Origin of the sequence: Bacillus sp. F2HM, from assembly GCF_019266135.1 — a bacterium.
GTDB lineage: Bacteria > Bacillota > Bacilli > Bacillales > Bacillaceae > Bacillus > Bacillus safensis.
Map to the genome: position 1 here is coordinate 228,487 of NZ_LRMO01000009.1, position 57,671 is coordinate 286,157.

Consider the following 57,671-nt stretch of genomic DNA (forward strand, 5'->3'; position numbering starts at 1 on the left):
GAACAATTTCTTTTAAAATGTCTGCATTACCCATCCGAATCGCATCCTTATCGTTAGTATCAACATGACTTCTCCCTTATTATAGAATGTTTTTCCATTCAGCCAACCATTTTGGCCTCTTTTTCTTTAGAAATAAGCCTTGCTGAATAAATCCACCCTTGATATAGTGAGTACTTGAACTAAAGATAGAACAGGAGTACGCATCATGACAGGAAAAACACACATCATGGGCGGAGTTGCCGCCTCTACAGCCGTTGCCTACTATTATGGATTAGACCCAGTGACGATGGCTGCTGCTGGATCAGTTGGTGCCCTGATCCCTGATCTTTGCCATACAAAAAGTAAAATCGGCAGAAAATTCCCGCTGCTCTCGGCACTGATCAGCAGTGTATTCGGTCATCGCACGTTTACACACAGTTTATTATTTTTGCTGATCATTTATTTTCTAGCGACAACATACATTCCAAATGACAGCCTAAGTATCGGTTTACTAGTCGGGATGGCAAGTCATCTCATCCTGGATGCAGGAACAGTGAACGGGATTAAATTTTTATTTCCAGCTTCCATTAAAGTGCGTCTTCCCTTCTATGTCAAAACAGGCAGCACAGGAGAACAAGTCGTACTAGCTGCTCTTACCGTCGTTACCTGCTATTACATCGCCGTCATCTGCGGCATATCCATCCCATTCTAATGAATTAAAAAGAGTTTTTCCGAAAAACACAGGATATGAATTGATCATTCCTCATTTTTTTAGTAGGTTTAAGATAAGTGTTTTTGCCTTGCAGCTGAATACAGAATGATGAGGAGCTACATAAATGAAAGCGTTCTTCAAAAATCACTGGTTTTTAGTGTATTCCATCCTCTTCATGTGGATGAAAACATACATCATATATCAATTCGGATTTCACATAAGAACGGCCAATCTGTTTCATGAATGGCTGCTTTTGATCAATCCACTTAGCTTTTTGCTCCCTTTGTTTGGGATTGCTCTTTTTTTAAATGAAAAGAAGCAAAAGATTTTTTTATTGACCGCAAATTTTATTTTGACGGCGATTCTCATAGCGAATACGATCTTTTATGGATTTTATATTGATTTCATTACGATCCCTGTATTATTCCAAGCGAAAAACATGGGGGATATGGGCAGCAGTATGACAGAATTGTTCCACCCGCTGTTTTTGCTGATGCTCATTGATTTCGTGGTACTGGCATGGCTGTTAAAACGTAAACCTTTAGCGCCAAAAGCCTCCTTCAAGACGATCAAAACATATTATGCCGTGTGCTGCAGCTTTCTATTGTTTCATGTCAGTTCAGCCATGATGGATCACCCTCGTTTTCTGACAAGCTCTTATGATCGAGAAGTGATTGTACGAAACCTTGGGCTGTTCCAGTTCCACCTGTATGACGGCGCTGCCCAAACAGCGCGAATTGGACAAAAAGCCTTTGCAGATGAAGATACACTTTCAACCGTAGCTAACTACACAAAGGCTGATTACAGTGCACCAAACGAAGAGTACTTTGGACTTGCTAAAGGCAAGAACGTTGTGTTCATTTCACTCGAATCAACCCAGCAATTTGTCGTTGATCAAAAGGTGAATGGACAATACATCACCCCCTTTTTAAATCAACTCGCTAAAAAGAGTTTTTATTTTGATGAATTTTATCAGCAGACTGAGCAAGGAAAGACGTCGGATTCAGAGTTTATTGTCGCAAATTCCCTCTATCCATCTAGCAGCGGCGCTGTCTTTTTCACAGCGAGTGACAACGAATACGACACGTTATACAAGCAGTTGAAAAAAAAGAACTATCAATCCGTCCAATTTCATGCGAATAATAAAACGTTTTGGAATCGTGATGTGATGTATGAATCGTTTGGGATTGACCGCTTTTATGATGTCGATTCGTATCAAGTCAATGAACAGAATTCAACTGGCTGGGGCTTAAAGGATATCGACTTCTTTAACCAATCCATTGATTATTTAAAAAAGTTGAAGGCACCTTATTACAGCACATTCATTACCTTGACCAATCACTTTCCATTTGAAATCGATCCAAATGATCAATTGATTGATGAATATGATTCGTCCAGCGCCATTTTAAACCGCTATGTGACGACCGTCCGCTATCAGGATGAAGCCATTAAGACATTTTTTGACCGTATGAAAGAAGAAGGACTGTATGACAATACAATGTTTGTTCTCATGGGGGATCACTATGGCATATCCGAGGCACATCATCAGGCAATGGCAGAGCTGCTCAATAAAGATGAAATCACACCGTTTGATGCTGTGAAATTGCAGCGGGTTCCCTTTTTGATTTACATTCCGGGAGTCACAGATCAAGCACCACAGACAATTTCTGAAACAGCTGGGCAAATCGACGTGAAGCCGACACTCCTGCACTTACTCGGTATTGAAACGAAGGATGCCATTCAATTTGGCAATGACTTATTTTCAAACGAACGGACGCCTTTTGCTGTTTTGAGAAACGGGAACTTTATTACAGATGATTATCTCTATACAAAGAACACCTGCTATGATCAAAAAACAAAAGAGCCTGTTGAACAGGATGAGGTGTGTCAGCCTTATATCGAAAAAGCCAATAAAGAGCTTTCCTTATCAGACAAAGTGATCAATGGGAATTTGCTCCGTTTTTATCAGCATTAAAAGTCGCCTTCTGGCGGCTTTTCTTTTCTCTTTTTACTGAAAGCCTATGAATGGTCAAATAAGTTTGCTTATAATAAAGGATACAGATGATATTGAATAATAAGAGGTGTGAACATGAAGTATGCGTTCTTCGCCTTCATCGCCATCTGTTTGCTCCTGAGCGGGTGTCAAACAGAGATGAAGTCATCGGATACAACCAAAAAAACTGAGCTTGTCATTTCAGCTGCGGCAAGCCTTCAGGATGCACTAAAGGAAATTGAATCCACCTATAATGATGAGCATCCGAATGTGACATTAACAAATAATTTCGGGTCATCCGGCGCATTGAAGCAGCAAATTGCACAAGGGGCAAAGGCGGATCTCTTTTTCTCAGCAGCTGAAGCGCCCTTTGATGAGCTTGTGAAATCTGGAGACATCGATCAACATTTTATCAAGGATGCTATCCAAAATGAGCTTGTACTCATTGTGCCAAAAGATCACTCTTCCTCTATTAAAAGCTTTCAAGATGTCGAGCACATAAAAGGAAAGGTTGCTCTTGGCACACCTGAATCCGTTCCTGCTGGTACATACGGCAAAGAGATTTTCACAAAGCTGAACATCTGGGATCAAGTGAAAAAGAACACTGTGTACGGCAAGGATGTGCGGCAGGTTTTAAGCTACGTAGAAACAGGAAATGTGGAAGCAGGTGTTGTGTATAAGACAGATGCCCTCGTTTCAAAAAAAGTAAAGATTGCAGCTGAAGCCAATCAGGACATGCATTCCCCGATCATTTACCCAGTAGGGATCGTAAAAGGGACAGAACATTTAGAGGAAGCCAAGTCCTTTTTTCAATTTCTTCAATCAAAAGCAGCCAAATCCATTTTTAAAAAGTACGGCTTTCAAGTAACATAATGCCCATGCTGACTGAAGAATTCCTATCTCCCATCTGGCTGTCCGTGCAAGTTGCCATTGTGAGCGGGCTGCTGGCAACAGTTTTTGGTACAATGATTGGCTATTGGATGGCGCGAACTTCATTTAAGGGGAAAATGATCGTAGAAACGCTTTTAATGATGCCGCTTGTCCTTCCACCAACAGTTGTAGGGTTTTTATTGCTCGTCATATTCGGAAGGCATAGCTTGATCGGAGGCGTGATTGAATGGATCTTCCACCAGCCGGTCATTTTCACATGGTGGGCGGCGGTAATTGCATCAACGGTTGTGGCATTCCCGCTTATGTATCAATCAGCAAAAGCCGGATTTTCTACGATTGAGTCAGATATTGAAGGGGCTGCAAAAGTAGATGGTGCTCATTCATTCCAAGTCTTTGCCTATATTACAGTACCACTTGCCCTGCCTTCCCTATTGTCAGGCAGCGTCCTCAGCTTTGCTAGAGCCCTTGGAGAATTCGGGGCGACCTTAATGTTTGCCGGCAACATCCCAGGAAAAACGCAAACACTCCCAACCGCTATCTATGTGGCAATTGATTCTGGACGAATGGAGCTTGCTTGGGCTTGGACGATTTGTATTGTGATCCTCTCTTTTATCATGCTCTTGGCTGTGCGCCGAAGCAGTACGTAAAAAATCCTCTTTCTCATATAAGAAAGAGGATTTTATTATTTATTCAAACCCAACCGTCATCGTCTCTGGATTTGAGCCGACGCGTTCGTTATTGTTTAATGCATCGATTTTTTCCATGTCTTCTTTGGAAAGCTCGAAGTCAAAGATGTCTGCATTTTGTTTAATGCGTTCTTCATTGATTGATTTAGGAATTGTCACGACACCGCTTTGCAGATCCCAGCGCAAGATGACTTGAGCAACAGATTTGTTGTAGCGTGCAGCAATGTCTTTTAATACGTCATGATCTAATAGCTTCCCTTGCATCAGCGGAGACCATGCCTCAATTTGAATGCCTTTTTCCTTTGCATATTGACGCAGTTCAACAAGTGTCAGTTTCGGATGAAATTCAACTTGGTTCACAGCTGGAACAACCTCAGCATCTTTTAACAGCTCTTCTAAATGCTGAATGTAGAAATTGCTGACTCCAATGGCTCTGACTTTCCCATCTTTATAAAGCTTCTCAAGTGCGCGCCATGTGTCTTTAAATGTATCTGCATTTGGTCCAGGCCAATGAATCAAATAGAGGTCTAAGTAATCAAGACCTAATCGGTTTAAGCTTGCGTCAAACGCTTCAAGCGCTTTTTCATAGCCTTGATCTGTGTTCCATACTTTAGATGTGATAAATAAGTCTTCTCGTTTCACGCCAGATTCTTTAATCGCTTTTCCTACGCCTGTCTCATTTTTATAAACAGCTGCCGTATCAATGCTGCGATATCCGTTTCGTATGGCTGCTTTTACGGCATCTACCACTTGATTGCCGTCCTCCACTTTGAATACACCTAAACCAAACCAAGGCATTTCGACTCCGTTATTCAATGTTACGGTATCATTCAAGCTTTTGACCATTTTAACAACCACCTTTTTTATAGATTCCATCTCTTTCATTATCTCATGTTGTGCTTCAAAACTCTATTATCAGGCGTTTCTCTTCGCTTCAATGGCTAAGAGCAGCGCACCTGTCATGCCAGCCTTGTCCTCAAGCCCAGGGGAGACAATGTATGTATCAAGCGGCGGCAGATCCACATAATCATTGACATAAGCAGCCAGCTTCTCTCGAATGAGTGGGAATAGCTGCTTTTGCTTCATGACGCCCCCGCCCATGATGATGCGCTCTGGGCTTAAAATGAGAGAGTACTGCATAAGCGCCTGCGCTAAATAATCCGCTTCAAGTGCCCAAACCGCTGCTTCCTGCGTAAGCTCTTTGGCAGGTTTCCCCCACCTTTTCTCAATCGCTGGTCCAGCTGCCAGCCCTTCTAAGCAATTTCCATGTGCCGGACAGACACCTGCAAACGGATCTGATTCATCCTGTCTGATAAGGATATGTCCCATCTCAGGATGTGAATGGCCGTGTAGAAGCTCATTTTTCACAACAGCTCCCGCACCAATGCCTGTACCGACCGTGATATACAAACAGCTGCTTAGCCCTTTGGCTGCCCCTTTTGTTAATTCACCTAGTGCTGCGGCATTGACATCTGTTGTAAAGGATACTGGGCCACCTAATTGCTTCTCAAGCTCAGGAATGAACGGATAATGCTTCCACTCCACTTTCGGCGTGTTCATGATATAACCGTATGAAGGATCATCCTTTTGAACACAAATGGGTCCAAAGGAGCCAACCCCTAATGCTGCAATGTCATGCTGCTTAAAAAATGGAATAAGCTGCTGTATTGTTTTCTCTGGGTGCTTTGTCGGAATCGTCATTTCCTCTAAGATGTCTCCATGCTCATTGCCGATTGCACAACAAAATTTTGTACCCCCAGCTTCAATTGCTCCATAATAGGCCATCATTGATCTCCCCCTGCTCGTTCTCTTTCTTCATCATAAAACATGGGGGAGAAGATGACAACATCACGTATTGGTGAGCAGAACAGCTTCCATGTCATTGATATACTCCCTTAAATGATGGGCAATATCACGGTTGATCTCACCATCTTCATATAAGGTTTGAATTTCATTTCGAATCGTCTGTACAGCTTGGAAGTTAAGCTCTTTTTTCTTCCGATCAAATGAACGGTCTTTTTGCTGGAAGAAGCTTGGACCGTGTTCACAGCGGTAAATCACTTGGTTGTAAAAACCAATCACTTGGTGGCACGTTTGCTGGTTTTCATCTGTCATATGCTGTTTGATCGAGTCTACCGCAGCCTCAGCCGTTTTCTTACGGATTTGTTTGTACGAGTCCTCTTTTTCTAAAATACCGCTTGAAATGTGCTGATTCGGCCGCCATAATTGCAGCCATTGAAGCAAGCGGAGAAACTTCACCTTTGAAAAACGAATTTTGAATGAGTTTGAATACAGCATTTCCAGCTCATGAAATCTCTCTTGCAGCTCATAGGCTTCTTCCTTGTCAATTTTCTCTTCATCGATTAATTGTTGAAGTTTCATCTGTTCTGCTTTGATGCCGTGCAGTCTGATTTTTCGCTCTTGTTTTCTCATCCCGAATTGGTATGGTTCACGCTGGATATTTCTCAGCTTCATTCGGTAATCATTGATGAGTGAAAGAGACACTTCCCTGTTGTCCTCATTCATCCCTTCTTTTAACGTTTTAATAGCACTTCTCAGCAGCTTCCGTTTTGCATGCTGAATCTTAGTATCCAAGTCCACGTCGATTTGCTTGTCTTTTTTCTCAGATAAAAGAGGCAGTAACACACTGGCTAAAATGAGTGTACATAAGATGACGCCTGCTGCGAGGAAAATAATCAAGTGCCGCTCAGGAAATGGTGATCCATCGGCAAGCGTAAATGGAATGGAGAAGGCACCGGCCAATGTCACAGCCCCGCGGACACCAGAGAATGTCATCAGCATCGAAGCCCGCAGCTTTGGTTTTTTCACATTCTGTTTTTTCGTTACACTCCAGTTACCTGCCCAGAACAGCCATACCCATAAAAATCTCAGTACCATGAGACATAGCGTAATGATTAAGATGTAACTAATGACCTGCATATTATTAAAGGCTTCATCCTGGAAAATGACCGTGGAAACATCCGGAATCTGCAATCCAAGTATGACGAAAACAAGGCCGTTTAAAATAAATAAAATAATATTCCAGGTGTTTGATGAAGCAATTTGCAGCTTGGCTAAATTCGCTTCCATTCGGTCTTGCTCAATGGCATGTGTCACACCGCCAGCCACAACGGCTAAAATGCCGGATACACCGATTTCTTCCGCTGCTAAATAAATCACAAATGGTGTAAGGATTTGCAGGATGATATGCATTGTGACATCGTCCATTCCTAAACGGCGGAGGAAATAGCGAAAACGAATGATAAAAAAGGATAGAATAAATCCAGTCAATAACCCGCCTGCTGCAATCAGTACAAAACTAAAGGATGCCTGAGCAATTGAAAAGGCTCCCGTCACCGTTGCGGCAATGGCAAATTTAAAGGCGACAAGTCCTGATGCATCGTTCATCAGCCCTTCGCCTTCCAGCAGTCTCATGATGCCCTTTGGCATATTCACACGGCTGGATAAAGCACTTACTGCCACCACATCTGTCGGTGATAAAATCGCTGCAAGCGCAAATGCGGCTGGAAGCGGTATGCTTGGAATCATCCAATGAATGGTATATCCCGCTACAATGACGGTCGCAAACACTAAACCAAGCGCTAAAAGAAGAATCGGTGCTCTTAATTTCCATAGCTCATCCCTTGGGGTACGCTTCCCGTCATTAAATAACAGCGGCGCAATAAATAGAACGAAGAAGAGTTCAGGATTTAAAGAAATATGTAAACCTGAAGGAAAAGCTGCCACCAATATTCCTAAGCCCACTTGAATTAACGGAACGGGAATAAAGGGGACAAAACGATTGATAATATTAGATGCTGCAATGAGTGCCAGTAGTACGAGCACTGCCAAAAAAATCTCCACTAGTACATGTCCCTCCTATGTATATTTTTCGTCAAGTTTTGCTTACATGCAAAGATGTGTTCATTTCATCCATCCGTCCGCTCAGAAGTGCTTCTTTAGTATTCCGCAAAAAGTGAAACCAACACATAACAATCCATCTAGGCAAAAAAAGGCTGAATCTAGATATTCAGCCAGCTGACAAAATTTTCATCATATGTATTGTTCAAATGATGAACAAAAGACCCTGCTTTTATTTTACACGAAAACTCCATCATCTGCTGATATTCAGCTCTAATTAAACACAAAAAAAGAGCGGAATCGCCCTTTTTTTGTTTTACCCTTTATTTAAAAAATAAGACCTGGCGGGAAGGCGCCATTTGAATAAGTAGGAACAAACCCTGCATACGACGAGGATGACAAACAGCAGATATAAAGCAAGCTCTCCTTGCGCTAAGCCGAGTCCGACGAATAAGCCGCCAAGGGCTGCCCATACGGCGTAAATCTCTGCTTTTAGCACAAGCGGCTTTCGTCCTGCTAATAAATCACGCACAATTCCGCCGCCGCTTCCAGTCAAAATGGCTGCCACAATAACTGCACTGAGCGGGAGCTCTCTTTGCACAGCAAATAATGCGCCTTGAATCGCAAACGCTGCTAAACCGATTGCATCCGAGAAATTTCCCCATGTGCTCCAGTGCTTGAGCAAAAGCTTTGGAAAAAGAAACACAATCGTAATGGATACAAGGGCAATCGTAAACATTTTGCCCTGTGACCATAAAGCAGACACCGGCAGACCAATTAATAAATTCCGAATCGCTCCACCGCCAAATGCTGTCACAATCCCTAAAATGTACACACCAAGAATATCGTACTCTTCCTCCATTGCCACAATCGCACCACTAATAGCGAATGCGACAATGCCAATGATACTTAAGACTTCCCATGCCATTTTCCGCTTATCTCCTTACCTTTATCTGATCATCTAACACTACTCCCTTAATGTATATCTGACACAGGTGAAAAGCAATACAAATTTTCTTTAAATTTTATCTTTTTGCAAAAATAAAAAATAGCCTGCTTATAAGCAGGCTATCTCTTTCAATCTTCTTTTGCATTTAACAGCAGCATACTAATGATGATGAGAATAAATGCAATAAGGGCTAGTAGTGGAATGGTGATAAAACCAAACCAGTTCAAATAATCAACGGAACAAGGAATACCGCTCAGGCAAGGGCGAATCGATGCAAAGCCAGGTATCTTTTGTTCCATATAATGATAGATAGAAAAACAAGCGCCAATCACAGCCAAAGGCAGAACGTAATATTTCACTTTCACATCGCCTCTGAATGTCGCAATTCCAAGTAAAAGCACGAGCGGGTACATGAAAATGCGCTGAAACCAGCACATATCGCATGGGATAAACTTCTTTACTTCACTTAAATACAGGCTGCTCATCGTCGCAACGATAGAAACGATCCAAGCACTGTATAAGTAAACAAGCTTATTCCTCATGATTTTTTCCCTTTGAGCTCTTGATCAATTAATTCTTTGATTTCATCATAGTCATAAAAATTTTGGACTTGTTTGTTGTTAATGAAAAGAGTTGGTGTTGCATTCACTTTATATTGGTTCACAAGCTGATCGTCTGTGTTCAGCTGCGGCTGATATGTTTTCTTTGATAGGTTATCTTTAAGCTTGTCCGTATCTATTTTTGTTGTCTTTTTCGCTAGCTCCGTCAGCTTAGCAGGCGTGACCCATTCGGCTTCACTATCTGGCTGTGCTTGATAGACAGCTTCATGAAATGCCCAAAAGTTTTTCGGATCTTCTTTCCACACTTCTTCAGAAGCTAGTGCTGCCAGCACTGCGCCATCTCCATGAACAGGAAGTGGTAAGTTAATAAACGAAAATGATACATCGCCTTTATCTATGTAGTCCGCTTTCAGCTTTGGGAAAATGTCTGTTTCAAATGATTTACATGATGGACATTTATAATCCCCAAACTCAACAATTTGCACGGCTGCGTTTTTATCTCCCATGACAGGCTGTCCTTTAATAGAAGGCTTACTGTCAACCGTTTGTGCTTCTTTGCTGTTGTTATTTCCAATGACGACGAATAATCCGATGAGAAGAGCTGCGATAATGGTTAAAATGACAGCAAATTTAATGGATGATGATTGATTATTTTTTTTACTCACATAAGCACCTACCTTATCTTTTTCATTCCTTCAAAAGAAAAAGGATAATAGCTAGAATAATGCCATTATCCAACTTCTTCTATTTTAACAAGAGGGGATTCATTATGAAAGATGGTATTCATGAATTTTTCCTAACAATTTTATTTCATTACCCTCATGGCATTTAAAACAGCGAGTACAGTCACACCGACATCCGAGAAGACAGCTTCCCACATGGTTGCAATACCAAATGCTCCGAGTAATAGGAAAACCCCTTTAACCCCAAGAGCAAATGCAATGTTCTGCCATACAATTCTTCTTGTTCGTTTAGCGACAGCGATGGCTTCTGCTACTTTTGACGGCTGGTCTGTCATAATGACGATATCAGCCGCTTCTACCGCTGCATCTGAACCAAGTCCGCCCATCGCAATTCCTATGTCTGCTCTTGCTAATACCGGTGTATCATTAATGCCGTCCCCAACAAATAATAATTTTTCTTGAGGCGCTTTTTTCTGATCAATTTCTTCTAATTTCGTTACTTTATCCTGCGGCAATAATTCGGCATGTACTTCATCAATGCCAATTTGCTGGGCGACCGCTGTTCCAACTTGCTTGGCATCACCAGTCAGCATGACTGTTTGAATGCCAGATGCTTTTAGAGCTGAGACCGCTTCAATTGCATCATCCTTTAATTCATCTGCAATCAAGATCGATCCGGCAAACTCACCGTTAATGGCCATGTACACAACCGTTCCGCTTCGTTTTTCTTTTTCATATGAAATGCCTTCTCGTTCCATCAAGCGATGATTACCTGCTAGCACTTTGGAACCACTGATGGTTGCTTTAATTCCATGTCCCGCAATATCTTCATATGCTTCGATCTTGCTTTCATCAAGCGGCGAACCATATGCCGCTTTAATTGATTCAGCAATCGGATGTGAGGAGTGGGCTTCTGCTAAAGCTGCAAAAGAAAGCAGCTCTTCTTCTGACCACTTGTCGCTCGCTGTCACGATATTGGTCACCGTAAAGTTCCCTTTTGTGAGTGTGCCCGTCTTATCAAATACAGCATAGCTCACAGAGTTTAGTGCTTCTAGATAGTTACTGCCTTTTACAAGGATGCCTCGTTTAGAAGCTGCCCCAATTCCCCCGAAGAATCCTAATGGGATGGACACGACAAGCGCACAAGGACAAGAAATCACTAGGAAAACGAGTGCCCGGTAAACCCAGTCAGACAATTGAGCTGATGGAATGAGAAGCGGTGGCACAAAGGCAAGCAGCAATGCTAATACAACGACAGCCGGTGTATAGTATTTTGCAAACTTTGTGATAAAGTTTTCTGTCTGTGCTTTTCGGCTGCTCGCATTCTCAACCAAATCTAAAATTTTCGTCACTGCTGATTCGCTTAGACCTTTTTGCACTTCAATTTCAAGAATACCGTTTTGATTCACAAATCCTGCAAGAACTTCTTTCCCTGCTTCTACATCCCGCGGCACAGACTCACCTGTTAATGCAGAGGTATCCACGAGTGAAAAGCCTTCAATGACGAGACCATCAAGTGGAATTTTTTCGCCCGGTTTTACGACGATACGGTCACCGACTTTTACTTCTTCCGGCTTCACTTTTTTTGTTTCATTTCCTACTTTGAGATTTGCATATTCAGGGCGAATATTCATTAATTCACTAATGGATCGTCTTGAACGATTCACTGCTGCCCCTTGGAACAGCTCTCCAATTTGGTAAAACAGCATCACTGCCAGTGCCTCTGGATATTGCTGAATGACAAAAGCGCCAGCTGTTGCAATGGTCATTAAGAAGTTTTCATCAAATACTTGGCCGCGCACGATATTTTTCAGCGCTTTAAAAACCACATCACCGCCGACTAGTAAATACGCTGCGAAAAACATGATAAATTTCAGTAAGCCATCTTCTGGTATAAAATAAGCTGCTGTTCCAATGACTGCACCGCCAATTAATTTCAGCACAATCGCTTTTAAATTCTTTGTCCCATGATCATGATCGTGGTGATGTCCTTCTTCTTTTGGTGATACACTCACATGAGGTTCGATGGACTGAACCGTTTTTTCAATACGCTTTGACATCGTTTCTTGCTTATCTGCATGTGTGACAGTCAATGTCCCTGTCGCAAAATTAACGGAACAAGCTTCAACGCCATCCATTTTGCTGACACCTGTTTCAATTTTACGTGCACAGTTTCCACAATCAAGACCGCTTAATACGTATTCATCCTTCATTTTTTTCATGTTCTCACCTTTTTTCTATATGATAAGTAACGTTCCCTGGATCGATGAAACCTATTAAAAATCAAGAGCTTTATATATGAGCATATATTCATATATTAGATTACCTTTATTATATGAAGAGTTCTTGTCTTCTGTCAATCCTTTCTGAAGAAATCATTGGTTTTTTGTGTCCAATTCTGTCACACGGATTTTCAATAAACCAAGCTCATGTCCCCCCTCCCCGCATAACATAAAAACGATGGTTTGCAGTTTTTCTCTTTACAAAAGAAGGACAAAGGCTTAGAATAAAATAAAAGTTTCCCCAAGGAAACAAATTAGCGTTAGAGAATCATTTCATCCTTTAGTCAAAATTATTTAATGTATGCATATATCTTTAGGAAGCGCAATGATGATTGAAAGGGGCCGCAAGAGATGTCAAATGCTTTAACAATCGACCGTCTTCATGTCTCATATCACGGACAGGATGCATTAGAGAACGTCTCTCTTTCCATACAGGAAGGGACAATGACAGGAATCATCGGTCCAAATGGTGCTGGTAAATCGACGTTACTCAAGGCATGTTTGGATCTCATTGAAAAAGACCAAGGGGATATTCTTTTTTTTGAACACCCCTTTAAACAAGTCAGAAAACAGATCGCCTATGTACCGCAGAGAAATGATTTAGATTGGACGTTTCCGATTCATGTACTGGATACCGTACTACTTGGAACATATCCGAAGCTCGGACTAATCAAACGTCCAAAAAAAGAAGACCGGGCATATGCGTATCACTGTTTAGAAAAAGTCGGGATGCAGGACTTTGCCAAAAGACAAATCGGTGAGTTATCCGGCGGACAGCAGCAGCGTGTCTTCCTTGCAAGGGCACTTGCTCAAAACGCACAGCTCTTCTGTTTGGATGAACCATTTGTCGGGATTGATATGGCAAGTGAAGAAACGATGGTTCGCATTTTGAAGGAATTGCGAGATGAAGGGAAAACCATTTTGGTTGTCCATCATGATTTGAGTAAGGCAGATGATTATTTCAGCCATCTTGTTCTGTTAAATAAAAAACTCATCAAAGCAGGGCCTGTACACGACATCCTTCGCCCAGAGATCATGCTGGAAGCATATGAAACACAGCTGCCATTCTTAAAATCAGCAGGAGGAGACGTGTAATGGAATTTTTAACCGGACTCTTTGAATATGCTTTTTTACAAAAAGCGCTATTTACATCCGTCATGGTAGGCATCATTTGCGGTGTTATCGGCTGCTTTATCATTTTACGCGGCATGGCTCTGATGGGAGACGCCATTTCTCACGCCGTACTGCCAGGGGTCGCCATCTCTTATATGCTTGGAATTAACTTTTTCTTCGGGGCTGTTTTAACTGGGGTGTTAACAGCGATTGGGATCGGTTATGTGAGTCAAAACAGCCGCATAAAAAATGATTCTGCCATCGGCATTGTCTTTACAGCCTTTTTCTCAATCGGAATTATTTTGATCACATTTTTGAAAAGTTCAAGTGATCTATATCATATTCTATTTGGAAATGTTCTAGCTGTTCGATCATCTGATATGTGGATTACACTGGGAATCGGTATTTTTATTTTGCTAGCCGTCATTGTTTTCTACAAGGAACTGCTCATTAGTTCATTTGATCCGGTGATTTCTTCGGTTTACGGTTTGCCGAATCGTATGATTCATTATTTTCTCATGACCTTATTGACCCTTGTGACCGTTGCATCACTGCAAACCGTTGGGATTATTCTTGTCGTTGCCATGCTGATCACACCGGCAGCCACCGCTTATCTCTTAACGGATCGGCTCTGGATCATGATTTATTTATCTGCTTTTTTCGGTGCTGTTTCTGCCGTCGTAGGTCTAGGGCTTAGTTTTATGTATAACTTGTCATCTGGCGCTTCCATCGTACTGGTCGCGACCATTTTATTCGGCAGTGCCTTTATCTTTTCACCAAAACAAGGCATTCTATGGAGATCATTAAAATCTAAACGAAAACGAACGCACTTAAAAAAGGAAGCGTCTATGTAAAAGGAGGACATATATGAAGAAGGTATTTGCTATCCGTTTGACCGCAGTATTCATTGCCCTTATGATCATCGCAGGCTGTTCGACCCAGCAAAGTAATTCCGGTAAAGATGACGGCACATTAAAAGTTGTCACGACCTACTCCATTCTTTATGACATTGTGAAAGAAGTAGGCGGGCAGCATGTCTCTATTCACAGCATTGTTCCCATTGGTACAGATCCACACGAATTTGACCCACTGCCAAAGGATGTTCAGTATACGACGGATGCAGACCTTGTTCTATATAATGGCTTGAACCTTGAAACAGGAAACGGCTGGTTTCAAAAGCTGCTTGAATCGAGCGGCAAGAACGGGGATGATGCACCTGTAGCCGAGCTGAGTAAAGGCGTCAAAGTGAAGCATTTGTCTTCAAAAGGCCTTGAAAGCCAGCAGGACCCGCACGCATGGCTGAATGTTGAGAATGGGATCCTTTATGCCCAAAATGCCCGAGATGCGCTCATTCAAGCGGACCCCGAACATAAAGAGGATTACGAAAAAAATGCAGAAGCCTATATCAAAAAGCTTCAAGCTCTTCACGATGAAGCAAAAGACAAGTTTGATCAGCTGCCAAAAGACAAAAAGCTCCTAGTCACAAGTGAAGGGGCATTCAAATATTTTGCAGAGGCGTATGGACTGAAAGCCGGCTACATTTGGGAGATTAACACAGAAAATGAAGGAACACCAGGACAAATGAAGCGCATTATTCATTTTGTCAAAGATCATCAAGTTCCTGCGCTCTTTCTTGAAACAAGTGTTGATAAACGCAGTCTTGAAAGCCTCTCTGAGGAAACCGGGGTTCCGATCAAAGGAAAAGTCTTCACTGACTCTATTGGAAAAGAAGGTGAAGATGGAGACAGCTACTATAAGATGATGAAATGGAATATCGACACCATTTACAATGGGCTGTCATCATAAGAAAAGACAGGTGGAGTGAATCCGCCTGTCTTTTTTGTCAGCCTGTTATATTTTCCGGATGTTTTTTCGGCCAAATGACGTAGCTGATGCTAATGATGAAATCAATAGTTAAGATCATCCCCCATGTATTGACAAGCTGCATCAGCGCTTCCGTCCGCTCTGGTGCTTGGATGAGATAGGTCAATCCATATAACAGCCCCGCTCCAATAACATAAGAAATGAAATGCCGCGCCCAGCCGACCATTTCATACACAGACCGCTCCTTACCGTACTTTGGTTTTCCCTTTGGCTTAGGGCCTCCTGCAAATCGATAGGCAAACCTAGCATCTGCCCATTTCACCATTTGATGTCCGAAGGCAAGGCTCACACCAATATAAACAGCCGCAAGCCCGTGAATGACACTCGCCACAGCCCCTTGCCTTAAATCTATATAAGTAGCCGCAAGAAGGATTAAATCCAAAATCGGCGTACAGACAAGAAAGAAAGCACCCAACTTTTTCTGTTTAAACACATAACGCAGCGTTAAGCCCATTAGAATAAACAGCCAAAAACCAATTTCACATGCCACAATCAATAACCCGACCAATTTTTCCACATCCTTTTTTAATACGATTGTATTAAATAAAAAATAACACAGATGTGTTAAAAAAACAACAGCTATGCTAAAATCAATGTATGCCAAAAATCGTCGATCACCATAAACAAAAACAAAAGGTCGCTCAAGCTGCAATGAGAGTGATTAAACAAGAGGGATTGGAAAACGCTTCTGTACGAAAAATAGCAGTCGAAGCTGGAATTTCAGCCGGCTCTATGCGTCATTATTTTTCCACACAGCAAGAGTTATTTCTATTCTCTATGAGTTTAATTCAGGAAAGAGTCAAAGAGCGGATTACAGGGCTTTCATTAAACGGTTCAACGGCGGAAAATGTCCTCACTTTATTGGAGCAGCTTCTTCCACTTGATGAAGAAAGAAAATTTGAAATGGAGGTGTGGCAGGCTTTTTCAGTCAAGGCACTGACTGAACCAGATCTACAGCCGCTCAATGCAAAGATGTATGACGAACTTTTCCAAACGGTCCAATATTGTTTAATGAAATTGAAAGAGGATGGGCTGCTGCTAACTGATATCGATCTTTTATTAGAAACCGAGCGGCTTTATGCGGTCATCAATGGGCTTGCATTGAATGGAATCGTGCAGCCCGAACGTATACCGCCTCAGCTCATACGCTCCGTATTGCAGATGCACCTGCAATCCATCACAAAAAAAGACATGTCTCCTTAATTGGAGAGCATGTCTTTTTTTAATCTTCCATAAAAATACGTTTCGCTTCGTAGTAAAGCACCTGCACAAATTTCTTCACATTGATACGGGTGTGTTCTTCTCTTCCGCTCATCTCTTTCGTCAATTCACTCATTTTCTTTCGTACGATGGTGAAATCGAAAAATTTAGATGCATAATTTTCAAATGTTGGATGGGAAAAATCAGTTAGCCCAAGTGATGCGATGTGTTTCAATGATTGATTGATCGCACGCCTTACCCGCTGTTCGGCTGCCTTTGCTTCTCTTGCGATGTCTGCCGATGTATAGGGCTCACCTAACTTATCCTCCGTAATCCCAGTGAAAATGATCTTTAAAGAAGGAAAGGAATCATGATGATCAGCATGCAGCGCTAAATACTGGTCTGTAAACAGAATCATATCTAATAAATCTTTAGACCCCTTCTCACCAACAATACCAAGCTCCGCCAGCAAAAACTGACCTGCCTCTGCAAGACTTTTCCCCCGCTGCTTCGTTTTCGTCTGACCGCGCTGCTGAAATTGCATGACCGATTTGAGTGAGTGCTGAATATTTTCAATTGAATGCTCTAAATGAAGACGTTCAATCATCAGATGGAGGACACTTAAGACCTCTACACGATTGATCGGCTTTGTCACATAATATTCGACGCCAAGCGTATACGCCTGTCCGATTAATTCCTTTGTTTCAACCTGTGACAGCATTAAGTATTTCCCATGAAACTCATCCTTGATCGCTCGAATCGTTTCAAGCCCGTCCCTTTCCGGCATCAATAGATCAATACATAAGATATCAATGTGCAAATCATTTAAGTAGCTGGCTGTTAACTCTGCGCCATCCTCTGCTTCCCCGGCCACAATGCCAAGCTCTTCATCTTCAATGAGCTGAGCCAGTGAAGAACGAACGGCTTCATCATCATCAACAATAAAAAATCTCATCTCCCAATCCCCTCTTTTCTACTGACTTGATCTACTGGTATCGTTAATGTGAAAATCGTTTGTTCATTTGGGATACTCTTCATTTCAACACTTCCGCCAAGCTTCTCTGCTGTATCCTTTACATAGGCCAGCCCGATACCGCTCGATGGATTCCCAGCCTGGTCGTATTTTAAAGTGAAGCCAGGTTTAAAAATCACATGATGATTACGTTCTTTTATGCCAGGCCCGTTGTCGCTGATTTGAAAAATCACGTGGTTTTCTTTCTGTGAAATAGAAAGTGACACCTCTCCTTCTACAGGAATGGCTTCCACAGCGTTGGATACGATGTTATTTAACAAAGATAGAATGGTATACACGTGATAGGCGGGATGCTGCCCATCTTCATCATAATGAAAGACGATGTTTTTTTTAAGAGATTCTGCATAATTTTCATGAATGCGAATGACAAGCCCAGCGATATGAGAAGGACTCTCATAAGCCTGGAAGTTTTCCTCATGAATCAGCTTTGATAAGGCAGAAAAAATCCGCTGATTATCCTTTTTGATTTCATGCACCTCTCCTGCAATTTGCAAGGCGGTTTTACCGAGCTTTTTCAAATCCAATGATTCCGCATCCTTTGCGTGGTGAAGGGATTGATACAATTGATAGGATGTGGCCGTAATGTGCTCAGCATGTGCGAGTGTTTTATGAAAATATGTAGATTCCGTGTAAAGGTTGGACAGGAGCATCAGCAAATGTTCCTTTTCCTTTTTCATCTGACGCTCTCTCGCCTGCTCTTCGTATAAGCGAATCATTGTATAACAAGCCAACACGAAAAAGCTTCTGAAAATCGCCAAAACAAATAATTGAAAAAGCGTCCGCACCGTTAAAATTTCATCCAGCGTGCCACGAAGTGCGATGATCTCAACAACGCTTGCGCACAGCTCCATGATGATGCCTGTCGCTCCAATCAGCCAAGGCTGATCGCGGAAACGTCTGACCTTCAATAAATAAAAGAGTGTGCCATAGACGACATAATAAAGCAGGGAAGGAAATCTTAATGAAACTGCCTCTTCAAGCGGAAGATGCCCTGTCACGGCTGTATCAAGTAGCACGCGAAACGCAAAAACAGATATCCCAGCGATGATGCCGCTTGCCCATGCCGGAAATCTTTTCATTTGAAGCAGGATAAAGAAAAAGACAACGGTTCCAAAGCTGACCCGAAAGCTGTCCTCAAACGGATAAAATTTAAACTCTCCGCCAATCGGCGTCAGTACAATGAGCAGCACAATTAAATAAGGCTCTGTATTCAGCCATTTTTTCAGTAGATTCAAACGCAGTCACATCCCTAATAATTGACGATAGTATACTATGTGAGCTAAAGAAAAACAAACCTCCATGAAAAAGCGCACACCGGAACTTTGCCGGTGTGCGCTTCTCATGATGCCGCTTAATCTTCTAAACGATCCTTTTCTAAAAGTGATGCACCAGCAATACCTGGTTTTGTCATTTCAAAAGGATTTAAGATGACATCAAGCTCTTCCTCTGTTAACACATCATTTTGCAGACAAAGCTCACGTACAGATGCACCTGTAAGGATGGCTTCTCTTGCAATTCGTGCAGCCGCTTCATAACCAATGTGCGGGTTCACCGCCGTCATGACACCGGCACTCTTTTCTACATATTCTTTTAATCTAGATTCATCTGCTTTTAGGTCACGCAAGCAGTTGTCCACGAAGGACTCGAATACATTTTTCATCATGCTGAGAGATTGAAGCAGGTTGAACACTAACACTGGTTCCATAACGTTCAGTTCAAGCTGGCCAGCCTCTGATGCAAGACAGATTGTATGATCGTTCCCAATGACTTGGAATGCCACTTGGTTCATGACCTCAGGCATCACTGGGTTGACTTTTCCTGGCATGATGGATGAACCTGGCTGTCTCGGCGGCAGGTGCAGCTCACCAAAGCCTGCTCTTGGACCTGAAGCCATCAGACGAATATCGTTCGCCATTTTGGACATGTTCATCATACATACTTTAAGCGCAGCCGATACTTCTGTATAAGCATCCGTATTTTGCGTTGCATCGACTAAGTCTTCAGCGCCAACTAACGGTAATCCGCTAATGTCAGATAGGTAACCAACCACTTGGCGAATATATTTAGGATCTGCATTCAATCCAGTTCCGACTGCTGTTGCTCCCATATTGACTTCATATAAATGCTGTCTAGACTGCTTGATACGTTTAATATCACGAGCAAGAACTTTTGCATAAGCACTAAACTCTTGTCCAAGTCTGATTGGAACAGCGTCCTGAAGATGCGTGCGTCCCATTTTGATGACATGATCGAATTCCTGCGCTTTTTCGGTCATGACTTGATGCATGTTTTCCATCGTATAAAGTAGTTTTTCAATCATATTCAATGTTGAAATATGAATCGCTGTTGGGAAAACGTCGTTTGTTGACTGCGACATGTTCACATGCGTGTTTGGACTTAGCTCAGTATAAGCGCCTTTTTCCTTTCCTAGTAGTTCAAGCGCTCTGTTTGCAATGACTTCATTGGCATTCATATTCATTGAAGTGCCAGCCCCGCCTTGAATTGGATCGACAATAAATTGATTGTTCCATTTTCCTTCGATGACCTCATCTGCGGCTTGAACAATTTTTTCTCCAAGACCAGAATATAGTCGCTGTGTATCCATATTTGCAAGTGCGGCTGCCTTTTTGACAATCCCTAATGCTTTGATGAGTTCCTCATGAATACGGTAGCCAGTAATTGGAAAGTTCTCCACTGCACGTAATGTTTGAATTCCATAATATGCTTGAGTGTCTACTTCCTTTTCACCTAGAAAGTCTCGTTCGATTCGAACTTGCTTGTCCTGTAGCTTCGTCATTTGAAAAGATCTCCTTTTTTACGCTGCTTTTGTTTGTTGTTTTAATTCCTCAATATACTTCTTCGATTTCTCTTGATCAAATACTTTTTCCCACTTAGACATCACAATAGCTGCAAGTGAGTTACCAAATACGTTCACTGTTGTACGAACCATGTCAAGAAGTCGGTCGATCCCAACGATGAAGGCAAGTCCTTCAAGCGGCAGTCCCATAGCACCAAGAGTTGTGATGACAACAACGATCGATGCACCTGGTACACCAGCCATTCCTTTAGATGTCAGCATTAAGATTAATAGTAACGTAATTTGCTCATAGATGGAAAGCGGCATGCCGTACATTTGTGCAACAAATATCGCAGCAATGGATTGATAGATGGCACTTCCATCTAAGTTAAAGGTGTAGCCTGTTGGAATAACGAACGACGTGATCGCTTTCGGGCAGCCGAACTTCTCCATTTTGTCCATTAATCTAGGCAGTACAGCTTCTGAACTTGCTGTTGAGAATGCAAGAATGATTTCTTCTTTTAATACTTTAAATAGTGTAAAGACGCTTGTTCCAGCCATTTTCGCAATAATGCCAAGTACAACAATGACGAAGAATGCCATTGTACCGTAAACGACAAGTACCAGTTTGCCTAGCGGGAGAAGCGCTCCGACCCCGAATTTGATCACCGTCACACTGATGAGCGCGAATACACCAAATGGTGCAAACTTCATCACTTTATTGGTCACCCAGAACATGGCTTCGAGTATACCCTCAAAGAATCCTAATACTGGTTTTCCTTTGTCTCCAACTGCGGCAATTCCTAATCCGAATAAGACTGTAAAGAAGATGGTTGGTAATAGATCACCTTCTGCAATGGATTGGAAAACGTTTGTCGGTACAAGATGCACCAACGTTTCTGAGAAAGTCGCTTTTTCAGAAGAAGCTTTAGATGTCTCTTCATATTTAGAGATATCGCCTTTCTCCATGTTGCTCATATCAATTCCTGTACCAGGATGGAACAAGTTTGCTGCAAGCAGTCCAACTGCTAATGCAATCGTTGTCACAATCTCGAAGTAAAGAATGGTTTTTCCGCCGAGTCTTCCGATCGTTTTCATATCTCCAACACCTGCAACTGCTACAATCAATGCAGCAATAACAATTGGAAGAACGATCATTTTAATTAAATGGATGAATATATCGCCAATCGGCGTTAACACATTAATAACGGTTTCATTTTGATAAAACAGCGCTCCCACGACAACACCCAGAACAAGTGCAATGAGTATTTGAGAAGCTAACCCTAACTTTTTCATACGTGAACCCCCTTTTTTTGATAACGCTTTCTTTGTTGCTTAATCGCATCTTAACGACGAACCTACAAAAAACGACAAAAAGGAACAAAAAGAAGTGAATTTTTTATGAAAAATCTTTAAAAAGGTGGGTTTTTCCACAATATTGTAAAAAAAGACTTCGCTTTTGGCGAAGTCTTAATGATTTTGCATCTGTTCACTTGGTATATGCTGATTTGAATAAAATTCGTCATAAATCGCATATCCAATAAGTACAAGAGCAACATAGAGCAATGCACTAACGGTCCAAATCCATTTGACATTCAGCTTCATTCTGCCACTCCCTCTCTAACTGGCTTCAATCGCTGCAATCTGAGCGCATTCAGCACAACGGACACGGAGCTAAAGGCCATTGCTGCTCCTGCAAGCCATGGCGCAAGGAAACCAAATGCAGCAATCGGTATCCCAATACAGTTATAGGCAAGCGCCCAAAATAGGTTTTGTTTAATGTTTCTCATTGTTTTTTTACTAAATTCCAGCGCATCTGCAATGGCATGGAGATCTCCCGTCATGAGCGTAATATCTGCTGCTTCCATGGCAACATCTGTCCCTGTTCCCACAGCCATCCCAATATTCGCTGTTGCAAGAGCTGGGGCATCATTGATACCGTCTCCGACCATGGCGACTTTTTTTCCTTGTTCCTGAAGTGCTGCAATGTGAGCCGCTTTTTCTTCAGGCAGTACTTCAGCAATGACATGATCAATGCCTGCCTGTTTCACAATCGCCTCTGCTGTTAGTTTATTATCACCTGTCATCATCACAACGTGAATCCCCTGCTCTTTTAGACGAGAGATGGCTTGTGGAGAGGATGATTTGATTGTATCTGCGACCGCTACAATGCCGGCGACTTCGCCGTCAATCGCAACGAGCATAGCCGTTTTCCCTTGCTCCTCGAGCGTTGTGACAGATGCTTCAATTTGCTCATATTGGATATGATGTTTCTGTAATAGCTTACGCGTTCCAATCAAAAGCTTGTGTCCTGCTGCCTTTGCTTCAATTCCATGACCTGGATCTGCTTGGAATGCTTCAACCTCGACTGCTTCAAGACCTCGTTCCTTCATACCGTCTGTGATCGCCCGGGCAAGCGGGTGTTCCGACTGCTGTTCTGCCGATCCTGCTAGCTGCAGCAGCGTATCTTCTGTCCAGTTGGCATATGCCAGTACATCTGTCAGACTAGGCTCTCCTTTTGTCACAGTCCCTGTTTTATCTAACACGACCGTGTCGAGTAATTGAGTCACTTCTAAATGCTCTCCGCCTTTAAACAGAATGCCTGATTCAGCCGCACGGCCGCTGCCAGCCATAATAGAGGTTGGTGTCGCAAGGCCGAGCGCACACGGACATGCGATGACAATGACGGCTATAAAGGTTTCAAGTGCTGACGTCACATTTCCTGGGTCCACAAAGAAAAACCATATGAGGAATGTGAGCACAGCAATTCCTACAACAATAGGAACAAATATCCCTGATATTTGATCTGCCATTCTTTGAATCGGTGCCTTTGAGCCCTGCGCTTGTTCTACGACTCGGATAATCTGTGAAAGAGCGGTCTCTTTCCCGACTTTAGTCGCTTTTATTTTGATGAATCCATTTTTATTGATCGTTGCCCCAATGACCATATCTCCTGCTGTTTTATCAACAGGCAGACTTTCTCCTGTAATCATGGACTCATCTATTGCGGTTGTCCCCTCTATGATTTCTCCATCTACCGGCACTTTTTCCCCGGGTTTGACAAACACAAGATCATTCACTTTCACGTCCGAAATAGGCACAGTCATCTGTTTGCCATCTCGCTCGATAACCGCTTCTTTCGCTTGTAAGCCCATCAGCTTTTGAATCGCTTCTGATGATCTTCCTTTTGCTCTTGCTTCCATTAATTTTCCGAGCACGATCAACGTAATGAGGACAGCACTTGTTTCATAATAGAGGGCTGCCTCATGTGTGCCTCTAATCGCTGACTGAATGCTTTCATATAAACTATAGAAAAACGCGGCAGATGTCCCAAGTGCGACAAGAACATCCATATTGGCACTTTTATTTCTTAAAGCCTTATACGCCCCTACATAAAAGGGCCAGCCGACAATGAACTGCACCGGCGCTGCTAACGCCAGCTGTACCCATGGATTCATAAACGCTTCTGGCAGCCAAATAAAGGACGTAAAAGAAAAATGGCTGACCATTGCCCAAAGAAGCGGCAGTGATAAAATCATCGAGAATAAAAAGCGTGCCGTTTGCTTTTCTATTGCAGCTTGCCGGTGATCTTTTTTTCCTTCCTCCGCTTGATCTGCTGCTGGTTCAATCAAAGAATACCCAATAGAATGCACCGCATCTTTTATGTCATTTGTAGACGTTTGGCCCGGATGATATGTGACCTGAAGTGTCTCAAGGGCAAAGTTGACAGACCCGTGATCGACACCGTCCATTCGGTTAATTTTTTTCTCGATTCGGTTTGCACAAGCTGCACACGTCATTCCCTCTATATCAAATTCTGCTTGCTCCATCACCACATCATAGCCAAGAGATTGAACTTTTCGCTTCAAATCATCTGGTGTTAGCTGCTCTGTTTCATAGACGATATGGGAAGTTTCAAGCGCCAGATTCACACTGGCATCCTCCACACCTTCCAGCCTATTCAATCCCTTTTCGATGCGGCCTGCACAGGCAGCACAGGTCATCCCCGTAATTTGAAAATCAATTTCCTTTTTCATTGATCTCACCTCTCCACATACTCCATGGGGGTATTATATTTTGAAAAAAATACGTGCTGTTTTGCAGCACGTCTACTTATTTATACAACATCATATCCCTGTTCTTCAATCACATCAGAGATACGGTGTAACGTGACTTGATCCGGGTGAAATGAAACCTCCACCTGTCCTTTGTCTAAATGGACTTTCACAGATTCCACACCTGCTAATTCTCCTACATTTCCTTCGACTGCTTTCACGCAATGTCCGCAAGACATGCCCTGCACTTGAAGTGTTGCTTGTTCCACTTCTCATCGCCTCCATCAATCATTTTCTACAATTTACTATACCCTAGTAGGGTATCAATGTAAACATAAATGCTACGATTTTGTCAGTTTCGTAAAGACCGTCATTAACTCTTCAATGGCTTCATCCCCATTGCCGCTCTTGATAGCATCTGCAACACAATGATGTGTATGCTTTTCCATCAAATGAAGACTGACTTTTTTCAAAGCCGCATTGACTGCGGAGATTTGATTCACAACATCTATACAGTAACGATCGTTTTCAATCATTTGCTGAATCCCACGAACTTGTCCTTCCACTCGTTTCAAGCGATTGATCAATTGGTCCTTTTCCTTTTCGGCTCTAGGCGAAGCCATATGTCTTTCTTCATGTTCTGTCATGTGATCACCTTTTTTCCATTATGACTTGTCTTTACCTAAATTAAAGCATATCTCCACCGGAAAAGGCAAAGATATGCTGAGCACCGCATATAAAGCTGTGTTTGTCCTAATTTGTTAATTGTTCGATATCCTGCAAAAGATTGACGGATTGCTGAAGCTGTTTCATCAATCCCTGCTGATCCTCCAGTATGGCGGCAACATCGATATCGCCTGCTTTCAATTTCTGTAAATACGTTTGGATTTCCTCTGACAGCACTTTATTTTTTTCAATGATTTGCGCATGCAGGTCTTCTGCCATTTTTGGCGCTGTGACGTCATTAAAATCTTGAATGTCTGCCTTCAATGATTCAAGCTGCTGCGTTAATTCTGCTTTTTTGGCGGCATTTTGCACAGCTTCTTCAGCGAGTTTTGGAAAATCCTCTGTAAATTGCTGAATGTCTGTCACATAGTCATTTGCCTCAGTGACATATGTCGTTGTATCGTTGACCTGATCAAGCAAGCCGGAGCACCCGCTTAATACAAGCGTTCCGGAAAATAGGCAAGCCATCACATATTTTTTCAAGATCGATCATCCTTTCATCTGTAGGATTAAAAGCATCATTTGTTCCGCTCCTCTATCACACAGATGCAAAAAGACCTTAAAAATAGCCAGACCTTTGCCTCATGTGTGATAGGCAAAGGTCTGGCTAACATTGTTCATGCCGGAATGGCCGAGAAACAACGAATGTTTCTGTAGTGACGACCAAACCGTAAAAGCTACTCCCCTTTAGGAAACCGTTCAAATGTTATGTTTATCATATCGAATGTCAGGACAACAGTCAATTCGGAAGATCCTGCTCTTGATACAGCACATGGCCCTTACCAGTGGATGCATAAATCCGGTTCCGTCCTTGGCGTTTTGACATATACAAGGCCTGATCCGCTTCAAATAGAAGTGTCTCTAATACACAAGGATCATTGGCTGTGTGAGCAATTCCAAAGCTCGCTGTCACTCGCACTTTTTCCTCATCATTCGTAAAGAAACTTGCTTCAAACGAATGTCTTATTTTTTCCGCGATATGACATGCCTCTTTAAATGACTGATGAGGCAGACAAATGGCAAACTCTTCTCCCCCATATCGTCCAAATAAATCATCCATTTGTAAATGCTCCTGACAAATAGAGACAACATGACGCAGCGCTTCATCCCCGATATGATGTCCGTGTGTGTCATTGATTTGTTTAAAGAAATCAATATCAAACAGCATAACAGCCGTATCCTGTGCATCCTCTTCCAAGATCATCTGCGTTCGTTCGATGAAAGAAGAACGATTGAAGATATTCGTCAATCCATCGATATACGCACGACGCTCCAGCTCTTCCTGCAGCAAACGCTGCTCTGTTACATCACTGATCACTATTTGCCTGCCTTCGATCTCTCCTCTTCTATTAAATAGAGACGAAGCGGTCAGATGATAATAGCAGGACTGGTCTTTTTCCTTTTTCCACATTAAATCATATTGCGAATGATCCTGCGGAGAGCGCAGCCATTGAATGAACGTTGAATCTTTGATGATTGCTGAGAAAATATCGTCGATTTTATAGCCAATTCCCTTTTTATTCGCAAGTGCTGGAATGATCGATGCAGCAGCGGGATTGTAATCAATGAGTGTCCGATATCGATCTAAAATCAGAACCCCTTCAGACATATGCTCAAACACACGCTCCATTGCAATAGGAGACAGCTTAAAGAGCTGAAACGACATAATTGCCCATAAATAGAGTGCGTTGGTGATAAACATCACCACAGGAACCGGATCAATATGTAGGGGTGTAACGCCTAATAAATAAATAAAAGAAGTCAAAATTGGTAATGACATTCCCACTAACAGTATGAGAATCTGCTTTAAATATTCTTTTTTTGTGACACGTAAAAACCAAAGCAGCATAAAGATAGCAAGCATCGAACAGCCAAACGTATAAACGCCATGAATGATATACCAATAGCCAATCGTAAAATCAGCCAATAAAAACCCATCTACTGGATTCATCGTGATGCTTCGATAAAAGAGTGAATGTAAAGAGTTGGTGAACACCATAATGGTTGTGAGAGTTGGAATCAATAAGATGAGAAGCACGCGGCGCTTTGTTAAATATTGATGGAACCCCGTAAATTGCAGCACAATCAGCAGACTGAGCGGTGCGATAAACGGAAGACCTATGTATTGAAAACAAACCCAGAACATGATTTCTCCAGGAGTACGAGCCAATAATTCAAACGTATGCCCAAAGATATAAATCGCAGTTGCTCCAGACATGTACATAAACAATTGACAGCCAATATATCGATGGCGGTTTGCATGAGCAATGATTGATAATATCACGGACAGAATGCCAGAAACACTCATGATCACAATAAAATGTAAAACAATCGAATCCATGTAAACGCCCCAATTTCAGTTATTTAGAACTAGTCTAATCTTACTATATATGAGGACGTCTCAAATGGGAAGATGTGATTTTGAATTGGTTGGAGGTTTTTTGTAAAATTTCAGGCGTCATCGGTTCGTGATTCCTTATATTTTCACTACTTTTTGCTTAATTTGAGGGAGAAGTATGTTGCGTTCGGAGAAATATCTGTACAATGTGGGGATGAATGGAGAGGAGACTCGAAAGGAATATGACTTTTTGGATGATTATGACGGGGCTGTTTATGCTGATTCTTTTAGAAAAACCGTTTAAAAAGAGAAGTTCTGGATTGTTATTTTTGATCAGTTACTTGCTGCTGATTGCGGTTTATGTGATTCAGACAACGTTTGTAAAACTTATGCCGGATGGATTTTTGATGATGATTGCGGTGGTTGTCGTTTTTCCTTTGTTTGTTCGGTTGGTGCAGTCTTCTTTGAGAAACCGTACAATAATTAAAGAAACTCCGGTTATTCCTTGTAGGAATAACCCAATCAAAAATGTAAATAAATTCAAAAAATATTAAATATCAAAATCAAAACTAACTTAAAAGTTAATATTTATTATTAACTTTCAAGGCTAGTTAACTTAACTTCTTAAATTAGATAAAAAAAGCCCCCTTTCTAGGGGACTGACCCCCGTTTTTGAGACAGGGATCAAAACACCTTTATAAAACAGCCAGTTGCCGAAACTCTTTTGGTGACTGGCTGTTTAATTTCAATTGAATTCGGATATTGTTATAATAATCAATATACTCCCTGACCGTTTTTTCTACAATGGCTGTTGTAGTGTTTGTCAGGTGGTGGAGATAGAATCCTTCTGTTTTTAAACTGGAGTGGAAGGATTCTATGGGGGCATTATCAGCGGGCATTCCCTTCCGGGACATGCTCATGGTAATGCTTTTTTCCTTTATCTCCTTTTGATAAGCATAAGAAGTGTAGACCGAACCTTGATCACTATGAAGTACGCAGCCTTTAGGTAATGTCTGTAACTGCTTCAATGTATCTAAAACAAGAGAAACATCCTGTTTATCACCAATCGTATAAGCCACAATCTCACTAGTATACAAATCTTTTATGCTGGATAGATAAAGTGGTTTTTGACCAAATGGCAAATACGTTATATCTGTCACCAGTTTTTCAAGTGGCTTTGTCGCAGTAAAATCCTGTTTTAAGTGATTTTCTGCAATATAGTAAGGTTGACCAGTCTGTTTACGCTTTTTTATTTTCACACGACACTGTAAACCGTAGGTTTGCATAATGCGTTGTACTGTCTTATGATTTATTCTCCTTTCTTTTCGCAGTAGGGCCGTTATTTTACGATAACCGTACGTATATTGGTGTGACTCACAAAGCGACGATATGAGGTCAATTAACACTTGCTGTTTTGGCAGGAGATCTTGTTTTTTCCAACGATAAAATGTTGATCTTGCGAGCTCAAACATCTGACAGAATGCACTTACACTTACTGTGTCTTTTACCGCATCATAAATCGACACGAATGCTTCTCTTTTCACTTCCTTTCCCATTCTATATACTTTTTTAATAGGTCAATTTGTTGCTTTAAATAAAGATTTTCTGTTTTCAACTTCTCGTTCTCATTTTGATATTCTGGTCCTTTCCCGTAGGTATACTGCTTTCCAACTGGTTGATGAAATCGATGGATTTCACCCTCGCGATACCATTTCATCCACGTTTTCACTTGTGTTCTATTCTTAATTCCTAACTTGTCCATGATTTCTTTTGTCGGGATTCCAGCTAACCTCATTTGAACGGCCTCTTCTTTTACACTAATCGGATAACTAACTCTTTTTCCCATACAAAAAACACCTCCAAATTGTTTTCAGATATGCTATACCCGATTTTTCAATTTAAAGGTGTTTTTATTTGTCTCACTTTATGGGGTCAGTCCCCTAGAAAGGGGGCTTTTTAATTTAAAATTATGGAGACGGTGGGAGTCGAACCCACGTCCAGAGACATCGATTACTTAAGCGTCTACGAGCGTAGTCAACATATTTCGTATTCACTCATCCTCATGCCTGCTGACGGGCGCTTGGAGAGCTAGTCTGATGGATCTCTTCTTACGTCCTCAGACGGAAACGTAAGCGTAGCCTACTTCATTGGGCTCCTCACAGACACATAGGCGATGTCAGGAAGAGCTCGCTGCGCTTATTAGGCAGCTAGTGCTAAGTTTTGGTTAAAACTTTTAGTTTTGCCAGTTACATTTAAGTGCGTGTTAACGAGATCGCCTCTCGGCTCGCAGCCTAAGCTCGAACCATCCCTGTCGAATCCGTAACGTCCCCTTGTAAAAGGGATATACGGGATGGAAGTTCAGCTTCACTGCTTCCGTATATAACTATTATAACAATCTTACTGCTCGAAACAACTGGTGGTTTCTGTAAAAAAGCGATGATTGTTTACTGCATAACATATTGTAGCATAATGCTTCCGCTCTCAGCAAGCCATCTGCATCAGGCTAGAATTGCTTTTGACGATCGCGGAAGGCACGTTCGATTTCACGTTTTGCATCTTTTTTCTTCAGATCTTCACGCTTATCGTATTTCTTCTTCCCTTTTCCGATTCCGATCAGCACTTTGGCAAAGCCATTTTTCAAATAGAGTTTCAGAGGCACAAGTGAGTAGCCTTCTTCCTTTGTCGCACCAATCAATTTGCTGATTTGCTTGCGATGAAGCAGCAGCTTTCTCGTTCTCAGCGGATCATGGTTATAACGGTTCCCCTGCTCGTATGGGCTCACGTGCATATTATGAAGAAACACTTCCCCTCGCTCGATTTTGGCAAAGGAATCTTTTAAATTCACTTTTCCAGCACGAATCGATTTGATTTCAGTTCCTTGTAATACTAGGCCGGCTTCGTATGTTTCTTCTATAAAGTAATCATGATTTGCTTTTTTGTTTTGGGAAACAACTTTTCCCTCTCCCTTTGGCATTGGCGTACACCCTCCTTTTGACACAAACACGGTCCAAATCGTACGGATTATTTTATCAAACAATCCAGCTTTCGACAATGCTGACGCCATGTGGTCAAAAAGCAAATAGAGCGGGATGCCCTATTTGCTTTTTGGCACGTTACTTTTTCTTTTTGCGTTTTTGTTTCGGTGCGTTTTCAAATACGCGTTTTTTCTTTTTCTTCTTTTTACGGTTTGTGAACCAGTCACTTCCGCTTTTATCCTCTTTGCCTTTTTCCCCAGAGGCTTTTTGACCTCCACGGCCTTTTTTCGCTGGTGGATCTGTCCGTTTTTTGAACTTGAAATCTTTTGGAGATTTACGGCGAGTGCCTTTCATCCCGACGATTTCAAAATCAATTGAGTGCTCATCTTTATTGACATTCACGACTTTGACAGTGATTTCATCACCGATACGGTAGACATTTCCTGTACGTTCACCGATCATAGCAAAGTGCTGTTCATCAAAGCGATAGTAGTCGTCAGTCATGTAGCTGACATGGACAAGACCTTCTATCGTATTCGGCAGTTCAACGAATAGTCCGAAGTTCGTCACGGAACTAATCATGCCATCAAACTCTTCACCGATTTTATCTAGCATAAACTCTGCCTTTTTCAGGTCATCTGTTTCACGCTCTGCATCGACTGAGCGGCGCTCCATTGTAGATGCATGATCTGCGATTTCAGGCAGCAGCTGGCCCCACTTTTCTAAGGTCGCTTCATCTGTCTTTTTCTGAATCAAATAGGTTCTAATCAGTCTATGCACGATTAAATCCGGGTAACGGCGGATCGGTGATGTGAAGTGTGTATAGAATTCCGTTGATAATCCAAAATGGCCAATGCTTTCTGGATCATACTTCGCCTGTTTCATAGAGCGAAGCATCACAGTTTGAATGACGACTTCTTCTGGTTGATCCCTGACAGCATCGAGGACACTTTGAAGTGCGCGCGGGTGAATGTTCGTTGACGTCCCTTTCACAATGTAACCAAACGTCGTCACGAACTCTAAAAAGCGCTGAAGCTTCTCAGGATTTGGTTCTTCGTGAATTCGGTAAATGAACGGAACATTCATCCAGTGGAAATGCTCTGCAACCGTTTCGTTTGCAACAAGCATGAATTCTTCAATTAATTTCTCTGCAACGGAACGCTCACGAATGACAACGTCTTTCGCTGCGCCTTCATCATCTACAAGTACTTTTGCTTCCTTGAAGTCAAAGTCTACAGCTCCGCGCTCCATTCGTTTGTCACGAAGAATCTCTGCAAGCTTCTCCATCTCTTGGAACATCGGCACTAGCGGCTCATATTTATTTAGAAGCTCTTCATCTTGGTCGACTAAAATCTTATTCACATCGGAATAGGTCATTCTCTCCGTCGTTTTGATCACACTTTGGAAAATCTCATGTTTGACGACTTTCCCGTTTCGATCAATGACCATTTCACAAGACAGCGTGAGACGATCGACCTTTGGATTTAATGAACAAATACCGTTTGACAAACGATGCGGAATCATCGGAATGACGCGGTCGACGAGATACACACTCGTTCCACGTTCATAAGCTTCCTGATCAATCGGGGAATTCTCTGTGACATAATGAGAAACGTCTGCAATGTGTACGCCAAGCTTATATTTGCCATCATCCAGCTTTTGCACAGTTACGGCATCATCTAAGTCCTTCGCATCTGCACCGTCAATCGTCACAATCGTTTCATTGCGCAAGTCGCGTCTGCCTTCAAGGTCTTTTTCATCAATCGTTTCCGGTGTGTCTACTGCCTGCTGAAGTGCTTCTTCTGGGAACTCACCTGGCAGACCGTGTTTATGAATGATCGACAAAATATCGATGCCAGGGTCATTTTTATGACCGAGAATTTCAGTCACTTCACCCTCTGCACTCATTCTTCCTTCAGGATAGCTTGTCAGCGTCACAACGACTTTATGACCTTCGACTGCTCCGTTTTTAGCGGATTTCGGAATGAAGATATCGTTTGTGATTTTTTTATCATCAGGAATGACAAAGCCAAAGCTTTTCGTTTCTGTATAGGTACCGACAACCGTCTGAGTATTACGCTCGAGAATGCGGATGACAGTTCCTTCTTTTTTCGTGCCGTTTGATTTGTGGCTGACACGAACCATGACGGTATCGCCATTCATCGCTGTGCCTAACTCATTTGGCGGAATGAATATATCATCCTGTCCAAACTCTTCAGGCGTTACAAATGCAAATCCTTTTGCATGAGCAGACAGCTTTCCTTTTACCAAATTCATTTTTTCCGGCACACCGTAACGATCGCTGCGCGTGCGAACGATGAGTCCTTGATCCTCCAGCGTCACAAGTGCTTTAACGAGCTCTTTATAATCATCAGGATTGGTAATCTCCATCATGACTTCCAGCTCTTGAACGGTTAACGGTTTATACGCTTCTTCTTTCATAAAAGCGAGTAATTCATCCATAAATTCTTCTTTTTGCACACTCTAACCCCCTATATATTTAAATTGACCAATCAAGTGATTCTAAGAATGCATAGACATCCTGATGAACCTTCTCCCGCTCTTTATCAAGCGTGATGACATGGCCTGATTCTTCATACCATTTCAAATGCTTATCATCTGTCTCTACTTCGTTATAAATGATATTCGCACTGTCTGTATTAATCATATGATCGTGACGTGCCTGCACAACAAAAGTAGGTGAATAGATCATGTCGACATTGTTTCTGACATCTGCAATCAGTTCTTGCAGGCTCCTCAGTGTATTCATTGGTGTTTTCTTGAACGCTTCCATTTCTTGTTCAATTTGGTCCTCTGACTTACCCTCAAATTTCTTATAGTTACGGGCATAATCTAGTACACCCTGGTACATGACTTCTTCACTTTTTATGTACATAGGTGCACACATAGGTACAATTCCCTTTACAGGTACAGTGTAACCTAATTTCAATGAAAAAACTCCTCCGAGGGATAGTCCGCAAACTGCAATCTCCTCATAACCTTCATCTTTTAAGAATTGATAGCCTTCTTCTACATCTTTCCACCAATCAGCCGGGCCTGTATGGACAAGCTCTTCTGGCGGCACACCGTGTCCTTTATATTGAGGTGCATGGCATGTATATCCTCTTTCGTTCAAATAACGGCCAAGCATTCGAACATCGGCTGTATTCCCAGTAAAACCGTGAAGAAGAAGCACCGCCTTTTCTCCACCTTTAAACGTAAATGGTTTTGGTGTAACAACTTTCATGATGTGACTTCCTTTCCTTCTGATATGGTTTATATTTTCCACTTGTATGTATGAAACAAACACAAAAGAGTGCTGATAATAAAAAAAGGTCTGAAAAAAGATCAGACCTTCTGTTACTCGCGCTTTACACGCCTAAATATGCCAATGCAAGTGTTAAGATGAAGAAAAGCACTGACAAAATAACCGTTAATCGGTGAAGAATCAAGTCAAGGCCTCTCGCTTTTTGCTTACCGAAAAGCTGCTCGGCTCCACCTGAAATAGCGCCTGACAGTCCAGCACTTTTACTTGATTGTAGTAATACAACGATGATAAGTGCGATACTGACAATTACGAGTAATGTGATAACAAATGCGTGCATGAAAACACCTCCAGACAAACTGGTACACATAACTTTATTTTACATGAAAACAAGGTGCATGTCACGAAACATCAAAATAAAGATTTCCTATATATTGTCGACTTGATTCGTTATTTTGATACAATTTCGTTCCAAAGTGCTGGCTGCAGCATTTTTATATGCAATTTTTCGGTTAAAAACACATTTTTAATGAGTTGCTTCTTCATTCAATAGCTGTTTTAATTCTACTAACAAACGTTCAGCTCCTTCAGGACTCAGCATCACGTTCCCATTTCCATAGCTTTTGTTGTACTTCGTCACTTGTCCTGTTAACAGGCAGCTCTTATCTGCATCATATTTTTTCAGCATAATGGTTTGATCTTCAACGAAAATTTCTAACAGCTGCTCTTCTTTAATATTGAGTACCTTGCGCATTTCTGAGGGCAGAACAATTCTGCCGAGAGAATCAATGTGTCTAACCATCCCAGTCCTTTTCAATGACATTTCCTCCTTGATGATTGATATGATGATATCATTTATTGACTTTTGTCAATATCTTCATAGTAAAATAGATCTTCAAATTTTTTATCAAAGTAATGAATCATTTTGCCAATGACAAGCTGTCCTGGTTTTCGGTGACCATTTAATACCCTGCTAAGAGTGGCAGGAGAGATGCCAATTTCATCAGCGAGCTGATTTAACGACATATCGTTCTCGATCATATACTGCATGACAAAAGCCCGCCTGATCTGAATCTTTTCGACCATCATTACAACCTCCTATGGAATCATTATGTACAACATGTAAGGCTCTCACATCAAGCAGATTCATTAACTTATGTCAACACTTTTACCCCTCTGCTATTTCCTTTGGTCAATGATCATACTAAAATAAGTCATATACTGAAATGTGAGGTTCGATGTCATGAATCACTTTGGTGAACAATTACGCATTTTAAGAGAAAATAGAAAAATGTCGGTCAATCAGCTTGCCATGTATTCAGGTGTAAGCGCTGCTGGAATTTCTCGTATTGAAAATGGAAAGCGCGGTGTGCCAAAGCCGTTAACCATAAAAAAATTAGCACACGCCTTGAAGGTGCCTTATGAGGATTTAATGCTGCTTGCCGGTCATATTGAACAGGAACAAGTTCATGAAATGAAACCGAAATATGAGTCCATGTTAAAAATCTATCAAACGGCGCTTCAAAAGGATGTAGAACATCTCCCAATTTTTGACGGGGACAAATGGGAAAGGCTCTCCGCACAAGACATCAGCCAGCTGAATGAATACTTTCTCACGCTCATCAACCAAAAAAGGTGAACAAATAGCGGGGCATAACCCTAATGTACATCCACCATTAACTAATGTCAATATTTTCATGGTGCGCTTATTGCCAATAGTCAACAAATCATGTAAAATAGACATATCGAATCTATAACCATGTGAGGTTTTGCCTTGATGAACTTTGGTGCATATTTAAGAGCATTACGTGAGGAAAAGAAGCTGTCGGTGAACCAATTAGCGATGTATTCTGAAGTCAGCGCTGCCGGTATATCTCGTATTGAAAACGGGAAACGCGGCATTCCGAAACCTCCTACAATTAAAAAGCTAGCTGGTGCGTTAAAGGTACCTTATGAAGACATGATGCAGGCTGCGGGCTATATTGAGGAAGCCACTTCTGTCCAACAGCTCGAGGAAAATGATCTTTCTTTATCCAAAATAAAGGAAGCCGCATCGCAATATGAACTTACTGATCTCGAAATATTTGATGGTGACATATGGTCAACCCTTTCGAAAAAAGAAATAGAGGACCTCAACCGCTATTTGTTATTTATGTTAAACAGCCGTTCGTCCTCATAAATGTTTTCATCATTGACAAGCTTTTTGCGCCGATTTATGGCAGATTTACGGTATAATGGGTTCAGATTGGAGTGAAGAAAGATGAATCAATCTGACATGTGCCCGCGGTTTGAAAAAGCAGTTGAGTTATTGAGTAAACGCTGGGTGGCACTGATTGTTTTTCAGCTTCTCTCAGGTCAGCAGCGCTTTAGTGAAATTGAGGCGGCTCTGACAAATTTAAGTGGAAGAGTATTATCTGAGAGATTAAAAGAGCTGGAGGCAGCAGGTATTGTAAAACGGGAGGTTTTTGCTGAAACACCCGTGCGCATTGAGTATTCTTTAACAGATATGGGGCGTTCACTTGCACCCGTTTTTGAGGAAATTGCGAAGTGGTCCTCTGAATGGATCACGCTTGAATCATAAAATACCAGCATGCGAACCGCCTGATCATCATAAAACAACCTCCCTTACAGATGTAAGGGAGGTTTTGTCTTTTCAACCGCTTAAGCAGATGTGATGTTTTTTTCAGCTAACGCTTTTCTTTCTTTTTTCTTGTTTGTCGGGCTTAAATAGCGTTCGAGCCAGCCCATGACAAGGTCAGCAATAATAGCCATAAGTGCAGTTGGAATCGCACCTGCTAAAATGATGGCTGTTCCGTTTGTGGCGTTTGACCCTCTGATGATGATATCACCAAGACCTCCCGCGCCCACAAATGTTCCAATCGCTGTAATACCGATGGCAATGACCAGTGCGGTTCTTAAACCAGCCATAATGACTGATAAAGCAAGCGGTAGTTCAACCATTCTCAGCACTTGCCATTTCGTCATGCCCATCGCTTTACCTGATTCTAAATAGGCATGTTCAATGCTGACAATGCCTGTATACGTGTTTCTGATAATCGGCAGAAGTGAATACAGAAAGAGTGATAGGATGACTGTATTTGCACCAAGTCCTAATACAAGCATCAATACAGAAAGCATCGCTAATGCCGGTATCGTTTGAATGACATTGGTAATGGCAAAGACCCAATTGCTCAGCTTGCGGTAATGCGCCACAAAGATGCCTACTGGAATCCCGACAATCGCCGCAAACAGCACCCCATACGCCGACATGAGAAAATGCCTATAAAATTCTTCTAACACATATGACCCGTTCTGCTGATAATACGTCCATAATTGCTGCAGTGTGTCCATCAGCCTTGACACCTCCCCATCTTACTCAAAGTAATTGTGTTTTTTCAGGAAATTCTTCGCAACGGTTGCTGGTTCTTGAAGCTCCCCGTCGACTTGATAGTTCAGCTCTTGCATTTGTTCTGTATCGATTTTTCCGATCAGCCTGTTGATCACCTTATCAAGCCCTGGATTTTCTTTTAAGACTTTCTCCGGGACTACTGGTGATGCATCATATGGCGGGAAGAACCTTTTATCATCTTTTAAGATTTTGAGATTATAGGCTTTGATTCGTCCATCTGTTGAATAGGCAAGCACAATATCCATTTTTTCATTTTTTAATGCATCATAGACTAAACCAATCTGCATCGGATACGTGCTGCCAAATTTGATTCCGTATGTTTTCACGAATCCGTCATAGCCGTCGCCTTTCTTTTTGAGCCAAATATTATCGACACCAAACCGGTAATTGTTCGCATTCTTTTTCAAATCAGAGACCGTTTCTAACTTGTTTTCCTTCGCCATCTTCTGCGTCACAGCAAAGGCATACGTATTATCAAATCCATAAGAATCAAACCATTTGTAATCATAGCGTTTTTTAAATTCTTTTTGGACGATCTCCATCGCACGCTCCGGGTCTTTTTCCGCATCCATTCCAAGCGTGCTTGTTAAATCCGTGCCTGAATATCTTGTCGCAGAAATGTCGACATCTCCGTTTTCCATTGCTTTCTGCTGCACAGTGTTGGAACCTAGGTTTTTCACAATGGTCGTCTTTTTATCTGTGTAATGTTCGATCATATCGCCAACCATATAGGCCATAATTTCTGATTCGGTAAAGTTTTGTGCTCCAATTCGCAGCGTGCCCCCTGAGGAGCCGGCTAGTCCAGGAAGTGAACAGCCGCTTATCAATAGCAAGCATCCGGCAAGCAGTGCACTGATCCATTTTGTTTTTCGATTCTTCACATAAGCCAACTCCTTATGAAACTTCCTTCAATCCTTTTAAGCCTTCTGGTGTTACTTTTTTCTCCAGCTTCATTAATGATAGGTCGATGATGACTGCTAAAATTGTGACTGGTATCGCACCCGCAATAATAAATTCCGGCTGATACAGCTGAAGTCCAATCAAAATGTAGTCACCTAGACCGCCTCCACCGATAAAGGCTGCAAGTGTTGTCCAGCCAATCAAATAAATCGTTGACGTTCTGACACCTGCCATAATGACCGGTACAGCAAGCGGGAGTTCAACAAGACGAATTTGTTCCCATGTTGTCATCCCGATTCCTTTACCGGATTCAAGCAAGTTTTTGTTCACACCTTGGACCCCGGCATACGTATTTCTTAAAATAGGTAAAACCGAATAGAAAAAGAGAGCAACGATTGCAGGTATTTTCCCAACCCCCAAAATAGGAATAAAAAAGGCAAGAATCGCTAAACTAGGGAGTGTTTGAAAGATATTCACGACACCGATGATAAAACCTGCGCCTCGTTTCATTCGTGTGAGAACCACGCCTAAAGGAACGGCAACAAGAATACCAAGCACAACAGCAATTAAGGAAATATATAAATGCTCCCACATTTTTGTGAGGAGTTCCCCACCATTTTTCTCTAGAAAGTCGATGATTTGATCCATGTGTACACCTCCCTTACTTCATTTCAGTGACAGCCGCCGGCGTATCGTCTCCCCAAATGGAGTCGTACACAACATCTACAAGACTTGCACGTGTCACAATGCCTTTTAAGTGCCCTTCTGCATCCACAACTGGTACATATTTAATGCCGCGTATTAAGATTTTCCGGACAGTATCTCTTAGAAGTGCGCCTTCTTGTACGGTATAGAACTCTGTATTTAAAATATCACCAACGAAAGCTGCTTTTCTGCGGTTCGCATCGATTGTTTCAATATCGATATAGCCTTTTAGCACATGATGTTCATCTACTACAAGCAAGGAATCGACCCGCTTTTCTCTCATGATGTAGATGGCATCTGTTAATGTTTTTTCAACTGTAACGGTGACTGGTGACGTGTTCATCATTTGTTCTACACGTTCCATGTTCGGATTTGATTGAAGCAGACGTTCTTTGCCGATGAATTCTTCTACGAATTCATTGGCTGGGTTCCGCAGAATATCGTCAGGCGTACCTACTTGGACAATCTCTCCATCTTTTAAAATCACAATTCGATCAGCTAGTTTAATAGCTTCGTCCATGTCATGTGTGACGAATACGATGGTTTTATTTAACGTTTTTTGCAGTTTCTTAAATTCTTCCTGCAATGAATCTCGTGTGATGGGATCAAGTGCGCCAAACGGTTCATCCATGAGGATCAGAGGGGGTTCCGCTGCTAGTGCGCGAAGAACACCAATGCGCTGCTGCTGTCCTCCGCTGAGTTCATGAGGGTAGCGCTCTAAATATTCCGGTCCCATGTCGACAAGCTTCAGCAGTTCACGTGCCCGTTCTTTCCGTTTTTCTTCCGGCCATTTTAACAGCTTCGGAACAAGTGAAATGTTTTGTGCGATGGTCATATGGGGGAACAGTCCAATTTGCTGAATCACATAGCCAATTTCTCTTCTTAATTGAACTGGATCTTTTTTCATAATGTTTTCTCCCTCGATGAAGATGTTTCCTGAGGAAGGTTCGATGAGTCGGTTGATCATCTTCATGGTTGTTGTCTTACCACAGCCACTCGGTCCAATAAAACAAATAAATTCTCCTTTTGCTATTTCTAAATCAATATTTTTGACAGCCTTTTTTCCGCCTTTATACGTCTTAGATACATTCTCTAGTTTCAGCAAATGAGACACCTCCATTAGTCGGATCAATATTTTCAGAAAATTTACACCTTATTTATTATAGTGCAAACTTTATAAAATAAAAAGTTTATGATGTGTTTGTATTGCATAACATTTATTTAAAATTTTCAGTTAACGGCCTGCTAGATAGAGATCTCTCCTTTTTCCTCCAAATTACGAGCAAATACTCAATATTTATTGTTTTCATCAACAAACAGGTATATGATATATTGTGTTACAAATTGTCAGTCGTGAAGGGATGAATCGGGGAGTGGACAAGCAAGCGTTAGGCGCCATTCAAAAAGCACAGGATCATTATATTGAAAAAGCTGCCGAGAACATGAATGCCTTTGGTCTTTCTTCTACAGTGGGTAGAGTGCTTGGTATCATTCACATGAACCGTAAACCAATGACGCTTGGAGAGCTATCAGAAGCGACAGGCATGAGCAAAACGAGAATGAGTCAGGTCGTTCGAGAAATGCTTGATTTGAATATTGCGGAAAAGGTTTATGAAAAAGGAATACGTAAAGATCTATATGACGTTGAGCAAGATCAATACCAAACGTTTATTTCCTTATTTGCAGCCAATTGGTCCCGAGTTGTCAGCAAAAACCGCAAGGCACATAAGAAAACGTGCAAGGAATTGCTGGAGCTGCTTGAACAGGACGACCTGCCAGAAGAAACAGAGGATAAAATCAATCTGCTTCTTTCAGAAATCAAGGAAAGTCTTGATTACTATGATTGGATTAGCCGCTTAATTGAATTCTTTGAAAGTGAAGAAGTGTTTAAGCATGTGCCGAAACCTTAAAAAAAGCTGTTTTATTTTACATCATTGTAGAAAAAAACAGCTTTTTTATATACACTTATTGCATAAACATTGGGAACATTCCTTTTAAGCCTGCGCCGATCATCTCAACTGCCACTACAGCAAGAATTAATCCCATTAACCGCGTCACGACATTCATCTCTGTTTTCCCCATTTTCCGCATAATGAAACTTGAATAATGAAAGGCATAAAAGGTCATCGCCAGAACGATGACAATGCCGATTAAAATCGCAAACATGTGAAGCATCCCTTGACTTCCCGGGGTTAAACTCATCACTGTAGCGATTGTACCGGGACCAGCAATGATCGGAATCGCCAGCGGCGTAACGGAGACATCCGCCTTTTCTTTGCTTTCTGCCTTTTCCTCAGAATGAGGATTTTGGACATGTGACTCCTTTGCATTCAGTAAATTGTAAGCGATACCAAAAATAAAAATACCTCCGGCGATGCGGAGTGCATGAATATCGATCCCAAACAATTTGAAAATAAGCCTGCCTGCCAATAGAAAGGCAACAAGAATGATGAAAGAGACCACAATGGCTTTTTTGGCTGTCTGGGAGCGTTCTTTCTCTGTATATCCCTCTGTTAAGGTGATAAAAAGAGGCACGTTTCCAATAGGGTTTGATACAGCAAATAATGAAACCACGACATGAATCATAAAGGAAATCAACAGACACCCTCCTTTTTTCATAGTGTCTGCCAATCTGATGTGAATATTCCCTTGTGATGTTAAAACCTGTATATATTTAACCGATGTTAATAGAGGTTTTATTGAAAGGGGAATCACACATGAAGAAAACGATCACCATCGTCCTTCTATCTGTTGCGGTTTTAGGCGCAGCCGGCTGGATGGTCTGGCAGCAGCAGACCATCAAAGCAGCAGAGGAAAAACATCAGCAAGAAAGCAAAACGAACACTAAGCAGCTTTCGCAGTTAAAATCAGATCAAGCGGATATGAAGCATAAAAACGAAGATCAAAAAAAGAAACTGTCTACCATGACGAAAAAGCTCAAAAACGAAAAGAAAGCCTATCAAAAAGAAGTCAAGCAGCGTAAAGTGCTTGAGGCAAAAATTGACCAGCTTCAAAAAGAGCTGACAGCAGCGAAAGCCACTGCTCAAACGAATAAGCAGACTTCACAGGCTGCAAGGAAACCAACTGTCAAAAAAGACCCAAATGTCACCCACAATCCGCCCTCACAATGGGTACAGGATCAATATGATTGGGGTGTGAAACAAGGGTATATTAAAGAATAGAAAGGATGAAAAAACATGATACACATTCGGCCATTGTCAGGTGATCAATCTGTCCCTATGGATCTTTTACTCTTAGCTGATCCTTCCAAGGAAAAGGTTCTTACTTATGTGCAGTCCGGCTCTTGTTATGCCGCGTATCATGAACAGGACGTGATTGGCGTCTATGTGCTTTTATCTCTGTCTCAGCAGACAGTCGAAATCATCAATGTCGCCGTGAAGGAATCATGGCAAGGAAAAGGAATTGGGAAGCAGCTGATCCGCCATGCCATTGCTGAAGCGAAAGCCGCCGGATTTCAGACGGTTGAAATCGGCACAGGCAACTCGAGCATTCAGCAGCTCGCACTTTATCAGAAATGCGGCTTCCGCATGACATCTATTGACCACGATTTCTTTCTTAAGCATTATGATGAACCGATTTTTGAAAATGGCATTCAGTGTATGGATATGGTACGGCTGTCACTCACTTTGCAAGCAGACTGATGTTTTGTTCCGTCCGTCTGCTTTTTTATGTTCTGCGCTTTTTTACCACATGCTTCACATATTGAATGAAGAAATAGAGCACGGCGCCAGCTAAAAAGCAAACCACACATCCAAAGAGCGTCGCCTCTGAGCTGAATTGATACTCTTCAATTTTCATGATATAAAATGGCATGCCAAACAATGTTGGGCTTGATTCAACATGATTGACCTCTAGCAGCAGTAAAAAAACAGGCGTCATAAACACAGCAAATACATACAGCATCGCAAGTGTTATACCGCTGGAAAACGAATGAAATACTTTGATCATCTCTTTCTCTCCTTCATCTCTTTTAAACTGGCTGTAATATTTTTTCCGTCAGGGCAAGCTGGATGCAGCATCACCGTATTTAGTAAAGAAAAAAACAGCAGCTGATGACTGACAGGATGCTTCCATATCATAAAAAGCACAATCGAACAAAGCACCGGAAACAGCGGCCCTGCAAGTGCCACCATCATATTGAAGCTCGGCCGGCCAAACGTTTCATGGACGACCGCCACATGCTTCCAATCAATCGTGACCACAAAATCAAAGGGCGGCCTTTTTTCGATTTTGTTACACAACATGATCACCAGCATATGACCGAGTTCATGTATCATCACAACCGCTAGGAAACTACACACAAGCTCTATCATCGCAAGACAGGCCTCTTTAACATGACAGCATATATACAGATAAAGAATGCAAGTGAACCTAGCAGATAGGCGGTGGCGAGAAGATACACATCTGATGAAAGCCACTTCAATAAAAGCATATCGATGAAGCTGAATACAGCAATCATCATCACGATGACAAACAGTTTATTAAACTCACTGATCTTCACGATAAACCCTGTACAGGCCGCCATGGCAGTGATCAACAAAATGGACAAACTTGCGAGGCCATGACCTTCACTTTCAATGCCTATCACCATAGATGCAAACCCAATAAACACAAAATATATCAACAAATTAATAGCGTAATAAAATAAAATTCTCGACAATAAATAAGCACCCTTTGATGTATTTAACATAAAGATGGCCCTTTGATTCATATGATATTCTCTGCCAATCATCAGCGGAAGCATGATCAATATTTCCTTTAATGCATACTGCACAATAAAGGCATACAGCCAGCCGGTTTCTACCGGTGTAAAAACAAATGGCAGCCCCGCCGTCAAACAAACGAGAAATAGAAACAAAATGCCCTGTTCTTTAAAAACAGCTGACCGGCTGAAATAGACCAATTCCTGCCGCAGGTGCGTCAGAAAGGAAGATTGCGTTCTAATTTTCTTGTAAGAAAACGACTTTACCTCTGTTTTCAGCTGCAAAAACATCTGATGGACATAAGAAGCCGCTAACCCCTTCAGCCATAGCCAGCCAGCGCTTAGAAGGATCACGAGAAATATGAGATAGACTGATGGCCATACACGGATCATGTCCATTGCTTTTTTCAAAAGGAGAAACACCAATAGATTCAGCACCGCAAAGCCGAGCGTTTGCAGCAGCAAATGCTCTTTTGTTTTTGATACGAAATGGCTCACAGCAATCCGCATCACCATCCAAGAAGCAAGTGCAAGCAGCGCCAGTACACAGCAAGTCATGCATACAGCCGTTATCCAATACAAAGATGGCGTAACACCGCTGATCAAAAGGCCTAAGACAATCGGTAAAAAAAGCAGTCCTACCATGAGAAAACAAAAGAGCATCGGAAAGAAATACACACAAAGGACAAATGGCACACTTTGTATCGCACTATTCAAAAAGTAGAATTGATATTCCTGTCGCTTTAATTTATTGCGGGATAACAAAATAGCTGCACCTAAAAGTAAAAGCGTCATTTTCATCAATTGGAGGTATAGAGCAGCCGGTTCACTTTCTCCTGCCTGCATGAAAAAGCGCAGGCTGATAACGACGTATATCGCGTACATGAGCAAGAAAAAAGCCGCGGCCGCGAGAAGCTGTATAGGGTACTTTTTTGCGAGCTGCTTTCCTTTCGTTGTCAGCATTCCCCATTCTATTTTATGAAGAACGTGTCGTGTCCAGATCATTGAGTAACCTCTCCACATGCATATAGTAATCTCGATTCACTTCTTTATAAATCTCTTCAAGTGCCTGATGAGGAAATGTCTGATTCGTTTCTTGGCGGGACATATCCAGCTTGACGTCCCCATTTCTTAAGATCATGAGATGGTCATAAAGCGTATCACCAAAGCTCAAATGATGGGTTGAAATGAGAATGCCAGCGCCTTGATTTCTCAGCTTCATGAGCACCTTTTTTAAGATGATCATCATATCTGGATCAAGTCCGTTCGTTGGCTCATCGAACACATAATAATCACATGGCCTGAGGAGCTGTGAAATGATCTGCGTTTTCTTTTGATTGCCATGAGACAGCTGAGCGATAGGCTGATCCATATATGAACCCAGCTCAAACAGTTCGATGAACGTCTCCTCCCGTGTGACATCTTGCTCATTTGGCAGCTGAAGTAATTGAAAGTATTCCCTCGGTGATAAATAATTGAACAACGAATGCTCGTCAGGAATATAAGAAACATGTTTTTTCAACAAGGAGATATGTTCTGAGGATTGAAGGTTCAGCTGTTTACCATGTAAAGTGACGCATCCTTTAAATGGCGTCAGCCCAAACATGGATTGGATCATCGTCGTCTTTCCCGCACCATTATGCCCTAAAAGCAGCAGCATCTGCCCTTTCTCGACATTCATTTGAATATTACGGAGAGAGAAGGTGCGGCTGTATGTTTTTTCTTTTAATCGTAATGTCAGCATCATATCCCTCCGTTTGTTTCAGATAGAACAGATGACCTTGCATCTGTTCTCATCCCTGTTAATAACCGCACTGGATTTTAACGTACATGCCTAATAATTTGAACTCTCCTAAAAATTTGGAGCCTCGTCCAAAGGTCTTGCATGCCCAAATCAATGCTCCAAGTGAAATAATGCCCAATATAGCGGCAAGGACATAAATCCAAAATGCGTTTTTCTGTACATTCTTAGAAGTTAGAATTCGTTGCTTCCTTTCATCATATGCCGCCAACAGGTGAAGGACATACATATACACACCTACTGGAAAACGAAGGCTAAAAGGATTCAGCATCTCATCACCCCCTAATATATGTAAAATGATACCACCTCCTTACAGAAAGCATAAGTTCATTTCAGATCATATTTTTAGTCGATTTTTCATGATTTAGTGCTTATAAATGGAGGGGATTTTGGCTTCTTCTCTAACTGAAGGAGGATTTTTTACAGAAATAGGATAAGTCAAATGAATTAGCCAGCGGATTTCGCTCAACACAAAAAAACGCTGCGTCCCGCTCTCGTGAAAGAGTGGAATGCAGCGCATAGCTGACATTATTTATTCAAGTTATAGAATGTTGCAATGCCGTGATATTGTGCTGTTTCAGCCAATTGATCTTCGATGCGAAGTAATTGGTTGTATTTCGCCACACGGTCCGTACGAGACGGAGCACCTGTTTTGATTTGTCCAGCGTTTGTTGCAACAGCGATGTCTGCAATCGTGCTGTCCTCAGTTTCACCAGAACGGTGAGAGATCACAGCTGTGTATCCTGCGCGTTTTGCCATTTCGATTGCATCAAATGTTTCAGTTAATGTACCGATTTGGTTTACTTTGATCAGGATTGAGTTACCAACGCCGTTTTTGATTCCTTCAGATAGCTTCTTCGTATTTGTAACGAACAAGTCATCGCCTACTAGCTGAACCTTGCTGCCAAGGCGCTCAGTTAATAGTTTGTGACCTTCCCAGTCGTTTTCATCAAGGCCGTCTTCGATAGAAATGATTGGGTATTTCGATACCATATCTTCATACCAGTCAACCATTTCAGCAGATGTTTTCACAACACCTTCGCCTGATAAATGATATTTACCGTCTTCTTTGTTGTAGAACTCAGAAGATGCAGCATCCATTGCAAGCTTCACTTCTTCACCTGGTTTGAAGCCAGCTTTTTCGATCGCTTCAACGATTGTTTGAAGTGCTTCTTCGTTAGAACCTAGGTTTGGAGCGAATCCACCTTCGTCACCTACAGCTGTGTTTAAGCCTTTTGCGCTTAATACAGATTTCAGGCTATGGAAGATTTGAGCGCCCATGCGAAGTGCTTCACGGAAGTTCGGTGCACCTACAGGCATAATCATGAATTCTTGAATGTCTACGTTATTATCCGCATGCTCTCCGCCGTTGACGATGTTCATCATTGGTACTGGAAGCGTTTTGGAGTTGAATCCACCAAGGTATTGATAAAGTGGAATTTGTAAGAAATCAGCAGCTGCACGTGCTACAGCGATAGATACGCCAAGGATTGCGTTTGCGCCTAATTTCCCTTTGTTTTCTGTTCCGTCAAGTTCGATTAACATTTTGTCAATCGCTACTTGTTCTGTTACATCAAAGCCTAAAAGCTCTGGTGCAATGATTTCGTTTACGTTGTTTACAGCTGTCAGAACACCTTTTCCAAGGTAACGGTCTTTGTCTCCGTCACGTAGTTCTACTGCTTCATATTCACCAGTAGAAGCACCACTTGGAACAAGCGCACGGCCAAAGCCGCCAGATTCTGTGTAAACTTCTACTTCAACTGTTGGGTTACCGCGAGAGTCTAATACTTCGCGTGCATATACGTCAACAATGTATGGCATCGTTATTTCTCTCCTTTTGAATCAATTTTTTTATTTCTGAATTAATGATGTTCCTGTCATCTCTTTTGGTTTTTCAAGTCCAAGTAAGTCTAAAAGCGTTGGAGATAGATCAGCTAAAATGCCGCCTTCTCTAAGCGTCGCACCTTTTTTCGTCACGATGACTGGTACAGGATTCGTTGTATGTGCAGTATGCGGCTTTCCTTCTTCGGTAATCAGCACGTCTGCGTTACCGTGGTCTGCCGTGATGATGGCATGTCCGCCTTTTGCCAGGATTGCGTCGACTACAGCTCCTAAGCACTCATCTACTGCTTCAATGGCTTTGATTGTTGGCTCAAGCATACCTGAATGACCAACCATATCCGGGTTAGCAAAGTTCAGAATGATCGCATCATGCTTGTCAGCATTGATGTCTGCAACAAGTGCATCCTTTACCTCATAAGCGCTCATTTCCGGCTTGAGGTCATAGGTTGCGACATCTGGTGAATTGATTAAGATGCGGTCTTCACCAGGAAATTCTTCTTCACGTCCACCGCTCATAAAGAACGTCACGTGAGGATATTTCTCTGTTTCAGCAATCCGCAGCTGTTTCAATCCGTTTTGAGAAAGCACTTCTCCTACTGTGTTATCCAAATTCACTGGTTTGAAGGCAACATAGCCATCAACCGTTTCACTGAAGTGTGTGAAGCAGACGAAGTGTAAATTCTTCGGATGAGCTTCTCCGCGGTCAAACGAGCGGAAATCTGCATTTGTGAAAGTGTTCGAGATTTGGATGGCACGGTCTGGACGGAAGTTATAGAAAATCACAGAGTCGCCGTCGTTTACTTTGGCAACCGGCACACCATTTTCTCTCGTAATGACAGATGGAATAACGAATTCATCGTAGATTCCATTTTCATAGGAGTCATCAACGACATCATAGATGTTTTGATAACTTGGGCCTTCACCATACGCCATCGCGCGGTACGCTTTCTCCACACGATCCCAGCGTTTGTCACGGTCCATTGAGTAATAGCGTCCAGAAAGTGTTGCCACTTCACCAACACCGATTTCTTTGATTTGTTCTTCCAGCTGTTTCAAGTACACTTTGGCTGTCTTCTGACCAACATCACGTCCGTCCAAGAAGCCATGAATGTATACCTTTGTTAAGCCTTCTTTTTTCGCCAGCTTCAGCAGGGCAAAAAGATGCTGGATGTGACTGTGCACACCGCCGTCTGACAAGAGTCCAAATAAATGAAGCGCCTTGTCATTCTCTTTTGCATACGTCATTGCATCTAGGAACGTTTCGTTTTTCTCAAATTCCCCTTCACGAATGGCAACATTCACCCTTGTTAAGCTTTGATACACAATGCGTCCTGCACCGATGTTCAAATGCCCCACTTCAGAATTCCCCATTTGACCTTCTGGGAGACCTACTGCCTCACCTGAAGCCGTTAAGGTTTGATGCGGAAATTCGTTCCAGTAGCGGTCAAAGTTCGGTTTTTTTGCTTGTGCGACAGCGTTACCGACTGTTTCGCCTCTTAAACCGAACCCGTCTAAGATGATTAATGCTGCTGGTTTCTTACTCATATTGACCTTCCTCCAATAATTGAACGAAAGACTGAGGTTCTAAGCTTGCGCCGCCTACCAAAGCACCGTCAATATCGGATTCTGCCATATATTCTTTAATATTTGCCGGCTTCACGCTTCCGCCATATTGAATGCGAAGGCTGTCTGCCGCTTCTTGACCAAATTCACTTGCAACGGTTTGGCGGATGTGTGCGCAAACATCGTTTGCATCTTTCGCTGTAGAAGATTTTCCTGTACCGATAGCCCAGATTGGCTCATAGGCAATCACAGATTCAGCCACTTGCTGCTTCGTTAAACCAGCTAGTGCTTTCTTCACTTGATCAGCGACAAGTTCATTTGTTTTGCCAGCTTCACGCTCTTCAAGCGTTTCACCTACACAAATAATTGGAACGATGCCATGCTTGAATGCAGCATGTGCTTTTTTGTTCACTGTTTCGTCTGTTTCTGCAAAGAATTCACGGCGCTCTGAATGCCCAATCACTGAATAGCCGATGCCTAGATCTTTTAGAGCAGCAGGGCTGATTTCACCAGTGAATGCACCATTTTCTTCAAAGTGCATGTTTTGTGCACCAATTTTAAGGTCTGTTCCGTTTGATAGGCTGTTTAGCTTTTCAAGGAAAAGAGCTGGCGCACAGACAATGGATTCCACTTTGTCAGGAGATGGAATAGATGACTTAACTTCTTCAACGAAGCTGACTGCTTCGCCAAGTGTTTTGTTCATTTTCCAGTTCCCAGCTATAATTGGTTTTCTCATGATTGACACTTCCTTATAGCAGTTTTGGTCTTATTTATCGTTTAATGCAGTAACACCAGGAAGTTCTTTGCCTTCCATAAATTCAAGTGAAGCGCCGCCGCCTGTAGAAATATGGCTCATCTGATCGGCAAGACCAAATTTCTCAACAGCTGCTGCTGAATCTCCACCGCCAATGACAGAATATGTATCTTTTGCTTCTGCCAGTGCTTCTGCGATTGCTTTTGTTCCTTTAGCGAATGCATCGATTTCAAATACACCCATTGGTCCGTTCCAGACAACAAGTTTGCTGTTTTTAATAACGTCAGCATACTTTTCTCTTGTCTCTGTTCCAATATCAAGTGCTTCTAGATCACTTGGAATTTCAGAGATTGGCACAATGCTTGTATTCGCATCATTTGAAAAGTCGTCGGCTACCAGAACATCTGTTGGAATCAGGAAGTTCACGCCTTTTTCTTTTGCACGGTCCATAAAGGATTTCGCTAAATCGACTTTGTCTTCTTCTAATAGAGATTTCCCTACCTCGTGACCAAGTGCTTTCACAAATGTGTAAGCAAGTCCGCCGCCGATGATGAGGTTGTCTACTTTATCAAGAAGACTTTCAATCACACCGATTTTATCCTTTACTTTTGCGCCGCCGATAATCGCTGTAAATGGGCGATCAGGATTTGAAATGGCTTTTCCTAACACCTCAAGCTCTTTTTGCATGAGGAAGCCCGAAACAGCCGGAAGATAAGCTGCAATTCCTGCTGTCGATGCATGTGCACGGTGTGCAGCACCGAACGCATCATTGACATACACATCGGCTAAATCAGCAAATGCTTTTGATAATTCAGGATCGTTCTTTTCTTCACCAGGATAGAAACGAACGTTTTCAAGCACTAGCACATCTCCTTCTTTTAAGTCAGAGATTTGCTTTTTCACGTTGTCGCCGTAAGCTTCATCTGCTTTTTTCACTTCTTTTCCAAGAAGCTCTTGCAGACGTTTTGCCACAGGTGTCAGACGCAGTTCTTCAGTAACTTGACCCTTCGGACGACCCAAATGACTAGCTAGCAGTACCTTTGCGCCTTGTCCTGTTAAATACTCAATCGTTGGTAATGCTGCGCGGATACGAGTATCATCCGTCACTTCTCCGTCCTTCATTGGAACGTTAAAATCTACGCGGCAGAACACAACTTTACCTTTTACGTCAATGTCTTTTACTGATTTCTTATTCATGCTCGTCAGGAGATCCTCCTTTATTCTGGTTTCCTTACGCATTGGACAAGACTCTCTTTATCCTTTTCCCATTTTGCCCTCATCAAAACGAGAAATCGTGCAGAACGGATAAAAACAGAGAAAAAGGGAAAGGGATGCTTCCCCTTCCCTTGTCCGTCTTCATTATATCGTGTCTCTAGGAAAGAACCAAGTGAGTTCCTTCAGTGTGAGAAATTAAAGACCTTGTTTTGCAATGTAAGCTGCAAGGTCAACAACGCGGTGAGAATATCCACTCTCGTTATCGTACCAAGAGATCACTTTCACCATGCTGCCTTCCATCACCATTGTAGAAAGAGCATCGATTGTTGAAGAGTTTGCATTACCATTGTAGTCACCAGATACTAATGGCTCTTCACTGTAGCCAAGGATTCCTTTAAGTTCTCCTTCAGCTGCTTCTTTAAGTGCTGCATTTACGTCTTCAGCTGTTACATCTTGGTTTAATTCAGCAACAAGGTCAACTAAAGAAACGTTAGGTGTTGGAACACGCATAGCGCCACCGTTTAATTTACCTTTAAGTTCAGGCAATACAAGTGAAACAGCTTTCGCAGCACCTGTAGAAGTTGGGATGATGTTTTCCGCAGCTGCACGAGCACGACGGTAGTCTTTGTGCGGAAGGTCAAGAATTTGTTGGTCATTTGTGTATGAGTGAACAGTTGTCATCATACCGCGTTTGATACCAAATTTATCGTTAAGTACTTTTGCAAATGGTGCTAAGCAGTTTGTAGTACATGATGCATTAGAAATGACATCGTGGCTAGCTGCATCGTATTTGTCTTCGTTTACACCCATAACGATTGTGATATCTTCTTCGTTAGCAGGAGCAGAGATGATGACTTTTTTAGCGCCAGCTTCTAAGTGTTTCGCAGCGTCTGCACGTTTTGTGAAGAATCCAGTAGATTCAACAACGATTTCTACGCCTTGTTTACCCCAGCTTAATTTCGCAGGGTCACGCTCAGCTGATACTTCGATTGTTTTACCGTTCACTACTAAGTTTGTACCGTCTACAGAAACCTCTGCATCTAGTTTTCCGTGAACAGAGTCATATTGTAAAAGGTGTGCAAGCATGTTAGCATCTGTTAGATCGTTAACCGCTACTACCTCAACTTCAGGATTATTTAATGCTGCACGAAATACGTTACGTCCAATACGTCCAAATCCGTTAATACCGACTTTTACTGCCATGATGTTTCCTCCTTTTATAGGTCACAATGTTTTATATTGAGGGATCAATTGACTCCCTTAATAACTCTTTTGCGGCTCCTTCGTCTGTAACGAGAACCGTTCGGCGTGGTTTTTTGAAATAAGCTTCAATCGCCCCCGCCTTTGATGATCCACCTGCAACAGCAATGATGTGTGGAATGCTTTCTAGATCATCTAGCTGCATGCCGACGGAGTGCACTTTGTGTACGACCTCACCATCACGATTAAAGTAATAGCCAAAGGCTTCTGTCACTGCGTCATGCTCATCAATCTTTTTTAAATCTTCAGCTGGTGTATTTCGTCTCATCGCCATTGTTTTTGCTTCACCAATACCATGAATGAGCATCGTGGACGATTTAATCGTTTGAAGCACTTCTTTGACGGACGGCTCTTCAATAATGGAAGAGTATGCACCTTCTGACAGCTGTCCTGGAACAAACAGCAGTTTGTAAGTACCGGAAGCTTTTTCAGCCATGTGGGCACAAATGGTGTTTGCCTGATTTTTTACATTCTCCCCAAGACCGCCTCTCGCAGGGACAAACATCATATCGCGGTTTTTGGCATCAGGGGTCATCATTTCGGCAACGGCTTCCATCGTCGTTCCGCCAGTGACGGCGACGATATTATTTCCAGTAAACCTTTTTTTCATGCATTGGACAGCAGCTCTTCCCATTTCTTGCTTCACCCACGGGGATTCGTCACTGTCACCAGAAACGATCATGACTTCTTCCAGGCCTAACTTTCTCTTTAATGTATTTTCCAAAAAAGTTAAACCTAAAACGTCCTTCATCATTCCTTCAAGCATTTCAAGCAAAGCGTGACCCTCACTAGTCAGCATCATGCCGCTCGTTTTGACATCCAGCAGGTTTTGTTCTTTTAAAAACTGAACTTCAGCACGTAAGATACGCTCACTGAGACCAAGACTCGTCGCAAGACTTCTGCGGCCAATTGGTTCAGCTAATCTGATGTACTGCAAAATGTCGTAGCGTTTTTGCATAACGATGAGAAGATCTGGCAATAATTTTTTTTGAGCTTCCAATAAACGATTCATGGCTAACGACCCTTCCTTTTCACGTTGGACTAAAAACGTCCCACTGTGACAAAAAACGTCCCGCCACAGCCAAAAAAAATCAATCCCTGCTTTCTTTAATTATTTTAACAGGATAATCTTGCATTTTCAACTCTTAGAAACACATTTAGACAAAAAATAGACACATTTTCACCGATAACCTGCTTGTCATCAAGGTTCTTGCGATGATATTTCTTTTCAAAATATTTATTTCCTTTATATAGAATGAATATACGATTGAAAATGTGCATGCTGGTGATATCAGCATGCACATTTTTTTCAGGACCTGCTTATGTTTTTGTGATGGTTCCAAACTGTTTTACCTCTTCTTTCGGTTTGATTTTGAGATAATAAATAATGTAGCAGGCAGCCATGAACGGGATTCCGCAATAAAGGCCGATTCGCTGATCCTCGATAAAAAATAAGCTGATGAGGACGATGCCAAATGCGATAAAGCCTGCTAATGGAACAAATGGATAGAGCGGTGTTCGGAAGACGAGATCCTTTACATCTCCGCCCGCCTTTATGAATTGTTTTCTAAAGTAATACTGAGACAAGCAAATAGACATCCACACTACAACAAGGACCATACCAGAAATTGAAATGAGCCATACATACACCGTTTTTGGTGCTACAACACTTGTAAGCAGGGATAGTGCAGATACACCCATTGTCACCAATAATGCATTGATCGGAATTTTACGCTTGGACAGTTTTTTCGTAAAGTCGGGACCTTTCCCATCTTTCGAAAGCGCCCAGAGCATACGTGATGATGCATATAATCCAGAGTTTGCTACAGATAAGACGGCTGTGATGATGATAAAATTCATGATATCTGCAGCATATGGTATGCCGACCTTGTCCAGCACGACGACAAACGGGCTGTCGACAGTGCCTGCTGTCTGCCACGGAAGAAGAGCGGCCAGAACTGCAATGGATAAAACGAAGAAGACCATCGTTCTCCAAATAATATTTCGTATAGATCGCGGCAATGTTTTTTCAGGGCTTTCACTCTCTCCTGCTGCAATCCCTACAAGTTCTGTTCCTTGAAAGGAGAAATTGACCGTGACCATGGTTAATAAAATAGCAAAAACGCCGTTAGGAAATAGTCCGCCATGATCCGTCAAATGACGAAATAGAGGGGCTGGTTCTCCATCTTTCAGATGAATCATTCCGAAAATTGCGCCAATTCCAATGATAATAAATAATAGGATGGCAGCGACCTTAATGGCTGAAAACCAAAACTCGGTTTCAGCGAAGCTGCGAGCTGAGATGGCATTCACGGCAAATAAAATCACACTAAATGCAAGACACCACAGCCAAACAGGGATATCTGGGAACCACCTTTGGAGCAAAATGCCTGCTGACGTAAACTCCAGTCCAATTGTACATGCCCAGCTAAACCAATAAAGCCAGCCGATCATAAAGCCTGTGGACGGGCCTATATATTTGGTTGCATACTCTTGAAAGGAACCCGCTGTCGGCATCGCCACTGCTAATTCTCCAAGACAGAGCATCACCAAATACATTAACAATCCCCCAATAATAAAGGATAGAATGGCTCCCCCGGGTCCAGCCTGATGGATAATGAGTCCTGACCCAAGGAAAAGACCAGTACCAATGACGCCGCCTAAGGCAATCATAAAGAGATGCCTGCTTTTCATGGAACGTTCTAGTTCATTATGCTGTTCTTGCTTCAAATCCGTTTCCCCACTTTCACTCTTCTATTCATCATCCTTTGACAAAATTCGCTGTTCGTTGAAAGAGAAAGGGAGAAAGTGAAGGTTTCTCCCCCTTTGACATTTATGCTTGAAATAATGCTTCAATATGACCAATCGTCCAGTCTAAATCTTCTTTAGATATCGTGAGCGGCGGTGCAAAGCGGATGACGGTCTCATGGGTTTCCTTACATAACAGTCCTGCTTGTTTCAGCTTCTCGCAATAAGGTCTCGCAGCCTCTGTCAGCTCCATGCCGATAAATAATCCGCGGCCGCGCACTTCCTTGATAACAGGACTTTGAATGCGCTTGAGTTTGTCTTTTAAGTATTCGCCAAGCTCCATAGAACGCGCTGCAAGTTTTTCGTCGATTAAGACATCTAGTGCAGCCAGCGACACCGCACACGCAAGAGGATTGCCGCCGAAGGTAGAGCCGTGAGATCCAGGGTTAAACACACCTAATATATCGCGGTTTGCTACCACACACGAGATTGGGAATACACCGCCGCCTAAAGCTTTCCCAAGAATCAGCATATCTGGTTCAATATCTTCCCAGTCACATGCAAACATCTTGCCTGTTCGCGCTAATCCGACCTGAATTTCATCTGCAATGAACAGCACATGTTCCTTTTCACAAAGCGCTTTCGCTTCCTTCAAGAAGCCTTCTGGCGGCATGACAATTCCCGCTTCTCCTTGAATAGGCTCGACCAGAAAAGCCGCTGTTTGTGGTGTAATGGCTTCACGTAACGCTTCAATATCTCCGTAAGGAATCAGTTTGATGCCTGGAAGCATTGGACCGAAACCTCTTTGATATTCTGCTTCAGAAGAAAGGGAAACTGCCGTCATCGTTCTGCCATGGAAATTTCCGACGCACGCAATGATTTCTGCGCGATTGTCTTCGATTCCCTTGACGTCATAGCCCCAGCGTCGTGCTGCTTTTACAGCTGTTTCTACCGCCTCAGCTCCAGTATTCATCGGGAGTGCCATCTCTTTATTCGTCAGTTGACAAATTTTTTCATACCAAGGGCCAAGCTGATCATTGTGAAAAGCTCTTGAGGTCAGTGTCACACGGTCTGCCTGTTTTTTGAGCGCCTCAATAATGCGGGGATGGCGATGGCCTTGGTTCACTGCGGAATACGCACTCAGCATATCCATATATCGATTGCCTTCAGGGTCTGTCACCCAAACTCCTTCAGCCTCTGAAATCACAATTGGCAGTGGATGATAGTTTGCCGCACCGTATTGTTCCGTTTGTTGAATCAATTCATTTGTCTGTGTCATCGTCTATTCCTCCTTCTATAAGCTAGCCTTTTTCAAATTAGGTTCATCTACACACATATGATATGCAAGGTTCGTGCCAACTTTCTGCCTGCATCATGTCGGTGATTGATCTGGCTCTTTATGCAAAATATCTTTGCATACGCCAAATTTTTCAGAGGAAACCGCAAAATTTTTCATGTAAAATAGAGGTAAGGTCTGGAGGTGCTTCAATGAAAGAAGATCAGTATACTGCAAAGCTGGAAAATGAGATTGATCTGTATAAACAAATGCTTGATTTAATAGATGTCGGGGTTCATGCAATTGACGAGAATGGCAATACTGTTGTTTATAATAAAAAAATGATGGAGATTGAGTCTTTGAAACGCTCTGATGTTCTCCATAAAAATGTATTAGATCTCTTCGTCTTCCAAGACGAAATGCACAGTACGCTTGTCCAAGCGCTGCGTACCGGGAAACAAACCGTTCATGCAAAGCAGACGTATCATAATTACAACGGAAAAGAAATCACAACGATTAATCATACATACCCGCTCGTTCGAGACGGCCTCATCCAAGGAGCGGTTGAAATTTCGAATGATGTGACCAAGCTGGAACGGCTGATCCACCACAATATGAAGAAAAAAGGAAGCACGCGCTTTACCTTTGATTCCATTATTGGACAAAGCCCTGCGTTTTTAGAGGTGATTGAGCATGCAAAACGAGCGACACGCACCTCTTCCTATGTACTCATTGTTGGAGAAACAGGGACAGGAAAAGAACTATTTGCGCAAAGTATTCATAACGGCAGCAGCCGGTCATCTGGACCATTTATTACCCAGAATTGCGCGGCACTGCCTGATAATCTCATTGAAAGTCTGCTCTTTGGTACACAAAAAGGGGCTTTTACAGGCGCAACTGATCAGCCCGGCTTATTTGAACAGGCGCAGGGAGGTACACTGCTGCTTGATGAGATCAACTCATTAAATCCTGGTCTTCAAGCAAAACTGCTGCGCGTATTACAGGAGAAACGTGTGAGAAGGCTTGGCAGCACAAAAGAAATCGCTGTTGATGTAAGAGTCATTGCCAATATGAATGAGGATCCTGTTGATGCAATCGCAGGCGGACGCATGCGAAAGGATTTATTTTATCGGCTGGGTATTGTCACCTTATTTATTCCGCCGCTTTCTGAACGAAAAGAAGACATTCCTACATTTGTCAGTCATTTTATTCAAAAATATAATGAGCTGTTTCAAATGAAGGTGAAGGCGGCTGACGAAGAGGTACTAGCCCTTTTTCAAGCGTATGATTGGCCGGGTAATGTACGAGAACTGGAGCATGTGATTGAAGCGGGGATGAATATGATGATGGATGAGGATTCCTTATGCATGCATCACCTTCCATATCATTTTAGATTTAAACATAGGGAAGGCCGTCCTGCAGCGCAATTACAGACGAACCCTTTACAGCATACCGCAGCTGACACGTTTATTTATACAAGCCCAGAACATACG

Annotated in this window: 60 protein-coding genes and 1 other RNA gene (2 of these 61 only partly in view); 16 read left to right on the forward strand and 45 right to left on the reverse strand. The window is 42.2% G+C overall.

The window, feature by feature from the left end:
- A protein-coding gene (locus tag AWT60_RS06355) for a MarR family winged helix-turn-helix transcriptional regulator (protein ID WP_024423455.1) crosses the window boundary here: on the reverse strand, positions 1 to 34 show its start. 395 nt of this gene lie to the left of the window's left edge; the window shows 34 of its 429 coding nt (coding positions 1-34); its start codon is at positions 32 to 34; the stop codon falls past the left edge of the window.
- A gap of 171 nt (positions 35 to 205) precedes the next feature.
- Between AWT60_RS06355 and AWT60_RS06360 the strand changes: the two genes are divergently transcribed.
- The 4 genes from AWT60_RS06360 (at position 206) to modB (ending at position 4,222) form a co-directional block, all read left to right on the forward strand.
- Positions 206 to 691, forward strand: a complete 486-nt coding sequence (locus AWT60_RS06360) for a metal-dependent hydrolase (RefSeq protein WP_024423456.1) — start codon at positions 206 to 208, stop codon at positions 689 to 691.
- A 124-nt stretch (positions 692 to 815) separates the two neighbouring features.
- Positions 816 to 2,666, forward strand: coding sequence for an LTA synthase family protein (locus tag AWT60_RS06365; protein ID WP_218677039.1), 1,851 nt, complete (start codon positions 816 to 818; stop codon positions 2,664 to 2,666).
- Positions 2,667 to 2,780: 114 nt separating this feature from the next.
- Complete coding sequence (gene modA / locus AWT60_RS06370; protein WP_218677040.1) at positions 2,781 to 3,557, forward strand: molybdate ABC transporter substrate-binding protein; 777 nt, start codon at positions 2,781 to 2,783, stop codon at positions 3,555 to 3,557.
- Entirely contained in the window at positions 3,557 to 4,222 is a 666-nt protein-coding gene (gene modB / locus AWT60_RS06375; RefSeq protein WP_075621778.1) for a molybdate ABC transporter permease subunit, read from the forward strand. The genes modA and modB overlap by 1 nt, the downstream gene beginning before the upstream one ends.
- Before the next feature lie 39 nt (positions 4,223 to 4,261).
- Here the strand turns inward: modB and AWT60_RS06380 are convergent, their stop codons facing one another.
- The 7 genes from AWT60_RS06380 to AWT60_RS06410 all read right to left on the reverse strand — a co-directional run bounded on the left by AWT60_RS06380 (position 4,262) and on the right by AWT60_RS06410 (position 12,536).
- A complete protein-coding gene (locus tag AWT60_RS06380; RefSeq protein ID WP_024423460.1) occupies positions 4,262 to 5,107 on the reverse strand; it encodes an aldo/keto reductase in 846 nt (281 codons plus the stop codon).
- A 69-nt stretch (positions 5,108 to 5,176) separates the two neighbouring features.
- Complete coding sequence (locus AWT60_RS06385; RefSeq protein ID WP_095357026.1) at positions 5,177 to 6,046, reverse strand: ROK family protein; 870 nt, start codon at positions 6,044 to 6,046, stop codon at positions 5,177 to 5,179.
- A 63-nt stretch (positions 6,047 to 6,109) separates the two neighbouring features.
- Entirely contained in the window at positions 6,110 to 8,125 is a 2,016-nt protein-coding gene (locus tag AWT60_RS06390) for a Na+/H+ antiporter (protein ID WP_087976149.1), read from the reverse strand.
- A 313-nt stretch (positions 8,126 to 8,438) separates the two neighbouring features.
- Positions 8,439 to 9,050 carry a trimeric intracellular cation channel family protein gene (locus AWT60_RS06395; RefSeq protein ID WP_024423463.1) on the reverse strand — a complete coding sequence of 204 codons (612 nt, stop codon included), beginning with the start codon at positions 9,048 to 9,050 and terminating at the stop codon, positions 8,439 to 8,441.
- Positions 9,051 to 9,199: 149 nt separating this feature from the next.
- The gene (locus tag AWT60_RS06400) at positions 9,200 to 9,613 is read right to left on the reverse strand and encodes a disulfide oxidoreductase (RefSeq protein ID WP_041107782.1); all 414 of its coding nucleotides are present in this window, start codon (positions 9,611 to 9,613) and stop codon (positions 9,200 to 9,202) included.
- Positions 9,610 to 10,296, reverse strand: coding sequence for a DsbA family protein (locus AWT60_RS06405; RefSeq protein WP_025094107.1), 687 nt, complete (start codon positions 10,294 to 10,296; stop codon positions 9,610 to 9,612). The genes AWT60_RS06400 and AWT60_RS06405 overlap by 4 nt, the downstream gene beginning before the upstream one ends.
- A 140-nt stretch (positions 10,297 to 10,436) precedes the next feature.
- Positions 10,437 to 12,536 carry a heavy metal translocating P-type ATPase gene (locus AWT60_RS06410; protein ID WP_041107784.1) on the reverse strand — a complete coding sequence of 700 codons (2,100 nt, stop codon included), beginning with the start codon at positions 12,534 to 12,536 and terminating at the stop codon, positions 10,437 to 10,439.
- 411 nt (positions 12,537 to 12,947) lie between these two features.
- Between AWT60_RS06410 and AWT60_RS06415 the strand changes: the two genes are divergently transcribed.
- From AWT60_RS06415 to AWT60_RS06425, 3 genes are read left to right on the forward strand one after another with little or no spacing between them, the layout of a single operon-like run.
- On the forward strand, positions 12,948 to 13,691 hold the full coding sequence (locus tag AWT60_RS06415) for a metal ABC transporter ATP-binding protein (RefSeq protein ID WP_218677041.1): 744 nt from the start codon (positions 12,948 to 12,950) through the stop codon (positions 13,689 to 13,691).
- On the forward strand, positions 13,691 to 14,563 hold the full coding sequence (locus tag AWT60_RS06420) for a metal ABC transporter permease (protein WP_218677042.1): 873 nt from the start codon (positions 13,691 to 13,693) through the stop codon (positions 14,561 to 14,563). The genes AWT60_RS06415 and AWT60_RS06420 overlap by 1 nt, the downstream gene beginning before the upstream one ends.
- Positions 14,564 to 14,576: 13 nt before the next feature.
- Positions 14,577 to 15,515: a metal ABC transporter substrate-binding protein gene (locus AWT60_RS06425; RefSeq protein WP_218677043.1), complete on the forward strand. Its 939-nt coding sequence runs from the start codon at positions 14,577 to 14,579 to the stop codon at positions 15,513 to 15,515.
- Between the two features lie 37 nt (positions 15,516 to 15,552).
- Here AWT60_RS06425 and AWT60_RS06430 read toward each other — a convergent pair whose 3' ends face one another.
- Entirely contained in the window at positions 15,553 to 16,101 is a 549-nt protein-coding gene (locus AWT60_RS06430) for a hypothetical protein (protein ID WP_034280914.1), read from the reverse strand.
- 89 nt (positions 16,102 to 16,190) lie between these two features.
- Here AWT60_RS06430 and AWT60_RS06435 point away from each other — a divergent pair, with 89 nt between their 5' ends.
- The gene (locus tag AWT60_RS06435) at positions 16,191 to 16,796 is read left to right on the forward strand and encodes a TetR/AcrR family transcriptional regulator (protein ID WP_218677044.1); all 606 of its coding nucleotides are present in this window, start codon (positions 16,191 to 16,193) and stop codon (positions 16,794 to 16,796) included.
- Between the two features lie 19 nt (positions 16,797 to 16,815).
- Here AWT60_RS06435 and AWT60_RS06440 read toward each other — a convergent pair whose 3' ends face one another.
- The 10 genes from AWT60_RS06440 to AWT60_RS06480 all read right to left on the reverse strand — a co-directional run bounded on the left by AWT60_RS06440 (position 16,816) and on the right by AWT60_RS06480 (position 27,745).
- Positions 16,816 to 17,748, reverse strand: a complete 933-nt coding sequence (locus AWT60_RS06440; protein ID WP_041107794.1) for a response regulator — start codon at positions 17,746 to 17,748, stop codon at positions 16,816 to 16,818.
- On the reverse strand, positions 17,745 to 19,061 hold the full coding sequence (locus AWT60_RS06445) for a sensor histidine kinase (RefSeq protein WP_041107796.1): 1,317 nt from the start codon (positions 19,059 to 19,061) through the stop codon (positions 17,745 to 17,747). Before AWT60_RS06445 ends, AWT60_RS06440 begins: the two co-directional genes overlap by 4 nt.
- A gap of 116 nt (positions 19,062 to 19,177) precedes the next feature.
- Positions 19,178 to 20,623 carry an aspartate ammonia-lyase gene (aspA, locus tag AWT60_RS06450; RefSeq protein WP_024426050.1) on the reverse strand — a complete coding sequence of 482 codons (1,446 nt, stop codon included), beginning with the start codon at positions 20,621 to 20,623 and terminating at the stop codon, positions 19,178 to 19,180.
- An 18-nt stretch (positions 20,624 to 20,641) separates the two neighbouring features.
- Positions 20,642 to 21,919: a cation:dicarboxylate symporter family transporter gene (locus AWT60_RS06455; protein WP_024426051.1), complete on the reverse strand. Its 1,278-nt coding sequence runs from the start codon at positions 21,917 to 21,919 to the stop codon at positions 20,642 to 20,644.
- A 174-nt stretch (positions 21,920 to 22,093) separates the two neighbouring features.
- Entirely contained in the window at positions 22,094 to 22,228 is a 135-nt protein-coding gene (locus AWT60_RS18510) for a hypothetical protein (protein ID WP_256928328.1), read from the reverse strand.
- On the reverse strand, positions 22,225 to 24,660 hold the full coding sequence (locus tag AWT60_RS06460; RefSeq protein WP_218677045.1) for a heavy metal translocating P-type ATPase: 2,436 nt from the start codon (positions 24,658 to 24,660) through the stop codon (positions 22,225 to 22,227). Before AWT60_RS06460 ends, AWT60_RS18510 begins: the two co-directional genes overlap by 4 nt.
- A gap of 80 nt (positions 24,661 to 24,740) precedes the next feature.
- Complete coding sequence (gene copZ, locus AWT60_RS06465; protein ID WP_024423475.1) at positions 24,741 to 24,947, reverse strand: copper chaperone CopZ; 207 nt, start codon at positions 24,945 to 24,947, stop codon at positions 24,741 to 24,743.
- Positions 24,948 to 25,019: 72 nt separating this feature from the next.
- A complete protein-coding gene (locus AWT60_RS06470) occupies positions 25,020 to 25,325 on the reverse strand; it encodes a metal-sensing transcriptional repressor (RefSeq protein WP_012011272.1) in 306 nt (101 codons plus the stop codon).
- A gap of 106 nt (positions 25,326 to 25,431) precedes the next feature.
- Positions 25,432 to 25,887 (reverse strand): DUF6376 family protein, encoded by a 456-nt coding sequence (locus AWT60_RS06475; RefSeq protein ID WP_087976143.1) that lies wholly within the window; start codon positions 25,885 to 25,887, stop codon positions 25,432 to 25,434.
- A 256-nt stretch (positions 25,888 to 26,143) separates the two neighbouring features.
- A complete protein-coding gene (locus tag AWT60_RS06480; RefSeq protein ID WP_218677046.1) occupies positions 26,144 to 27,745 on the reverse strand; it encodes a histidine kinase N-terminal 7TM domain-containing diguanylate cyclase in 1,602 nt (533 codons plus the stop codon).
- Positions 27,746 to 27,984: 239 nt separating this feature from the next.
- On the opposite strand from AWT60_RS06480, the gene AWT60_RS06485 reads away from it, so the two are divergent.
- Positions 27,985 to 28,296 (forward strand): hypothetical protein, encoded by a 312-nt coding sequence (locus AWT60_RS06485; protein WP_256928329.1) that lies wholly within the window; start codon positions 27,985 to 27,987, stop codon positions 28,294 to 28,296.
- A 141-nt stretch (positions 28,297 to 28,437) separates the two neighbouring features.
- Here the strand turns inward: AWT60_RS06485 and AWT60_RS06490 are convergent.
- From AWT60_RS06490 to AWT60_RS06525, 8 genes are all read right to left on the reverse strand, one after another.
- Positions 28,438 to 29,588 (reverse strand): IS3 family transposase gene (locus tag AWT60_RS06490; protein WP_139336372.1). Its coding sequence is split into 2 segments (ribosomal slippage): positions 28,438 to 29,318 and positions 29,318 to 29,588, totalling 1,152 coding nucleotides; the frame shifts between segments, so codons are not numbered across the junction.
- Between the two features lie 121 nt (positions 29,589 to 29,709).
- Positions 29,710 to 30,072, reverse strand: a transfer-messenger RNA (tmRNA) gene (gene ssrA / locus AWT60_RS06495).
- Between the two features lie 173 nt (positions 30,073 to 30,245).
- Positions 30,246 to 30,716 (reverse strand): SsrA-binding protein SmpB, encoded by a 471-nt coding sequence (gene smpB, locus AWT60_RS06500; protein ID WP_012011279.1) that lies wholly within the window; start codon positions 30,714 to 30,716, stop codon positions 30,246 to 30,248.
- 139 nt (positions 30,717 to 30,855) lie between these two features.
- Positions 30,856 to 33,198, reverse strand: a complete 2,343-nt coding sequence (rnr, locus tag AWT60_RS06505; protein WP_041107812.1) for a ribonuclease R — start codon at positions 33,196 to 33,198, stop codon at positions 30,856 to 30,858.
- Positions 33,199 to 33,217: 19 nt separating this feature from the next.
- Positions 33,218 to 33,964, reverse strand: a complete 747-nt coding sequence (locus tag AWT60_RS06510; RefSeq protein ID WP_041107814.1) for an alpha/beta hydrolase — start codon at positions 33,962 to 33,964, stop codon at positions 33,218 to 33,220.
- A 124-nt stretch (positions 33,965 to 34,088) separates the two neighbouring features.
- Entirely contained in the window at positions 34,089 to 34,322 is a 234-nt protein-coding gene (gene secG, locus AWT60_RS06515; protein WP_003212746.1) for a preprotein translocase subunit SecG, read from the reverse strand.
- Between the two features lie 186 nt (positions 34,323 to 34,508).
- Positions 34,509 to 34,799, reverse strand: a complete 291-nt coding sequence (locus AWT60_RS06520; RefSeq protein ID WP_041107816.1) for an AbrB/MazE/SpoVT family DNA-binding domain-containing protein — start codon at positions 34,797 to 34,799, stop codon at positions 34,509 to 34,511.
- A gap of 38 nt (positions 34,800 to 34,837) precedes the next feature.
- A complete protein-coding gene (locus AWT60_RS06525; RefSeq protein WP_024426059.1) occupies positions 34,838 to 35,071 on the reverse strand; it encodes a helix-turn-helix domain-containing protein in 234 nt (77 codons plus the stop codon).
- 154 nt (positions 35,072 to 35,225) lie between these two features.
- Here AWT60_RS06525 and AWT60_RS06530 point away from each other — a divergent pair, with 154 nt between their 5' ends.
- From AWT60_RS06530 to catR, 3 genes are all read left to right on the forward strand, one after another.
- Complete coding sequence (locus AWT60_RS06530) at positions 35,226 to 35,621, forward strand: helix-turn-helix domain-containing protein (protein WP_034280928.1); 396 nt, start codon at positions 35,226 to 35,228, stop codon at positions 35,619 to 35,621.
- A 138-nt stretch (positions 35,622 to 35,759) separates the two neighbouring features.
- Positions 35,760 to 36,161 (forward strand): helix-turn-helix domain-containing protein, encoded by a 402-nt coding sequence (locus AWT60_RS06535; protein ID WP_041107819.1) that lies wholly within the window; start codon positions 35,760 to 35,762, stop codon positions 36,159 to 36,161.
- 81 nt (positions 36,162 to 36,242) lie between these two features.
- Complete coding sequence (catR, locus tag AWT60_RS06540) at positions 36,243 to 36,563, forward strand: catDE operon transcriptional regulator CatR (RefSeq protein WP_024423485.1); 321 nt, start codon at positions 36,243 to 36,245, stop codon at positions 36,561 to 36,563.
- 80 nt (positions 36,564 to 36,643) lie between these two features.
- Here catR and AWT60_RS06545 read toward each other — a convergent pair whose 3' ends face one another.
- From AWT60_RS06545 to AWT60_RS06560, 4 genes are read right to left on the reverse strand one after another with little or no spacing between them, the layout of a single operon-like run.
- Positions 36,644 to 37,333, reverse strand: coding sequence for an ABC transporter permease (locus tag AWT60_RS06545; protein ID WP_034280931.1), 690 nt, complete (start codon positions 37,331 to 37,333; stop codon positions 36,644 to 36,646).
- A 21-nt stretch (positions 37,334 to 37,354) separates the two neighbouring features.
- Entirely contained in the window at positions 37,355 to 38,272 is a 918-nt protein-coding gene (locus tag AWT60_RS06550; RefSeq protein ID WP_041107821.1) for an osmoprotectant ABC transporter substrate-binding protein, read from the reverse strand.
- 13 nt (positions 38,273 to 38,285) lie between these two features.
- Complete coding sequence (locus AWT60_RS06555; RefSeq protein WP_024423488.1) at positions 38,286 to 38,939, reverse strand: ABC transporter permease; 654 nt, start codon at positions 38,937 to 38,939, stop codon at positions 38,286 to 38,288.
- Between the two features lie 13 nt (positions 38,940 to 38,952).
- Positions 38,953 to 40,101 (reverse strand): betaine/proline/choline family ABC transporter ATP-binding protein, encoded by a 1,149-nt coding sequence (locus tag AWT60_RS06560; RefSeq protein WP_076840049.1) that lies wholly within the window; start codon positions 40,099 to 40,101, stop codon positions 38,953 to 38,955.
- A gap of 268 nt (positions 40,102 to 40,369) precedes the next feature.
- On the opposite strand from AWT60_RS06560, the gene AWT60_RS06565 reads away from it, so the two are divergent.
- Entirely contained in the window at positions 40,370 to 40,906 is a 537-nt protein-coding gene (locus AWT60_RS06565) for a GbsR/MarR family transcriptional regulator (protein WP_024426065.1), read from the forward strand.
- A 55-nt stretch (positions 40,907 to 40,961) separates the two neighbouring features.
- Here the strand turns inward: AWT60_RS06565 and AWT60_RS06570 are convergent, their stop codons facing one another.
- Positions 40,962 to 41,594: a MarC family protein gene (locus tag AWT60_RS06570; RefSeq protein ID WP_041107823.1), complete on the reverse strand. Its 633-nt coding sequence runs from the start codon at positions 41,592 to 41,594 to the stop codon at positions 40,962 to 40,964.
- Between the two features lie 119 nt (positions 41,595 to 41,713).
- Here AWT60_RS06570 and AWT60_RS06575 point away from each other — a divergent pair, with 119 nt between their 5' ends.
- On the forward strand, positions 41,714 to 42,178 hold the full coding sequence (locus tag AWT60_RS06575) for a hypothetical protein (RefSeq protein ID WP_218677047.1): 465 nt from the start codon (positions 41,714 to 41,716) through the stop codon (positions 42,176 to 42,178).
- A gap of 15 nt (positions 42,179 to 42,193) precedes the next feature.
- Entirely contained in the window at positions 42,194 to 42,658 is a 465-nt protein-coding gene (locus AWT60_RS06580; protein WP_041107828.1) for a GNAT family N-acetyltransferase, read from the forward strand.
- Positions 42,659 to 42,683: 25 nt separating this feature from the next.
- On the opposite strand, the gene AWT60_RS06585 is transcribed toward AWT60_RS06580, so the two are convergent.
- From AWT60_RS06585 to AWT60_RS06645, 13 genes are all read right to left on the reverse strand, one after another.
- The gene (locus AWT60_RS06585) at positions 42,684 to 42,965 is read right to left on the reverse strand and encodes a hypothetical protein (protein ID WP_024426069.1); all 282 of its coding nucleotides are present in this window, start codon (positions 42,963 to 42,965) and stop codon (positions 42,684 to 42,686) included.
- Positions 42,962 to 43,330: a metalloprotease family protein gene (locus AWT60_RS06590; RefSeq protein ID WP_218677048.1), complete on the reverse strand. Its 369-nt coding sequence runs from the start codon at positions 43,328 to 43,330 to the stop codon at positions 42,962 to 42,964. The genes AWT60_RS06585 and AWT60_RS06590 overlap by 4 nt, the downstream gene beginning before the upstream one ends.
- Positions 43,327 to 44,724 carry a hypothetical protein gene (locus tag AWT60_RS06595; protein ID WP_218677049.1) on the reverse strand — a complete coding sequence of 466 codons (1,398 nt, stop codon included), beginning with the start codon at positions 44,722 to 44,724 and terminating at the stop codon, positions 43,327 to 43,329. The genes AWT60_RS06590 and AWT60_RS06595 overlap by 4 nt, the downstream gene beginning before the upstream one ends.
- Positions 44,696 to 45,463, reverse strand: a complete 768-nt coding sequence (locus AWT60_RS06600) for an ATP-binding cassette domain-containing protein (protein ID WP_218677050.1) — start codon at positions 45,461 to 45,463, stop codon at positions 44,696 to 44,698. The genes AWT60_RS06595 and AWT60_RS06600 overlap by 29 nt, the downstream gene beginning before the upstream one ends.
- Before the next feature lie 58 nt (positions 45,464 to 45,521).
- The gene (locus AWT60_RS06605; RefSeq protein ID WP_041107838.1) at positions 45,522 to 45,791 is read right to left on the reverse strand and encodes a hypothetical protein; all 270 of its coding nucleotides are present in this window, start codon (positions 45,789 to 45,791) and stop codon (positions 45,522 to 45,524) included.
- 257 nt (positions 45,792 to 46,048) lie between these two features.
- Positions 46,049 to 47,341 carry a phosphopyruvate hydratase gene (gene eno / locus AWT60_RS06610; protein ID WP_003212752.1) on the reverse strand — a complete coding sequence of 431 codons (1,293 nt, stop codon included), beginning with the start codon at positions 47,339 to 47,341 and terminating at the stop codon, positions 46,049 to 46,051.
- Positions 47,342 to 47,371: 30 nt separating this feature from the next.
- Complete coding sequence (gene gpmI, locus AWT60_RS06615) at positions 47,372 to 48,907, reverse strand: 2,3-bisphosphoglycerate-independent phosphoglycerate mutase (protein ID WP_218677051.1); 1,536 nt, start codon at positions 48,905 to 48,907, stop codon at positions 47,372 to 47,374.
- On the reverse strand, positions 48,900 to 49,661 hold the full coding sequence (gene tpiA / locus AWT60_RS06620) for a triose-phosphate isomerase (protein ID WP_017359213.1): 762 nt from the start codon (positions 49,659 to 49,661) through the stop codon (positions 48,900 to 48,902). Before tpiA ends, gpmI begins: the two co-directional genes overlap by 8 nt.
- A 30-nt stretch (positions 49,662 to 49,691) precedes the next feature.
- Complete coding sequence (locus tag AWT60_RS06625; RefSeq protein WP_024426073.1) at positions 49,692 to 50,876, reverse strand: phosphoglycerate kinase; 1,185 nt, start codon at positions 50,874 to 50,876, stop codon at positions 49,692 to 49,694.
- Positions 50,877 to 51,089: 213 nt separating this feature from the next.
- A complete protein-coding gene (gene gap, locus AWT60_RS06630) occupies positions 51,090 to 52,097 on the reverse strand; it encodes a type I glyceraldehyde-3-phosphate dehydrogenase (RefSeq protein ID WP_007500174.1) in 1,008 nt (335 codons plus the stop codon).
- Positions 52,098 to 52,128: 31 nt separating this feature from the next.
- Complete coding sequence (locus tag AWT60_RS06635) at positions 52,129 to 53,166, reverse strand: sugar-binding transcriptional regulator (protein WP_041088211.1); 1,038 nt, start codon at positions 53,164 to 53,166, stop codon at positions 52,129 to 52,131.
- A 308-nt stretch (positions 53,167 to 53,474) separates the two neighbouring features.
- Entirely contained in the window at positions 53,475 to 54,848 is a 1,374-nt protein-coding gene (locus tag AWT60_RS06640) for an amino acid permease (RefSeq protein WP_052468279.1), read from the reverse strand.
- Positions 54,849 to 54,987: 139 nt separating this feature from the next.
- Positions 54,988 to 56,181, reverse strand: coding sequence for an ornithine--oxo-acid transaminase (locus tag AWT60_RS06645; RefSeq protein ID WP_218677052.1), 1,194 nt, complete (start codon positions 56,179 to 56,181; stop codon positions 54,988 to 54,990).
- Positions 56,182 to 56,390: 209 nt separating this feature from the next.
- On the opposite strand from AWT60_RS06645, the gene AWT60_RS06650 reads away from it, so the two are divergent.
- On the forward strand, positions 56,391 to 57,671 hold the 5' portion of the coding sequence (locus tag AWT60_RS06650; protein ID WP_056765766.1) for a sigma-54 interaction domain-containing protein. 156 nt of this gene lie beyond the right edge of the window; only the first 1,281 of its 1,437 coding nucleotides appear in the window; the start codon lies at positions 56,391 to 56,393; its stop codon lies off the right edge, out of view.

What these genes read in the sequence shown, in the direction of transcription:
- AWT60_RS06380 (WP_024423460.1), bottom strand. Translation starts at nt 5,107, where the DNA reads ATGGTCAAAAGCTTGAATGATACCGTAACATTGAATAACGGAGTCGAA.
- AWT60_RS06415 (WP_218677041.1), top strand. Translation starts at nt 12,948, where the DNA reads ATGTCAAATGCTTTAACAATCGACCGTCTTCATGTCTCATATCACGGA.
- AWT60_RS06590 (WP_218677048.1), bottom strand. Translation starts at nt 43,330, where the DNA reads ATGATAGAGCTTGTGTGTAGTTTCCTAGCGGTTGTGATGATACATGAA.
- AWT60_RS18510 (WP_256928328.1), bottom strand. Translation starts at nt 22,228, where the DNA reads ATGAAGCTGAATGTCAAATGGATTTGGACCGTTAGTGCATTGCTCTAT.
- eno (WP_003212752.1), bottom strand. Translation starts at nt 47,341, where the DNA reads ATGCCATACATTGTTGACGTATATGCACGCGAAGTATTAGACTCTCGC.
- AWT60_RS06525 (WP_024426059.1), bottom strand. Translation starts at nt 35,071, where the DNA reads ATGATGGTCGAAAAGATTCAGATCAGGCGGGCTTTTGTCATGCAGTAT.
- AWT60_RS06575 (WP_218677047.1), top strand. Translation starts at nt 41,714, where the DNA reads ATGAAGAAAACGATCACCATCGTCCTTCTATCTGTTGCGGTTTTAGGC.
- AWT60_RS06385 (WP_095357026.1), bottom strand. Translation starts at nt 6,046, where the DNA reads ATGGCCTATTATGGAGCAATTGAAGCTGGGGGTACAAAATTTTGTTGT.
- tpiA (WP_017359213.1), bottom strand. Translation starts at nt 49,661, where the DNA reads ATGAGAAAACCAATTATAGCTGGGAACTGGAAAATGAACAAAACACTT.
- AWT60_RS06640 (WP_052468279.1), bottom strand. Translation starts at nt 54,848, where the DNA reads ATGAAAAGCAGGCATCTCTTTATGATTGCCTTAGGCGGCGTCATTGGT.
- AWT60_RS06530 (WP_034280928.1), top strand. Translation starts at nt 35,226, where the DNA reads ATGAATCACTTTGGTGAACAATTACGCATTTTAAGAGAAAATAGAAAA.
- AWT60_RS06410 (WP_041107784.1), bottom strand. Translation starts at nt 12,536, where the DNA reads ATGAAAAAAATGAAGGATGAATACGTATTAAGCGGTCTTGATTGTGGA.
- AWT60_RS06580 (WP_041107828.1), top strand. Translation starts at nt 42,194, where the DNA reads ATGATACACATTCGGCCATTGTCAGGTGATCAATCTGTCCCTATGGAT.
- AWT60_RS06400 (WP_041107782.1), bottom strand. Translation starts at nt 9,613, where the DNA reads ATGAGGAATAAGCTTGTTTACTTATACAGTGCTTGGATCGTTTCTATC.
- AWT60_RS06555 (WP_024423488.1), bottom strand. Translation starts at nt 38,939, where the DNA reads ATGGATCAAATCATCGACTTTCTAGAGAAAAATGGTGGGGAACTCCTC.
- AWT60_RS06360 (WP_024423456.1), top strand. Translation starts at nt 206, where the DNA reads ATGACAGGAAAAACACACATCATGGGCGGAGTTGCCGCCTCTACAGCC.
- AWT60_RS06600 (WP_218677050.1), bottom strand. Translation starts at nt 45,463, where the DNA reads ATGCTGACATTACGATTAAAAGAAAAAACATACAGCCGCACCTTCTCT.
- AWT60_RS06440 (WP_041107794.1), bottom strand. Translation starts at nt 17,748, where the DNA reads ATGAGATTTTTTATTGTTGATGATGATGAAGCCGTTCGTTCTTCACTG.
- AWT60_RS06435 (WP_218677044.1), top strand. Translation starts at nt 16,191, where the DNA reads ATGCCAAAAATCGTCGATCACCATAAACAAAAACAAAAGGTCGCTCAA.
- AWT60_RS06535 (WP_041107819.1), top strand. Translation starts at nt 35,760, where the DNA reads ATGAACTTTGGTGCATATTTAAGAGCATTACGTGAGGAAAAGAAGCTG.
- smpB (WP_012011279.1), bottom strand. Translation starts at nt 30,716, where the DNA reads ATGCCAAAGGGAGAGGGAAAAGTTGTTTCCCAAAACAAAAAAGCAAAT.
- AWT60_RS06425 (WP_218677043.1), top strand. Translation starts at nt 14,577, where the DNA reads ATGAAGAAGGTATTTGCTATCCGTTTGACCGCAGTATTCATTGCCCTT.
- modB (WP_075621778.1), top strand. Translation starts at nt 3,557, where the DNA reads ATGCCCATGCTGACTGAAGAATTCCTATCTCCCATCTGGCTGTCCGTG.
- catR (WP_024423485.1), top strand. Translation starts at nt 36,243, where the DNA reads ATGAATCAATCTGACATGTGCCCGCGGTTTGAAAAAGCAGTTGAGTTA.
- AWT60_RS06470 (WP_012011272.1), bottom strand. Translation starts at nt 25,325, where the DNA reads ATGACAGAACATGAAGAAAGACATATGGCTTCGCCTAGAGCCGAAAAG.
- AWT60_RS06455 (WP_024426051.1), bottom strand. Translation starts at nt 21,919, where the DNA reads ATGAAAAAGTTAGGGTTAGCTTCTCAAATACTCATTGCACTTGTTCTG.
- secG (WP_003212746.1), bottom strand. Translation starts at nt 34,322, where the DNA reads ATGCACGCATTTGTTATCACATTACTCGTAATTGTCAGTATCGCACTT.
- AWT60_RS06480 (WP_218677046.1), bottom strand. Translation starts at nt 27,745, where the DNA reads ATGGATTCGATTGTTTTACATTTTATTGTGATCATGAGTGTTTCTGGC.
- AWT60_RS06365 (WP_218677039.1), top strand. Translation starts at nt 816, where the DNA reads ATGAAAGCGTTCTTCAAAAATCACTGGTTTTTAGTGTATTCCATCCTC.
- AWT60_RS06645 (WP_218677052.1), bottom strand. Translation starts at nt 56,181, where the DNA reads ATGACACAGACAAATGAATTGATTCAACAAACGGAACAATACGGTGCG.
- AWT60_RS06510 (WP_041107814.1), bottom strand. Translation starts at nt 33,964, where the DNA reads ATGAAAGTTGTTACACCAAAACCATTTACGTTTAAAGGTGGAGAAAAG.
- AWT60_RS06420 (WP_218677042.1), top strand. Translation starts at nt 13,691, where the DNA reads ATGGAATTTTTAACCGGACTCTTTGAATATGCTTTTTTACAAAAAGCG.
- gpmI (WP_218677051.1), bottom strand. Translation starts at nt 48,907, where the DNA reads ATGAGTAAGAAACCAGCAGCATTAATCATCTTAGACGGGTTCGGTTTA.
- AWT60_RS06595 (WP_218677049.1), bottom strand. Translation starts at nt 44,724, where the DNA reads ATGATCTGGACACGACACGTTCTTCATAAAATAGAATGGGGAATGCTG.
- AWT60_RS06485 (WP_256928329.1), top strand. Translation starts at nt 27,985, where the DNA reads ATGACTTTTTGGATGATTATGACGGGGCTGTTTATGCTGATTCTTTTA.
- aspA (WP_024426050.1), bottom strand. Translation starts at nt 20,623, where the DNA reads ATGACGAAGCTACAGGACAAGCAAGTTCGAATCGAACGAGACTTTCTA.
- AWT60_RS06460 (WP_218677045.1), bottom strand. Translation starts at nt 24,660, where the DNA reads ATGAAAAAGGAAATTGATTTTCAAATTACGGGGATGACCTGTGCTGCC.
- AWT60_RS06545 (WP_034280931.1), bottom strand. Translation starts at nt 37,333, where the DNA reads ATGGACACACTGCAGCAATTATGGACGTATTATCAGCAGAACGGGTCA.
- AWT60_RS06395 (WP_024423463.1), bottom strand. Translation starts at nt 9,050, where the DNA reads ATGGCATGGGAAGTCTTAAGTATCATTGGCATTGTCGCATTCGCTATT.
- AWT60_RS06585 (WP_024426069.1), bottom strand. Translation starts at nt 42,965, where the DNA reads ATGATCAAAGTATTTCATTCGTTTTCCAGCGGTATAACACTTGCGATG.
- AWT60_RS06625 (WP_024426073.1), bottom strand. Translation starts at nt 50,876, where the DNA reads ATGAATAAGAAATCAGTAAAAGACATTGACGTAAAAGGTAAAGTTGTG.
- AWT60_RS06605 (WP_041107838.1), bottom strand. Translation starts at nt 45,791, where the DNA reads ATGCTGAATCCTTTTAGCCTTCGTTTTCCAGTAGGTGTGTATATGTAT.
- modA (WP_218677040.1), top strand. Translation starts at nt 2,781, where the DNA reads ATGAAGTATGCGTTCTTCGCCTTCATCGCCATCTGTTTGCTCCTGAGC.
- gap (WP_007500174.1), bottom strand. Translation starts at nt 52,097, where the DNA reads ATGGCAGTAAAAGTCGGTATTAACGGATTTGGACGTATTGGACGTAAC.
- AWT60_RS06635 (WP_041088211.1), bottom strand. Translation starts at nt 53,166, where the DNA reads ATGAATCGTTTATTGGAAGCTCAAAAAAAATTATTGCCAGATCTTCTC.